This window comes from Arthrobacter sp. 05L421, assembly GCF_056397785.1.
In genome coordinates this window covers 1-56630 of the sequence record NZ_JBFTOC010000001.1, presented here as the reverse complement: position 1 = coordinate 56630, position 56630 = coordinate 1, and the positions used below count along the sequence as shown (strand labels likewise).

Sequence of the window (56630 nt, the reverse complement as noted above, 5' to 3'; positions counted from 1 at the left end):
CCGCCACCGTCTACGGCGCCTCGGATGAAGTCCCTCTCATCGAGAAGGCCCCGCTGGATGCCACCAACCCCTACGGCCGCACCAAGGAACAGATCGAGGACATCCTCTCGGACCTGGCGGCCGCCGATCCCCGCTGGAGCATCGCACTGCTGCGTTACTTCAACCCGGTGGGCGCCCACGAGTCCGGCCTGATCGGCGAGGACCCCACCGGCATCCCCAACAATCTGCTCCCGTTTGTGGCACAGGTGGCCGTGGGACGCCGCGAAAAAGTGATGGTGTTCGGCAACGACTACCCGACGCCGGATGGCACCGGAGTGCGGGACTACATCCACGTGATGGACCTTGCGGCCGGCCACCTGGCCGCCTTGGGCTACCTCAGCAACAAAGCAGGGGTGTTCCGCTGGAACCTTGGCACCGGCCGGGGTTCGTCCGTGCTCGAGGTCATCGAGGCGTTCGGCACGGCGGCCGGGCACTCGGTGCCTTACGAATTCGCGCCCCGCCGCCCCGGCGACGCCGCCGTCAGCTACGCCGACCCTTCGGCTGCCTTGGCGGATCTGGGCTGGTCCGCGCACCGCAGCCTGGCACAAATGTGCGAGGACCACTGGCGCTGGCAAAGCAGGAACCCCCAGGGCTACGCCGCGGTTGCCGAGACCGCCGGAGTCAAGGGCGACTAGCTCCCTCCAACTTGGTCAGAGGCGTTAGCCTCCCGCCGACCTGGTCAGACGCGGTAGCTGGCTGTCAGCCGCGCCTCGACGCCGCGCCGGTCGCTCTCGCCAAGGCGGCCGGCCGCCTGCATCATGCAACGGACGAATTCGGCAATGTCGGGGTCCTCCGGGTACGGCTTTCCCGCCGCCGGCCGGTTGTACAGGACGGTGGCGGCCGATCCCTGGAACCCGAGCCGGTCCGCGGCCAGCTTGCTGAACGATTCGGCGAGGATCTTGTCGCCGTTCTCGTCGGACCAGGCCCGGGTCTGGCTCAGCTGGGTCTGGTGACGGCGGTAGGCAATGGTTGGCAGCCTCGGGATGCGCCGCATGCGCAGCCCCGCCGTCGCGGCACGAAGCCACAGGTCGTAGTCCTCGGCCGGGGTCGCCTGGTACCCGCCGAGCGATTCCAGGGCGGCCCGGGAGGCGTACATTGTCGGGTTCATCAGCACGTTCGTCAACAGCAGATGCAGCGGCATGGCCTCAGCGGAGATGCCCGGCTCGAAGCGAGGCCTGAACGGAACATTCTTGGCGTTAATCATGAGAGCCTGCGAGAAGACCATGTCCACGCCGTCGAGGGCACGGCGCTGGACGGCGAACCTCCATGGCAGGCAGATATCGTCACCGTCGATGCGGGCGACGTGTTCGCCACTTGCGTGCGAAAGCAGAGCGGTCGAAGCAGCAGCCACACCGGCTGACTGCGCATTTCGGAAGACCTTGAGCCGCTTGTCACTCAAGCTGGCGAGGAAGGCCTCGGTGCCGTCGGTGCTGCCGTCGTCCAGAATAAGCAGTTCGGAGTCCCGCGGCATCGCGCGCAGAGTGCTGGCAACGGTTGACTTCAGGTAGGGCATCCCGTCCTTGACGGGGATCAGCACGCTCAGCTGTGGCACTTGCGACCTTTCTGTTAGCTAATGTTCGAGTCTAGTCGAGCGGGCTGAGGCGGGTTATGCGGGCCCGCTGCCGCGAACTTATCCACAAGCGGCATTGGACGCCCTTGTCGGAACGGCCCGGCTCCTCTAGCTTTAACCCCAGTTGCACTGCCCCAGGGGGAGGGGTAGCGGTCATGTGGGGGCACCGTGGAAGCTGTGCGCATCGTCGAGGACGAAGTCCGTGAGTTGATCCGTCGCCGCGGCCTGGATCCGCTGCGGCAGAGCGGCGAAGTCCGCCGCCTCGTGGAGGAGGCGATCAGCGACTACGACGAGCGGGCACTGCTCGGACCGCTTCCGCCCATCGGCCCCCTGGAGCAGGCCCGGAGATTCGTCTTCGACGCTGTGGCGGGGTTTGGCGCACTCCAGCCGCTTCTGGACGATCCTGGCATCGAGGAAATCTGGCTCAACGCGCCGAATGAGATCTACGTAGCGCGCAATGGTGAATCGGAACTGACGTCGGTGTCGCTGACGGATCGGCAGGTCCGTGACCTCGTGGAGCGGATGCTCAAGAGCTCCGGCAGGCGGCTGGACATGTCCTCCCCGTTCGTGGACGCGGCGCTCCCGGACGGCTCCCGCCTCCATGTGGTGATCCCGGATGTCACCCGTCGTCACTGGGCCATCAATATCCGCAAGTTCGTGGTGAAGGCCAGCCGGTTGGAACACCTGGTGGAGCTGGGAACGCTGACTCCCCAGGCGGCCCGGTTCCTCGGTGCGGCCGTAGCGAGCGGGCTCAACATCCTGGTCTCTGGTGCCACGCAGGCTGGCAAAACCACCATGCTCAACTGCCTCGCCGCGAGCATCGGCACCCGGGAGCGGGTCATCACTGTGGAGGAAATCTTCGAGCTGCAGTTGCCGCTCCGCGACGTCGTCGGTCTACAGTGCCGGCAGCCGAACCTGGAGGGGCAGGGGCAGATTCCGCTGCGCCGGCTGGTCAAAGAGGCCTTGCGGATGCGCCCGGACCGGCTGGTGGTCGGGGAGGTTCGGGAGGCCGAGAGCCTGGACATGCTCATCGCATTGAACTCCGGCCTTCCCGGTATTCGTCAAAACGCAATGCAAAGTAAACTGTACGGATGTCACCACAACGAGCAGCTATCTATGCCCGAATTTCAGAAGACAAGACGGGCGCCGGCCTCGGCGTGCAACGCCAGACCGAGGATTGCCAAGCCCTCGCAGCCGCTCAAGGCTGGGACGTGGTGGAGGTCTTCACGGACAACGACATCAGCGCCTACTCGGGAAAGGCGCGCCCGGGCTACCAGAAGATGCTGGCGGCAATGACCGCTGGCCGCCTTGACGTCGTGCTTGCTTGGCACACTGACCGGCTGCACCGCAGCCCCCTTGAGCTGGAGGAATATATCAGCCTCTCGGAGAGTCGTAGCGTTACCACTCGCACGGTCCAATCTGGCGAGCTTGACTTGTCTACGTCTTCCGGTCGCATGACGGCGCGTATCCACGGCGCCGTCAGTAGGCAGGAGTCCGAGCATAAGGCCGAGCGCATTCGGCGCAAGGTGGAGGAGCTTGCGCTCGCCGGTAAGTGGACTGGCGGCAGCCGCCCCTTTGGCTGGCAGATCGTGGGCCGCGTGCCAGTTATTGACGAGGCAGAGGCCGCGATCATCCGGGAGGCACACTCCCACGTGCTGGCTGGCTACTCGCTCGGGTCATTCATCCAAAGCCTGACGAAGCGCGGTATCAAGACCGCGCGCGACGGTGCCTGGTCCTACGCAACGCTGCGCCAAATGCTGATGCGCCCGCGCAATGCTGGCCTAGCCGAGTGGAAGGGTGAAGTGGTGGGGGAGTCAGAGTTCCCGGCGATCGTGGAACGTCACATCTGGGAGGCTACCTGCTCGGTACTGCAAGACCCCGCACGGAGGCGCTCGCGGACAAACAAGGTAAAGCATCTGTTGGCAGGCATCGCCCTCTGTGAATGCCTGCGGCCGGTGAAGTCTGGACAGATCACAGACCGCAAGGGCGTGAAGCACATGATCTACCGCTGTTCCGAGAGTGGACCGGGCCACGTCAACAAGCGCATGTCCCACGTGGACGAGCACGTTGGACGGCAGATATTTTTCTTTCTCACCCGCGCGGCCCACATGGCCGCTTCCGCTCCCGTGGCACCGGAAGTGCTTGAGTCCTTGCGTACCGAAGAACAGGCACACCGCGAGCGCCTTAATCAGGCGGCGCGCCTGTTTGCTGCGGGGGACATCGACGGGGAACAGGTGGCTGAAATGTCGAAGGGGATTAGGGTCAAGCTGGCAGCCGTGCAGTCGAAGTTGGCGGCATTAGACGAAGCTGCCGCCCGACACGAACAAGTAGATGTGTCTCGGATCGACTGGACCGACACGTCGGCAGTTGAGTTTTGGGACGGCCTGCACGTGGAGCGAAAGCGTGAGTGGATCCGGAGCACGATGGATGTTGTTCTTCATCGTCACTCCAGGGGAAGCGCACGAGTCTTCGATTCGGGCACGGTCCAAGTGATCGTCAAGTCATCCGAGGGTGTTGGCGCGACAGCGGCCAACGTCGCCCAATGGAAAGTGGAGCACCCAGCCGGGCAGAAACCCATGGCCTACGAAATGATGTTCCAACCCGGACTCGGCCCCGGCCTTCCCTACACACAGATGCCCTAGTTAACCCCTGTGGGCGCCGTGAGGCGCCTTGAAACGATGCGGTCCGCTACGGCGCCGCATGGCCGCTGATAGGCCCCTGAGCGGGCCCTGACGACACCAGTAGTGTCCTGGTTGACGACGTCATTGACAACAACGCTGGTTACTTCACTTCGCAAGTGCGTCCATACGGCGGTACAGCGTTGCCCTAGACATGCCCAGATCACGCGCCACCTGCGCCGCTGGTTCGCCTGACGCAATCAGGCGAGCCGCATTCCTAACCTGGCTGTCGGTGAATTGGACCTTCCGCCCGCCCAAATCCTTACCGGCTGCCCGTCGCTTGCTCACACTGTCGTTGACACGCTCACGCTTGATCTCCAGCTCCATCTGCCCCAGCGCGGCCATCACGGTGAACACCATTGCACCCATAGGCGTGCTGGTGTCCACGTCACCGCCACCTAGATTGAGCACCCGGAGACCTGAACCCTTTTCCTTGATCTGTTCTGCGAGCTTGAGCATGTTCACGGTGGAGCGTCCGAGGCGGTCAAGCGTCGTCACAACCAGAGTGTCGCCATCGTGCAAGGCGTCCAACGCCTTGTCCAGCGCCAGTCGCGATGCCTTGGCACCGCTCACCCCATGATCTACATACAGATCATCCCGCCGCACACCAGCGGCCAGCAGGTCCTTCTGCTGTCGGTCCGTCTCCTGCGCCTTCGTCGAAACTCTCGCGTAGCCGATCAGCTTTCCCATGTCCTGCGCTCCCTCGATCTGTCTTGCAACCCGGTTTGATTACCCAGAACCTAACAAGTACTTACGAGACATGCAAGCGAGACACAATTAGCACCTTCAATGCTAGGCAATGTGTCTCTCAACCCAGGTGTCTTAAATCTCTTGGGTTGCGAGGCACGGGGGTTAGTGGGATCTACCAGGTCAGAGGGGAGGGCTGACGGCATATTGCATTACGATCTGATCGTCATACGGATTCGGATCATAGTTGAAGCTGTAGCGATGGTATTCGCTGGAATTTCGGATTCTGATGGTCAGCTTCAAATACTCTTCAACGTGGTTTTTCCGAAGAGGCAAACGGAGTCTTACTACGCCTCCTTTGGCGAAGTCGTGGTACGGGAACTCGTAACCTGACCCGATTTGGATAGACCACGTGAGGGTTCGGTTCCGAGGATCGTTGGCCCGGCACTCCAAGGACAGGACTTCCCCCACGTTCATTCGCGCAAGAGTTGGAGGATTGTAAAGCTCCTCAGACACCCTATTTCCGAAGTGATCGGTTACCGATTCAATGACCGGATAGAAGGCGGAGGAGTCCTGTCTCTGCGTGCGGTAGAGAGCGATTTGATTGCGAATGAGACCAGATGCACCCTCCAGCAGGCTACGTTCTGCGGGGACGAGCGAACGACCGTGCGCCAACGTGTTCCGCGAGCGCCGAATTATGTCCAGGTAGAACGCGGTGTTGTCATCGAAGACTTCCTTGAACTGCTCCTCCGCTCCTTCGATGATCTCTTTTAGGTCCTCGAAGTTTGAGTAGTCGAGCAGGTCCACGCCGGGAACTGCACCAGGGTGGTTTATCCGTTCACGGTCCTGGGTCTTCTGAGCCTTGTTCTGGTTGGTGGGTGAGAGATGCTCTTTCCAACTCGCGCCAAGAACCAAGCGAACGAGGTCGCGTAGTGCGGCCTCGGTGGAAAGCACCGCATCCATAGTCAGATCCATGCCCTCATGCTACCCATGGGGGGTACCCCCTTTCGCAGCATTCGCCGTCTCCGGTAGTGGTTAGCAGTTTTCGTCGCGCACGGGTTTGAAACTTTTTCCTGCTGAGCCGACGGGCTTCAGCTGCTTGCGCCGCTCATTGGCCGACGGCCGCCTCGAAACGGCCTGCTTGCTGCTGGACCCTTTGGGTCCTGGAGGAACTCGGTCACCGGGACATCCAGAACGGCAGCGATGTCCCATAGTCGCTCGTAGGCGACGCTCTTGCGGCCCCACTCAATCCCGATGATCATGTTTCGGCTGAGTCCAGATTCCAGTGCCAATGCTTCTTGCGATAAGTCCTGGGCTAGACGGATTTCCCTAATCCGAGCGCCCACGCTTTCCCGGCGAGCAGCCCAGCGGAGCGTCTGCTCTTCGGAGGACTGGTCGGGGCGAGTGGGCATGGTTCAATGCCAACCAATAATGTCTTACTTGTCTGCTCTACTAGTGATACATGCAGGACCCCAAGTGAGTTGGAGAGTACGAATGATGGGCAAGCAAGCCTCAGCTGCCAGGGCGGTGAACGTGACCGAGGTGGTGGATTCGTGGGATCTTCCCTCCTACGGGTTATCCACAATCTTCGCGGACGACACCGATCCTCCGGGGAGATTCGGTGGCGTTGGCCCCGTTCGGAGCAGCAGCCCGTCCACCGGAAACTCCGCCGAGATCAGGCACTCTGAGCCCCGGGTATCTCGTCGCGTACAAAGGATGTGCGGGGTGCCCGGTTGCGGCGACGCAAAGCGCCTCTTTGATGGGATGTGCCGCAAGCACCGCGGGTGGATGAATGACTACGGAACCGTTGAACCTCCGATCTGCAGCTTCGAGGACTGCGACGTCACCTACGATGATGATCCCTCGGGCCAGTTCCGGGCCGGCATGTGCAACAAGCACTATCTCGGCAACCTCCGCGCCGACAAGCGCGCCAAGTCCACAGGTCCCCGCTACTGCCGACTTGAGGGCTGCGGGATTGACATATCCCGAGGCCGGGGCAATCAAAAGGCCTGCACACCCGAGCACCAGGTAAAGGCCTGGATGATTGATCTGCAGATGTCTGAGCCCGTGCGTGCCAAGATCGACAAGAGCAAACGCGAAGGGGACCGCCGGGCAAGGAAGTTCAATAACCCCGGCTACGAACAATTTACCGCCGCAGAGTGGTTCGCCGTGCTCGTCGAGGGAGACTTTCACTGCACATATTGCCCAACTCGGACCTATGACATGCAGATGGATCATGTCATTCCGCTCTCGAAGGGCGGTCCCCATTGCCTAAGCAACGTGACCCCGGCCTGCGGCCCGTGCAACGGGTCGAAACATGATAGTACGGTCGAAGAATGGCGCGCCCGCGAGGCGCGAAAGGACGTTAAACCACGCAGGAGCTACATTCTTGCGGCGTGAAAGTCAGCCCCTCCCGACGACTGTTAACGTTGAACTCCTCCTGGCCGAGAGGAGCCCATCAGGACCGCGGCGTTAGTCCGGTGGTAGTCAGGACTATGGGTCACAACGGCCAAGGAGCAGCTACGTTAGCCCCGGAACAGGGCTTTCACGGGCGGATACGCTTCCGGGCCGGAGTCGTACTCGAATGGCTCGCCGTCCATGCCGAAACCAAATGAGCCTTCGCCGGGCTGTGCCCGCCCGACGGGGAGTTGATTTGCGAGCGCCCACTCGACTGCGCTCAAGGGCATCTGTGGGATGGTGAGGAGGTCTCTGACAACCAGATCCCATTCCCGGTTCTTTCGATGGTGTTCCAGCTCGCTGTTGCGCCGCTGCGTCAGGGGCATTAGGTGGTCAGGGCGGACGCACAGCGTGACCCCGCAAACGTGGTCTAGGGTCAGTTTGGGAGCGTGCCCGCCGATGAAGAAACCGAAGGAAAATCTGTGAGCCAGCCAGTCATGGTTGCCGACGCTGATAAGCCCATATCCATGGTCCACCGACGGAGCAGTCGGAGACTTGGTCGACCTTCCTGCCCAGAGCCAGCAACCCCAGTCGGGATGCCCATTAGCATCTGACGCGAACTTCATCAATGTTCGTTCCACTGCCTCCGTAGACCTCAGGGGTACTTTCAGCAGAAGGTGATCATGCCGTCGGCAGTAGCCCTGGCGGGACTGGCCTCGGTCGAGGCGGGTGCTGCACCCGTCGGCCTTGCACTGTGGCTTCTGGCGAAGCTGTTGCCGATAATGCTTCTCGCAGAGCCCGTTGGCATAATGTGCCGGGGGAGCGATGTGCCGGGGAAGCGTGCTGACGCAGGTTGTGCAACGGCGCTGGTACTGCGCTTTGGGCCTTGCCAATGCGTGCTCCCACTCTGTCCTATATAACTCCGACGGACGATCATACCGTCCTGTGGGGAGCCCGAGGAAATCGGGGATCTGCCAGTCCGTAGGCCCATCTACAGCAATCAGGGGTTAGGGCATGGAAGGTCCTTGGCGGTTGCTGGGTGCTGTAGCCGCGTAGCCCCAGCGGAGCGGCCCTTACGGTTGCCGCTGGGCCCGCGAATGCGTGACCCACTACGTCGCCTAGTACTTCAACCAGTACATCAACCAACAGATCCTGCACGCCGGCTCCTTGGAAAGCCCCCGCAAGCGAGGAGCCTTAGGGACCGCTGGCGTGGCTGTCGCCCGGATCGTAAGAGCACAGCGATAGCTGCCGGTCCGACGTGAGTCGGACACGGCGGACCGGCAGTAGCGGATCGACCGACTGATGTGACAGGTCTGGTGATTGAATAGCGTTGGCACAATCGCGCATCGAACAGGGGAAACACCAATGGCTCATCTCTTCAGCAAACTACGGGTGCTTCAGGAGGCGAAGAAGCTTTCGTTTCCTACACTTGCTGCAGACATAGCCATTCTCGAATCTTGGCGCCAAGACCACATGACCGGAAGCCTCAAGAAGGACAAGGAAGAGTCGCGCGAGCAGGCCTTCAACTCTCAGATTTTTGGGAAGATCCTGGGCTATACAGAAAAGCCGGCCAGCATCTACACCTTCGAGGCCAAGCCCAAGACCATTGTGGCTGGCGGTGAAACGCCAGATGGCGTGTTGTGCTACCGCGACACGGCCATCGGCATGAGCAACACCTTCGCCGTTATTGAACTGAAGGGTGGATCGGCAGACCTCGACAAGCCACAGAAGGGCTATAAGGGGCAGATGAGCCCTGTGCAGCAGGCATTTAAGTACAAGCCGCAGTTTGACCGATGCCCCTTCGTGATTGTGTCCAACTTCTGGGAGATGCGTCTCTACAACGACAATCAACTCGACTATGAAGTTTGGACCCTGAACGATCTTGTTGATCCCAAGGACGACTACGCGAACTTCAAGGTCTGGTACACGCTGCTCTGCGCGGAGAACATGACTGCAGCCACGATTCGGGCCAACACTGAAGAGCTTTTGAAGGCCGTTCGCATAGATCAGGAGAGGATCGGTAACGAGTTCTACGAAGTGTACCGGTTGGCTCGACTGGAACTTCTTCGCGACCTGTACCGTCGTAACCCCATCGTGCGAGCTGACATCAATGTGGGGATAAGCAAGGCGCAGAAGCTCGTAGACCGTGTTATTTTTTCGTGTTTCGCAGAAGACTGCGGACTCCTGCCCGAGGATACTCTTAGGGACCGCGTAAAAGCAGTCAGCGAAGTCGGGCTGATGTCGCTATGGGATGCCATGAAACTGTTCTTTAAGGCAGTTGACCAGGGCAATCCTAAGCTCAATATTCCTGTTGGCTACAACGGTGGACTCTTCCACGAAGACGAAATTCTTGACAATTTCGACATCGATGACGCAGTACTCGCGACTCTTCTGAACTTTGATCGGTACAACTTTCAAGAGGACCTGGGTGTCACCATCTTGGGACACTTGTTCGAGCAATCAATTACCGATCTCGAAGACATACGAGAATCCGTTGAGGCGGCCCAAGGCATCGAGGGCCTGGCCGTGTCCCGCCGGAAGCGGGACGGTATCTTCTACACGCCCGATTACATCGTTCGGTACATCATCGACCAGACGGTAGGGGAACAAGTCCGTCAGCTGGAAGCGGACTGTCGTGAGCGCGCTAACCTTCACGACGATCTGAATCAGTCCAACTATGCAAAGCGAGAACGCGAGGCCTACCTTAATTACCAAACCGCACTGGGAGGCATTCGTGTTGTCGACCCTGCGTGCGGCTCCGGCGCGTTCCTCGTGCACGTCTTCGACTTCTTGATGTCGGAGTACAAGCGTATTGGGAAGATTACGGGTGACCTGTTCAGCACGGAGGCATACGTTAAGCAGATCCTCCGTAACAATATTTACGGCGTTGATCTGAATGAAGAGTCGGTCGAGATCACAAAGCTCAGCCTGTGGCTGAAGTCGGCTACAAAAAATGAAAAGCTTACGTCGTTGGACGACAATATCCTGTGCGGTAATAGCCTCATCTCGGATCCTGCCATAGCCGGAGATAAGGCCTTCGTTTGGGAGACGTCGTTTTCGCGCATTCTCGAAGCAGGTGGCTTCGACGTAGTGGTTGGCAACCCGCCCTACGTGCAGTCGCATGTCATGGTTGTCGCCAACCCAGAAGAGCGTGCCCATATTTCAGCTACATTTGAAACGGCAAAAGGTAACTGGGATCTCTTCGTTCCCTTTATTGAAAGAGGGCTGAAACTCCTCAAGCTCGGAGGGAGTTTTGGATACATCGTTCCCAACAAGGTGTTGGGTCAAGATTACGCCAAGCCCCTGCGGCACTTTATTGACAAGAACTACGCCCTCCGAGGAATCGTTGACGTATCGCAAGACGGCGTTTTTGAAAAGGTGGCGGTATATCCGATCATTCTCTTAGTCGATTCTGCGTCCGCGCCTGCAACAATTGCCATTACAAAGAGTCTGGATCCACTCGTCACCGCCGAGGTGCCGTATTCCTCCGTGTCCGCCGACAACTGGACTCCGCTCATATCAACGGAGAGCATCATGCTCTCCCAGGCGTCCAAGTTCGGTACCATAGCGGACCACGTCAATGTCTACAATTCGGCAGCTGTCGATGAGGCATATAAGATGAAGCCGCACCTATCCGAGAACCCTTCGCCAAGTGAGGATGAGTTCAAGATTCTAACTACCGGCAGCATAGATCCTTACGTCGAAATGTGGGGACAAAATAAGACGAAGTATCTAAAGGGCGATTATGACTACCCGGTAATTCGCCGTGATGCGGTCAATCAGAAGGCTTGGACCCATCTTCCCCGCATTGTTGTTGGGGGCATGGGAGTCCGCTTTGAGGTTTTTGCCGACCTGCTAGTCGAGTTTCTACCGACAATTCCGAGTGTAGTAATTAGCACTAAATCATTGACTGAATTGCTGTATCTAACCGCAATTCTGAACAGCACAGTGATGTCTGACCTCTACACGCAGTTGCACGCGAGCAACGCGATGGCCGGAGGTTACCTTACGTTCACGGCCGACCGCGTGGGATCACTTCCCTATGTTCCATACGACCCCGAAAACAAGACTATGTCCGCGATCGCGGAGCACGCAGTGCAGCTAGTAGCACTTCTGCCTCGTGAAATAAAGCTCAACAGGGATCTCTTGCGGTTCCTGGTCGAGTCTTACGGGTTGAAGCCATCGCGAGACATGTCCCGCCAAATCTTGGCCGTCGATTTTGATCTGGTCAAGGGTCGGCTTCCTCGCAGTCTGACCGTGAAGACCGTCAAGGAGATCAGTGACATGTTCCAAGAACACCGGCTGCAATTCGAAGCCCTTCGCGTAAAAACGCAGAAGGCCCGGCTCGCAATCGAAGAACTTGTGACAAAGGTCTACACCCTGCCGTAGAAACACCGCGCCGTCTCGGCTCTGACCCTTACTTGCGCCCGAGGCGTGGAGCCGAGCGACCGAGAGCTTCGGAGAGTGCACGGGGCTAGGCCGCATGCGCTGCGTCTGAACGATTTCCGGGCTTCCCGGAATGTGCACTGTGCATGCCAACTCCGCACACGATGCAGTGACAAAGATCTGCACGCTGCCATTGCTCGCCGGCGACAACATCTCCAGTGCGTTCGTCGTTCCCACCGTCGCCTCCTGCATCGATCTGGTGGTCCATTGCAGCAGGCACGCTAACGGGCGCCGGCAGGTCACCGAGATCCTGTCACTGGGCCGCCGGGTGGAAAACGGGATCATCGAATCCTCCATGGTGTTCACGATGTCGGACGGGCAGCTTCTGCCCAAGGCCAACTCCATGCCCGCCGCGGAAAAGTTTGCCCGCTCCGGGTATGACGTCGCGGCGCTGCTGGAGCAGCGCTGATGGCGCCGCTCCTGGGGATGCTGGGTGGAGTCGGCCTCCTGCTGATCTGGTGGTCCGCGTGGGAGAAGCCACCGGGCGTGCGGCGCAAGTCCCGGACCAGTCGGCTTGAGGATCTCCTGCGGTCGGCGGGCATCGAAAAGGTCAGCGCAGCGGGGCTGCTGGCCTCGTGCCTCGGAGTCGGGACATTCACAACCCTGGCATTCTTCGCAGTGACCGGCTCGTGGCCGATCGTGGGATGTTTTGGCCTGTTTGGCGGCTGGCTGCCGATGGCGATGGTCCGGTGGCGTGCCAGAAAGCGCACGGCCGTCCTCCGCCAGCTCTGGCCCGACGTCGTTGATCATCTGCGCTCAGCCATCAGGGCCGGCCTGTCACTGCCGGAGGCTCTCATCCAGCTTGGCGACAAGGGCCCGGTGGAGCTTCGCCACGTTTTTGTGGACTTCGGCTCTGACTATCGGTCGGGAGGCCAATTCGATCCCTCGCTCACCCGGCTCAAAGACCGGTTGGCGGATCCCGTAGCGGATCGGATTGTCGAGGCCCTCCGGCTCACCCGCGAGGTGGGCGGCTCGGACCTCGGGCGGCTGTTGGGCACCCTCGCGGAGTTCCTGCGGGAGAGTGCCCGGACCCGGAGCGAACTGGAGGCCAGGCAATCCTGGACCGTCAACGCCGCCCGCTTGGCCGTCGCTGCGCCCTGGATTGTCCTGGTGTTGCTGGCCAGCCGTCCTGAGGCTGTGATGGCGTACAACACCCCGGTTGGCGCCGCGGTTCTCCTGGGCGGCCTCGCCATCTCCCTGGTGTCCTACGCCGTCATGCTGCGAATCGGTGCTCTGCCGGAAGAGCAGCGGGTCCTCCGATGACAGGGCTGATGGCGGGCGCCACGCTGTGCGGGGCCGTGCTCGGGGCGGGTCTCTGGCTGTTCCTCGTCCGGCTTCCCTTCATGCGCCCGACGACGTTCGTCGAGCGTATCGGCCCGCAGCTGAGGACACACAACCTGGAATCCCGGCTCCTGCGCGCGGCCCCGAGGAATCTCACGCCGTTTGGGCCGCTGGAACGAATCCTCCGCCCCGCGATCCAGGACGGTGTCAGGTCCCTGGGCCGGATCAACCTGGGCACCACGGCGTTGAATCGCAGGCTGGCGCGTGCCGGCAGCGCCAAGACAGCGGTGGACTTCCGGGCTGAGCAGCTCCTCTGGGCGGCCGGCGGCTTCGTCCTCGCCGTGGGCGTTGTGGCGCTCGCCGGCTCGATCGGCCGCCTCAACCCGTTCGTCGCAGTCGTGGCCGTCGTGGGAAGCGCCGTCGGCGGTTTCTTGCTCCGGGACTACCTGTTGGGCGTGCACATCAAGAAACGGGAGGTGCGGATGATGGCAGAGTTTCCCAGCATCGCCGAACTCATGGCCCTGGCGGTCAGCGCCGGAGAGAGCGCCACCGGTGCCCTGGACAGGGTCTGCCGCAGCGCCCAGGGTGAGCTGTCACAGGAATTTGCCCGTGTTCTCGCCGAGACCAGGTCCGGCAAACCCCTCGTGGAAGCCCTCCACGAGTTCTCGGCGAGGACCGATCAGGGGCCGCTGGTCCGTTTCGTTGACGGAATGATCGTGGCTGTCGAGCGCGGAACGCCGCTTGCCGACGTCCTCCGGGCGCAGGCTCAGGATGTGAGGGACACGGCCAAGAGGGAGCTCATGGAGTCCGCGGGCAAGAAGGAAATCGGCATGATGGTGCCGCTCGTCTTCGGGGTCCTCCCGCTTACGGTCATCTTCGCGGTCTTCCCCGGCCTGGCAGCAATCAGTCTCGGGCTCTAAGAACCGCCAGTGCAGCGTTGCGAACTATCAGAGCCGAACAATCCGGACCCGGAAACAGAAACCATGAACCAAAAAACCAGGAAAATCAGGAAAGAGGACACGTGAAGAACTTCGGAACTCGGGTGGCGTTGGTGGCCTGCGCGCTCAGCATGTTGACTTGGGGGTCTGCTGCGCCGTGGTCTGCTGCGCCGCGACCGCGGTTGGGGGACCACCCTGAAGTGGGAGCCCACCATCCCCAGCGAGGGGACGTCCCCGGCTGGGTGATGATCACCCTCATGTCGGCAGTTCTCGTGGCCGCCCTGCTGGCCATCGCCGGGCCTGCACTTGAGGGACTCTTCAACCAGGCCATGGATAAGGTCGGACAGTAGCCGGTGGCAGCCCAGGGCGAGGGAAACGGGCGCAACGGCAAGAACCCGCAGGACGGCCACGTCGCGGAGCGCGGCGCCGCCGTCGTGGACTTCGTGTTGATCGGCGCGTTGCTCACCTTGCTCTTCCTCGCGATCGTCCAGCTCACCCTGGTCCTTCACATCCGGAACACCCTGATCGACGCCGCTGCCTCGGGCGCCCGATACGGCACGTTGGCCGACCGCAACGGCGGGGATGCCAGGGCCCGGACGGTCCAGCTGATCACGGCGGCGCTTAACTCCGAGTTCGCGCGGGACGTGGCCACCAGTGAATCGACGTACCAGGGCATCCGCACGCTGGAGGTGACAGTCCGGGCACCCTTGCCGGTCATCGGCTTCATCGGTCCCCGGGCGCTCTTGGAAGTCAAGGGCCATGCTGCCATCCAGCGCTGAACGGTCACGGTCAGGGGCACGCTTCGGGCCCGACCCTGCTCTCGCCGTTGCCGACGGCGCCGGAAGTTCGCCGGAACAGGGGAGTGCCGTGGTCGAGTTCGTCTTCCTGTCCGCGCTGCTGATGGTGCCGCTGGTCTATTTCATCATCACCGTGGGCCAGATCCAGGGCGGCTCGTTCGCGGTGGTCGGCGCCGCTGACCAGGCCGCCAAGGTCTACGTAGCCCAACCGGACGCGGCAAGCGGCCGGGCCGCGGCTGAGCAAGCGGTATTGCTGGCGCTCGCCGACTACGGCCAGCCGGCGGAAAACGCCAGTTTCGACACCCGCTGCGAGCCGGCGGACTGCCTGGCTCCCGGCTCCGCGGTGACGGTCACCGTCCACCTCACCGTGCCCTTGCCGTTTGTGCCCTTCAGCGATGCGCTTCATCTGAACGCGAGCCAGCTCAGCGCGTCGGCAACCCAGCTGGTGGGCAGGTTCCGGTGACAATCCTTGCCGGCGCATCCAGCCACCCAGGACCCCGGCGCCCAAGCACCCGCCACCCGAAGCCCGCGCCCCGACACCAGCCCCGAGACCGCCGGCAAGAGGGCCAAGTGCTGGTGCTGAGCATCGGCTTCATTCTGATTGCCCTGCTGGTCGCGACCGTCGTGATGGCCGCCTCCAGCGTCTACCTCGAGCACAAGAAACTGCTCTCGCTCGCGGACGGCGCCTCCGTGGCCGCCGCGGACAGCTTCACCCTCGGCCAGCTTGGCAACGCCGGCGGCACACCGACGGCCGTCCTCAGCGGGGCACGGGTGCGCAGCGCCGCCGTCGACTATCTGGGCCGCAACGGCGGGTTCGCCCGCTTCAGCGGCCTGGCCGTGGCGCCGTCCACGGGCAGCCCGGACGGTGCCACCGCCGTCGTGGTCCTGAGCGCCGCCGTCCACCCGCCATTGGTGAACTTCCTGGTCCCGGACGGCATCCGGATCGAGGCGACGTCGACGGCGCGGTCCCGGCTCAGCCGCTGAACTGCCCGTCCGCCCCTGCGGGGCAAGCGGGCGGGTCAGGGGGCTAGGACACATAGCGTAGGCTTAAAAAACCATGGCAAACATTGATTTTCCCGCTGAAATCCGCGCACTGCGGGCCACCTATGCGTCCATCGAGAACGTCTCGAACGTCGAGGCGCTCAAGGAAGACATCGCCGAGCTCAGCGAGCGGGCCGGTGAACCCAATCTGTGGGACGACCCCGCCGCGGCACAGATCATCACCTCGAAGCTCTCGCACAAGCAGACCGAGCTCGAGCGCCTCAACAAGCTGGCGTCCCGGATCGACGACCTCGAGGTCCTCGTCGAACTCGGCCAGGACGAGGACGACGCCGATTCCATGGGCGAGGCAGCCGCGGAACTCGAATCGGTCCGCAAGTCACTGTCCGAGCTCGAGGTGGTCACCCTGCTCTCCGGCGAATTCGACGAGCGCGAAGCCGTGGTGACCATCCGCGCCGGCGCGGGCGGGGTGGACGCGGCGGACTTCGCCGAAATGCTGCTGCGGATGTACCTGCGCTGGGCCGAGCGCCACGGCTACCCGACCACCATCATGGATACCTCCTACGCCGAGGAAGCCGGGCTGAAGTCCGCAACCTTCGAGGTCAAGGCGCCGTACGCCTTCGGCACGCTCAGCGTCGAGGCCGGCACCCACCGCCTGGTCCGGATCAGCCCGTTCGACAACCAGGGCCGGCGCCAGACCTCCTTCGCCGCCGTGGAAGTGATCCCGTTGATCGAGCAGACGGACTCCATCGACATCCCGGACAACGAGATCCGCGTTGACGTCTTCCGCTCCTCCGGCCCCGGCGGCCAGTCCGTCAACACCACGGACTCCGCGGTGCGCCTGACCCACATTCCCACCGGCACCGTGGTGTCCATGCAGAACGAGAAATCGCAGCTGCAGAACCGCGCCGCCGCCCTGCGCGTGCTGCAGTCCCGCCTCCTGCTGCTGAAGAAAGAGCAGGAGAACGCAGAGAAAAAGGCGTTCGCCGGCGACGTCAAGGCCTCGTGGGGAGACCAGATGCGCTCCTACGTCCTGAACCCGTACCAGATGGTCAAGGACCTCCGCACCGAGTACGAGGTCGGCAACACCTCGGCCGTGTTCGACGGCGAAATCGACGATTTCATCGACGCCGGCATCCGCTGGCGGACGGACAACCGGAACGCCGAGAAGTAGGCGCCGAACTGCCACTGGCCACCCGGCCGGGAGGTCCCTGACAATCGCGCGACACGCCCCGCCGTTCCGGCGGTTCCGCCGTTACCCGTGCGTATAGTCGAGGGGCCGGAGCTCTACTTCCCCCAAACGAAAGCCCTTGCCCCGGCGGCAGAACCGGGCCCTCGCGGCCCACCCTGCAGGGTACTTAGGGCCATGATCCGTTTCGAAAATGTCACCAAGGTCTATGACCAGAAGGCGCGGCCGGCGCTGGATTCGATCAACCTTGAGATCGACCGTGGTGAATTCGCCTTCCTCGTCGGTGCCTCCGGCTCGGGAAAATCCACGTTCCTGCGCCTGGTCCTCAAAGAGGACCGCGCCTCTTCCGGCGCCGTCTACGTCGCCGGCCAGAACGTCGCCAACATCTCCAGCTGGCGCGTGCCGCGGCTGCGCCGCGGAATCGGCGTCGTCTTCCAGGACTTCCGCCTGCTGCCGCAGAAAACCGTCTTCGCCAACGTCGCCTTCGCCATGCAGGTCATCGGCAAGAGCCGCAGCGTCATCCGCGACACCGTCCCCGAGGTCCTGAAAACCGTGGGCCTTGAAGGCAAGGAAAACCGCCTCCCGCACGAGCTCTCCGGCGGCGAGCAGCAGCGCGTGGCGATCGCCCGCGCCGTCGTGAACCGCCCCGGCATCCTGCTGGCCGATGAGCCCACCGGAAACCTGGACCCCACCACCTCCATGGGCATCATGGGCGTGCTGGACAAGATCAACCAGAACGGCACCACCGTGGTGATGGCCACGCACGACGACGACATCGTCAACGAGATGCGCAAACGGGTGGTGGAACTCAAGAACGGCGTCGTGATCCGCGACGAGGCCAAGGCTCTCTACACCTCCATGATTCCCATCGTGGGCCAGTCGCGCCGCCTGCGCGACGCCAGCGGCCGCGACGAACCGCAAATCATCCCGCCCCGGCCCGGGTCACGCGCCGAAGCCCGCGCAGAGATCCGCACCGCAGGGGAGGCCCAGGCGTGAGGCTTGCATTTGTCCTGAGCGAGATCGGCAGCGGCCTGCGCCGCAACCTGTCCATGGTGATCTCCGTGATCCTGGTGACCTTCGTGTCGCTGACCTTCGTCGGTGCCGCCGGCATGCTGCAGCTGCAGATCAACCAGATGAAGGGCTACTGGTACGACAAAGTCCAAGTGGCCATCTTCCTCTGCAGTGACGGTTCGACGGCGCCCGGCTGCGCCACCGGCCCGGCGACGCCGGAGCAGGAGGCCAACCTGCGCAAGCTGCTGCAGTCGCCCGCGGTGGCCCAGTACGTCAACGACTTCCAGTACGAGTCCAAAGACGACGCGTACAAGCACTTCAAAGAACAGTTCTCCAATTCCCCGATCGTTGACTCTGTGACCCCGGACCAGCTTCCGGCCTCCTTCCGGATCAACATGAAGGACCCGGAGAAGTACGAGATCATCAGCGAGACCTTCTCCTCCCAGGCCGGCGTGGAGACCGTGATCGACCAGCGGCAGCTGCTGGAGCGGCTGTTCTCGGCGATGAACGCGGCGTCCCTGGTGGCCGTGAGCGTCGCCGGCGTCATGATCGTTTGCGCCATCCTGCTGATCGCAACCACCATCCGGCTGTCCGCGTTCAGCCGCCGCCGGGAAACAGGGATCATGCGCCTGGTGGGCGCGTCCAAGATGGTCATCCAACTGCCGTTCATCCTCGAAGGCGTCATCGCCGCGGTGATCGGCGCCGCCTTGGCCTCCGTCACCCTGTGGGCCGTGGCCCACTTCTTCCTCGGTGAGGTCCTGTCCAAGCAGTATCCGGACACCGCGTTCATTTCCCCGGGGCAGACCTTGATCCTGGCTCCTGCCCTGATTGGCCTGGGCGTCGTCCTGGCCGGGACTTCCTCCCTGCTGACCCTCCGCCGGTACTTGCGGGTCTAGCTTTGCGCATCGAAAAGGGAATGCTTATGACAACGTTGGCCCGCCGCCCCCTCCCGCAATCGCTCCGGCAATCCCTCCGGCATCGGCTGGTGGGACGCCGCAGCCGGATGATCAGCGCCACCCTGGCGCTGGTCCTGGCGGGGAGCATGGGAGCCTCGGGTCCGATGGCAGTCGCCGACAGCCTTGAAGACCAGCAGGCCGCGCTCCGCGACGAGGCGGCCCGGGTCCAGGACTCCCTCGAGTTCGTTGACGCCAAGATCTCCCAGGCCGCGGCGGACCTGGTGCTGTACCAGGGGCAACTCCCGGGCGCCCAGCAGGCCCTTCTGGATGCCCAGGGCCGGGTGGCCGGCGCGGTCCAGGAAGTCGAGGCCCTGGCGGCCCGCGTGGACCTGGCCCAGCAGAACAAGGCAAAAATCACGCAGCAACTCGAATCAGACAAGCAGAAGATTGCAGGCACCCGGAAGCTGATCGGGCAGATCGCCACGCAGGCTTACATGTCCGGCGGCGTCCCGTCCAACTTGTCGTTGTTCTTCGGCTCGAACCAGGGCAGCAGCCTGACGGACACCATCGACCTCGCGGACCAGGCCCTTCGGAGCCAGAACTCCGCGATGGACAAGCTCACTCAGCAAAGCGCAACCAATACCAACGCGCAGGCCCGGCTGGCCGCCGTCGAGACTGAAATCACGGATCTCAAGGCCAAGGCCGACGCCGCACTGGCACGGGAAAAGGCAGCCCGGGACGAGGCCGAGGCCAAGAAGGCCGCGGTGGACAAGCTCATCGCGGACACCACCAGGCTCGACGCGCAGCTCCAGGCCGCCAAGCCCGGCATCCAGAACAAGATCGCCCAGGTCAAGGCCCAGCAGGACGCCGTCGCCGCCGAAATCGCCGAACGAGACCGGAAGCTGCGTGAGGCGTGGCTCGCCGAGCAGCGGCGCATCGCCGAGGCCGCGGCTGCGGCTGCCCGTGCCCAAGGACAGGCCGTCCAGCCGTACGTGCCGCCCGCCCAGGGCTCACCGTCGGCCTTCGGCCTCCGACACCCGTTCAACGCCAACATCCCCATCACTTCCGGATTCGGCTGGCGGGCGACGCCGCCCGGCACCATCGACTTCTACGGCACGGGCGGCTACATGCACACGGGCATCGACTTCGGCGCCACGTGTGGCACACCTGTGTATGCCGCAGCGGCTGGCACCGTCTTCTCAGCGGGCTGGGGGAACGACGGCGGCGGTAACCGGGTGAAGATTTCCCACGGCGTGGTGCAGGGCAACTCGCTGACCACGATCTACTATCACAACACGTCCGTGACGGTCTCGGTCGGCCAGCACGTTGAACAGGGACAGCTGATCGCCTACTCCGGGACCACAGGAAACTCCACCGGCTGCCACGCGCACTTCGAGACCTGGCTCAATGGCCGGGCCGTGGACCCGATGAACCTGCTGTAGCCCCGCCCGGGCCATCCGCTGCGGCAGCCGCCCTGCCGTAAACTGGAAAGACTCCGCACCACCTGGCCGGAGTGAACACCAATAAAACCTAGGAGTCCTACCGTGCCCAAAGAAAGTGGCCGTAAGGTAGTGGCCACCAACCGCAAGGCCCGGCACGACTACCTCATCCTTGACACCTACGAGGCCGGCATTGCGCTGATGGGCACGGAAGTTAAGTCGCTGCGCGAGGGCCATGCCTCGATGGTTGACGGCTTCTGCACGTTCTACAACGATGAGCTGTGGATGGAGGGCATCCACATCCCCGAGTACCACCAGGGGAGCTGGACCAACCACGCCGCACGCCGCCGCCGCAAGCTGCTGCTGCACCGCGAGGAGCTCACGAAGATCTCGCATAAGATCCGCGAATCAGGGTTCACGATCGTGCCCCTGCAGCTGTACTTCGTCGACGGACGCGCGAAAGTTGAAATCGGCGTCGCCCGCGGCAAGAAGGAATACGACAAGCGCCACACGCTGCGCGAACAGCAGGACAAGCGCGAGGCGCTGCGGGTCATGCGCGAACGCAACCGCCGCTAACGCAGCAGGCCCCCGGGGAATGTTTCCCGGAGGTGGTGCGTTATGATGGGTAGTCCGGGAAGGATACGAAAGTATCCAGCCCGGGTTTGATAAAAAAATACGGGGATGATCGGTTTCGACGATGTTAGTCGCGACAGGTGAAGCGGGCCGAGGATGCAGAATTATCTCGTAAACGCTGTCTGCAAACCAATAAGTGCCGAATCAAAACGCACTGACTTCGCTCTCGCTGCCTAAGCAGTAAGACAGTCCGTCAGCCCGAGGTTGCTATTGCCCCGGATCCTGGCGTCATTTAGATAGCCACTGCTGTTTACCTCCGTCATCGGGGTAAACGGGACTCTTAGATGACTGGGCCCGGATCAGCCAGCTGTTTGTAGCATGGCTGGGGCCGAGAAAATCCAACGCAAACTGCGCCCGGAGAAGCCCTGACAACACGACATCGGACGGGGGTTCAATTCCCCCCATCTCCACATAGGGGCCCCGGCAACGGTGCTCCACCCCCGTATTGGGTACACAGAACTCCCCGCTGACTTCGGTTGGCGGGGAGTTTTGTGCGTTAAGGGCGGCTCCTGAAGCGGGCGGTGCACCCTCAGCGCGGCCAGCACGCCGCGGAAGGCCGGAAGAACCCGAAAGCCCTTCCGCCTCGCGGAGGAATTCACCATACTTGGCAATCATGCCGATGGATCCAATTAACCCGAATCAATATCACCCGTCACCGCGCGACTGGTCAGACCAGGTCATCTACTTCCTGCTGATAGACCGTTTCTCCAACGAATTGGAGGACGGCTACAAGGACGCCGCAGGGCAGATCGTGCAGGGCAGCACGCCGCTGTTTTCGCCTGGGGACACGAACAATGCCGTACAGGCCGCCACCGATATGCAGAACTGGGAGAATGCGGGAACCCAGTGGCTCGGCGGGACCTTGAAGGGGATACAGTCCAAACTCGGCTACCTGACAAGGCTCGGAGTCACCGCGCTCTGGATCAGCCCCATACTGCGGCAACGGCCCGGCGCGGATGATTACCACGGCTATGGCACACAGAACTTCCTCGAAGTTGACCCGCACTTCGGCACAGCCCAGGACTTCAAAGAGCTGGTGACCGCTGCCCACGACGCCGGGCTTTACGTCATCCTCGACGTCATCCTCAACCATTCCGCGGACGTGTTCCAGTACGCCACTGTCGATGCCACCACCGGGCAGCCCTATGTTCCCGTGTGGACCGGGGCCACCTATCCTGTGGCCGGTTGGCGGGATCCTGGCGGCGCTCCCAGCCTGCCGTTCCCCGCGCCGGTTAATCCGCCGGATACGGACAGCGCGGTCTGGCCGGGTGAACTCCAGTCCGACGTCGCTTTTACCCGCAAGGGCCAGATCGTCCACTGGGACGATCCCCAGGAGACAACCGAGGGGGACTTCTTTGGGCTGAAGGACATCCATCAGGGGGCCGGGCCGGTGGACGAATATCAGCCCTCGGCCGCCTTCCAAACCCTCGTCGAGGCGTATAAGTACTGGATCGCGGATGCAGACATCGATGGCTTCCGCGTGGACACGGTCAAGCACATGGACCCGGGTGCCACGCGGTACTTCGCCTCCACCATTCATGAGTTCGCCCAGACCCTCGGCAAGGATTCATTTTTCCTCGTCGGAGAAATCACCGGGAGCCGCGAAGAGGCCATCAGGCTCCGGGACCAGACCGGGCTCGATGCTGCGCTGGGCTTGGCGGACGTGCAAGGACGGATGGTCGATGCCGTCAAGGGCTGGGGCGACCCCGCCGGCTACTTCGATCTCTTCCGCAACTCGATCCAGGTCGATAAAGCGACCCACACCTGGTTCCGAAACCACGTCGTCACAACCTTTGACGACCACGACCTGGTCCGCCAAGGGAAAAGCTACAAGGCACGGTTCGCCGCCGACCAGGACGGCCGGGCCCTGGAGCTCGCCATCCTTGCCCTGAACGCCACCACGCTCGGCATCCCGTGCATCTACTACGGCAGCGAGCAGCGATTCGACGGGAAATTTCCGCCGCAGGTCAATCCGGCGCCCACCGATGACTTCAAGGCAGACCGGTACATCCGGGAAGCGATGTTCGGCGGCCCGTTCGGATCGTTCCGCAGCCGCGACAGGCACTTCTTCGATGAGTCAAGGGACAGCTATCAGGAACTTGGAAAAATCCTGGCCGTTCGGAAGACGGAACTAGCGCTGCGGCGCGGCCGGCAGTACCTGCGCCCCATCTCCGAGGACGGCGACACCTTCTGGTACCCGGAACGCATCGGCGCCGGACGGATGACCTCAATCGTGGCCTGGAGCCGGATCGTGTCGAACAGAGAGGTTATCTGCGCCATCAACACTGATTGGGCCGCCCAGAGAACAGCATGGGTAACCATTGATGCCGGCCTGCACTCGGCCGGGGACAAGTTCGAATGCCTCTATTCAACGGACCAGACCAAGGTGGGCTCCCTGGCAGCCGCTGAGCCACGGAACGGCTTGGCGATCAGGATCGATGTCCCCCCGGCGGGTTTCGTCATCATGGCACCCTAAATCCCAGCGCCCTAGAATCCCAGCGCCCTAAGTCCCAGCACCGTGGAATCGCAGCGCGAGCAGACCAGCGCCCTAAATCGCCCGTGACACAGGGAAGGGAAGTGTCGTCAGACACCTCCCTTCCTGACCCGATCCCCGAACGTCACGTGCCGAGGATCTTCGCCTTCTGGGCCACGAACTCCTCTTCGGTGAGAATTCCCTGCTCCTTCAGCGCTCCGAGCTCCTTGAGCTGCTGGATGGCGTCGTCGCTGATGCCACCGCCGCCGGCGGGCGGGGGAGGGGGCGGCGGCTGCTGGTAGACAGGTTGCTGGTATGCCTGTGGTGGCGGTTGCTGCTGCGCCATCTGCGCATCGTAGGCCTCCTGCTGCTTGGCCGCGGTCGCTGCGTCCTTCTCGGCGAACTTTGAAGCCTGCCGGCGCTGGACGCGGCCGTTCACCGCCGACGCCGTTCCCGCCACTACCGCCGTCCGGGCCATACCCCTAAGAAGTCCCATAATTCTTTTCCTCTCACGTCTCTTCTTCTGCGTCGGATTATGCGTCGGCTACCGGCGGTGCGGACTCGGCGGCCTCGAGGGCGTCGAGCGCTTCCATCACGTCCGGCGCAGGGATCCGCGTGCTTGCGATGAGCTCGCCCCCGCTTTCGCGGACGGCCGATACGAACGGTGCTGCCCATGTGTTCTCGTAGACAATCAGCGCGGCGACCGTACCTGGCAGGACGGCGGCCGTTGCCTCGGCAATATCGTCATCGCCGAGAAGCCCTGTCCGTGCGCCTTCGAAGTAGGCGAAGCTAGCCGCTGGGCCACCTGGGTCGGTGAGTTCGAGCACCTCCACCGTGCCGTCCTCGTTCTTCATGATGACGAGGAGATCGAAGAGGCGGATCACGCCCTGCTCGACGAGTTTGACGAGTTCTTCACTGGCCCGTCCCGTCAGTCCCGCCAGGGGGAACTCGAGGAGTACGAAGTCGACCGGCCCGTGGGCCTCGGTCTCCGGTGTGGTAGTCACTGGCATTCCTCCGGTCTGTTTCGGGCGCACCGTCCAGCGCGCTGTCCTTAGTGTGGACGTCCCCTCCCGGGGACGTCACCACCCGCGCCGAATGATTCTGTTGCCGAACCCCCGGCTAGGCCGTCGGGGCCGAGCCGTGGGTCAGGACACTGGCTCTCCCGACGAGGGATCTCAAGAACACTAAAGCGCCTACGGAAGTCCCCCCGCATCATCCGTTTCGGGTGAGTCCGAGGGGGCACATCATAGGGCCGGAAGCAACGGCTTCCGGCCCTATGAGTATTCAGCGCTTCTTGATGTGTGCCACAGGATCGGTGTGGGCATCAACGACGTGCTTCGCCTTTTTCTCGGCCCGTTTTTCCTTGATGGTCTTGACCGACTTTTTCGAAACGCTCTGGTGCGGCGTCTTGTCAGGCATGGTGCTCTCCCTCACGGCTGGGGCCCGGGGTGGCCCCGTCTTTTAAGCTACGCCTCGGGAACCGCGGCGTCCACGATGCCTGCGAAGCGGCTGCCGACGCCGTCATACACACTGCGCACGAGCCCGGGTCCGAGGACGGGGATGTCGCGGGCCTCGTGGTGCGCGCAGCAGACATAGGTGAAGTCCGGCCACCATTTCTTGGGCCGTGCGGCTTCGGAGAATCCACAGACGGCGCAGGTCAGCTGGACCCAGACGGGCCGCTTGCCTGTCCGGTTTGCCCTGGACTGGACCAGCCAGGCCGGGGGGTTGTCCAGCAGTTCGCCGAGCTCGGCCTCGGACAGCCGTGCGGGGATGCCGTGACGGTGCGCCATTTCCAGGGGGATGTCGAGGACCTGGGCTGCTTCACGTCGCGTAATCATCCTTCAACGATACGGGAACGACGGCACCCTAAAGGCCCTCAGCCGGCGAGATAGAGCCCGCAGGCCGCGGCCGCGAGCCCCGCGAGCAGATTCGAGGCTACGTTGAGCGCCGCCGCCCGGTAACGCGTTTCGCTGACCAGGCGGACCGTTGCGGTGGTCCATGAGCTGAAGGTGGTCAGGCCGCCGGCCAGTCCGGTGGCGATGGCCGCGTGCCAGTCGGCTCCCAACTCCATGTGGCCGGTCAGGCCCACGGCTAAACCGATGATGAACGATCCGGTGACGTTGACAGCAAACGTTGCCCACGGCCAGTGCGGCCGGGAGCCTTGGTGGTGCGCAAACCAGGAGTCGACGGCGAACCGCAGCAGTGCTCCCGCCACGCCGCATGCCCCGACCACGAGCGCGGTGATCATTGGGCACCTCCGCCGAGGTCGGCGATCGCTTTGCCGGTTTTCCAGCCGGCGGCGGCGGCCCCGAGGCCCAGGACGAGCGAGAGCCCGAGGTAGGCCAGCCAGGTGGCGTGATAGCCGCCGCGGAACTGCTGGTCAATGACTATGACCAGCGCTGAAAAAGTGGTGAAGGACCCCAGAAGGCCGGGGCCGATGCCGGCGCGCAGCCAGAACGCCGTCTGTGGCCGCGCGATCCAGATGGTGGTCAACGTGGCCAGGATGAAGCTCCCGGCCACGTTGATCGCCAGCGTGGTCCACGGCACCTCACCGGCGTTGTCGGGGAACATCAGGCCGGCGCCGAACCGCAGCTCAGTTCCGATCAACCCGCCGACGGCGACGGCGGACCAGGCCTTCCAGCCCGGTACGCCGGGGCGCGGCACGGTCCGGCGATCGTCCAGCGCGCTTTTCACTCAGCTCACGTTTCAATCATGGGCGGGGGCGCTGCAGCCTGCGTGCGCGGCATCGCTGTGGACCCAGAGGGCCGAGGCGACTTCTTCGGCAAAGTCGAATTCCCGCGGTGCCGCGGCGGCACCGATCCGCACCACGATCGGACCGCCGAACGGCCTCCGGCCCACCACCTCCACCTCGGCGTCGAGGTCGATGTCCTGGGCGGCGAGGTAGCGCAGCAGCTCCGGGTTCTCGTCGCTGATCCGGGTGATCCGGCCGGTATGGCCGTCGTCGAGTTCGCTCAGGCGGTGGGCGGCGGGCACCAGCACGGAGCCGTCCGCGGCCGGGATGGGATCGCCGTGCGGGTCCCGGGCGGGGTTTCCGAGCTTGGCCGCCATCCGCTCAATGAAGGTGTCGGAGACGGCGTGCTCAAGGAGCTCTGCTTCGTCGTGGACCTCGTCCCAGCGGTAGCCGAGCTCCCGGACGAGGAAAGTCTCGAGCAACCGGTGCCGCCGGACCATGGACAGGGCGAGCCGGACGCCGTCGCTGGTGAGAGTGACGGCACTATAGGGCTTGTGGTCTACGAGGCCTTGGTCCTTGAGCTTGCGGACCATTTCCGAAACCGAGGAGTTGGCGACGCCCAGGCGCTGCGCCAGCTGCGTGGAGGTGATGGGTTTCGGCTGCCATTCGGTGAACGAATAGATGACCTTGACGTAGTCCTCGATCGAGGAGGAGGGCGCACTGGTCTTCACAGACCTAAGCCTACCGTCAGCTTCCTCGGGAGAAAGTGAGCCACAGCAGCACCAAATTAAGTGCCACGACGAGCACCACGCTGATGATGGCTGCGATGCGGAGGGCCAGGCCGTCGGCAAACCGGCCCATCAGGGCCTTGCTGCTGGTCAGTACCACCAGCGGGACGAGGACAAAGGGAATCCCGAAGCTGAGGACCACCTGGCTCAAGACGAGCGCCCAGGTGGGGTCGAAGCCGACCGCCAGCAGCACAACGGCCGGAATCAGGGTCACCACGCGCCGGGCCATGACAGGAATCTTGATCTTGAGCAGGCCCTGCATGATGGTTCCGCCTGCATAGCAGCCCACCGAGGTCGAGGCCAGGCCGGACGCGAGCAGCCCGACTGCGAAGATCACACCGATGATGGGGCCGAGATTGGCGGTGATGGCGGCGTGCGCGCCCTCGATCGTCTCCGTGCCCTCTTCCCCGCCAAGGGTGGAAGCGGCAAGGAGCAGCATGCCGATGTTGACCAGCCCGGCGATCGCCAGCGCGGCCACGACGTCGAACCGGGTAGCCCTGACCAGGCGCGCGACGGCCGCCGGTGGAACATGCAGGTGTTCGTCTGGGCGGTGCCGGTCCCGGGACAGGGCCGAATGGACGTAGATGGCGTGCGGCATGACGGTAGCGCCGAGCATGCTGGCGGCCAGCAGCACAGTCTCCGGACCCTGGAAGCCGGGCACCAGCCCGGCCAGGGCGGCGCGCGGATCCGGCGGGCTGATGAACAGCCCGGCCAGGAAACCGATGGTGATGATGCCGAGCAGGAACATGATGATGAATTCGAAGGGCCGCTGTTTCTGTCGGGCCTGCACCGCGAGCAGGAGCATCGACACCGCACCGACAATCACGGCGCCAAGGGGGAGGGGGAGTCCGAAAAGCAGGTACAGGGCGATTGCCCCGCCCACCACCTCGGCGAGGTCGGTAGCGGCGGCCACGACTTCGGCCTGCAGCCAGAAGGCGCGGCGCCAGAACGGTTTGAGCCGCTCGCCGAGGATCTCCGGGAGGCTCTTTCCCGTGACGATTCCGAGCTTGGCGGACTGGTACTGGACTAGGACTGCCATGATGTTGGCGGCCACGAGTACCCACACCAGCAGGTAGCCGTACTGTGCGCCTGCGGTCAGGTTGGCGGCCACGTTTCCGGGGTCCACGTAGGCGATCGATGCCACGAACGCCGGCCCCAGCAGGCCGATCAGGGCCTTGCGGGCACCCGGATGTTTATAGGTGCGCGCGTCCTGCGGCGACTGTTCGTGGCCCCTTACATCCAGCACTGCCAGCTCCCGTGAATGGCGCGTCTGCGTTGACGCGATGATCGGTACCGGCCCGAAAAGCGCCCGGTTCAAAGTTTCGCATGCCTACAAGCGATTATTAGGCATACCGAAACAATATGCCCCGGCCGGGGCCTTACGCAATCCGGAAGGCCCGCCACGTCTGGGTCAGGTAGGGCAGCCGGAGCACTGCGCCTGGGGCATGGCCCAGATGCTCGTGCAGGTACCAGTCGAGGTTGGACATTACTTTGGCCCGGGTGGAATCCGATGCCGCGAGGTAGTAGCTGCGGGACTTGGTCAGCTCCTGGATGTCCGCCGTGGTGACCGAATCCTCCCACCGGGTCAGGTGGCTCTCCAGCCCGGTGAACTCGGAACCCACGGGCGGGCGGAAGTGCGGTTTGTGGACGTCCCCGGCGTGCATGATGCGCGAGAGCCGGTGCACCCAGGGCACAGCGGTGTCCAGTTGGTTCCAGATCAGGCCCAGCACGCCGTGCGGCCGCAGGATCCGGGCAATCTCGGTGCTCGCCAGGCGGGGATCGCACCAGTGCCATGCCTGGGCGACCGTGACGAGATCGAACGTCTCCGGCGGCAGGCCCGTGTCCTCGGCGCTGCCCTCGATGGCGGTGACCTCCGGCAGGGTGCGGCGCAACTGCTCCAGCATGTCGGCCGAGGGATCAACGGCCACCGTATGCAGGCCGCGGGCCGCCAGAAGCGCAGTGAACTTGCCGGTGCCGGCGCCGATGTCCGCGGCATCCTTGGCCCCCGCCGGGATCAGCCAGTCGGCCGACTCCTGCGGATACCCCGGGCGGACGCGTTCGTAGTGCTCGCCGCCGTCCTGGAAACTTTGGCCGAGTTCCTGGCGCCGCTCACTGTGGAGCTTGGGCCCGCCGCTTGCCACGTGCGCTCTCCTTCGGGAAGGTACTGCTGGTTTCAGATACCTTTCGAATTTACCGCACGGGCGCCGTGCCTAGTCCTCCGTGCAGGGCGCGGCACCGGCGGTGCCCGGGGTGTTCGGGGCCCAGTGGGGGTAGCTGCGGGTATCGTTGGCCGGCACCCAGCGGCCGGCGTCCACCACGTAGTCCCAGCCGAGTCCGTTCTGCCGCAACTGCTGCAGGCCGGCGAGCAGGCGCTCGGCATCCTCCAGCCGTGAGCCGAGGCCGAAGCTGGCCCGCAAGGAGCCGGCGGGCAGGCCGAGCCGCTTGAGCAGCGGGTGGGCGCAGAAGCGCCCGTCGCGCAGGCCAATGCCGTGTTCGGCCGACAGGTAGGCGGCCACCAGCCCGGCGTCGTAGCCTTCCACGGAAAAGTTCACGACGCCGATGGTGCCGGTGCCCGGCAAGTCGCCTCCGGGGGAAGAAGCGGTGGACGAATCGGCAAAAATCCGGTGCACGGTCACGCCGTCGATGCCCTGCAGGCCCTCGACGAGGAAGGACCGGATGGCGTCCTCGTGGGCCTGCCACTGTTCCGGGTCCAGGGCTGCGATCACCTGGGTGGCGCGGGCCAGCGCGGCCGCACCGAGGACGTTCGGCGAGCCGCCCTCGTGCCGGGCGGGTCCGGTGGTCCAGCTGACGGAGTCGAGCCGGGCGTCGCGGACTGCGCCGCCGCCGGCCAGGTGCGGGGTGCCGGCGTCGAGCCAGTCCGTCCGGCCCACCAGCACGCCGGTGCCGAACGGGGCGTACAGCTTGTGCCCCGAGAAGGCGAGGTAGTCGACGTCGTCCGCGGTGATGTCGATCCGCCGGTGCGGGGCCAGCTGTGCGGCGTCGACAACGATCCTGGCGCCGTACTCGTGCGCCAGGGCGGCGAGGGTCCGGATCGGCAGGATTTCCCCCGTGACATTGGAAGCGCCGGTGACGGCAAGCAGGCTGACGCCGCCGCGCGCGAGCTCGTCCCGCAGGCGGTCCACGGTGGCCGCGAGGGTGGGGGCAGCGACGACGCTGCGGTGCGGGACACTCTGCCAGGGCAGGAGGTTGGCGTGGTGCTCGATGTCGAGATACAGGACCTCGCCCGTGGGCCGGCCGTCACGGAGCGGCAGGCAGCCGGCCAGCAGGTTCAGGGAATCGGTGGTGTTGCGGGTGAAGATCACGGAATCGTCCGCCCGGCCGCCCACGAAGTCCCGCACGATGTCCCGGGCATTCTCGTAGACGGACGTGCTGATCTGCGATGCGTAGCCGGCGCCGCGGTGCACGCTCGCGTAGTAAGGCAGGATTTCGTTCAAGTAGGCCGAGACCACGGACAGGGCCGGGGCGGAGGCGCCGTAGTCGAGGTTGGCGTAGCGGGCATGGCCGCCTGTGATCAGCGGGGCCTGGATTTCGGCCCCGGTGACGGCCGCCAGCGGGCGGCCCGCGAGGGCGTGAAATTCGGGGGCAGCGGGAAAAATGGCAGTTGTCATGGGACCTCACTCGACCAGGACCCCCACATCGTGGGAATCCGCGCTTGCCGGGTCCGTTCCGGACCGGCCAGGTCGTCACCCGGGGCACCCCACCGCGTCTGGAGGGTTGCCGGCCAGCAAACCGGGGTTTAGCGCTGGCACTCGTGACCTGCATCGAGCGTAGGACATACGCGCAGCCGGGGAAAAGGCGGTCACCGATTGTGAAGCGGATTGTTACGGACCAGGGCTACGGAGCCGCCGTGACACCATCCAAGGACGGCACTGTGACGCGGCGCGCCGGGCAGGCTCCCGGGCATCCGCCGCGCGGATCGGCCCCGCCGCACGCTCTCATCCCAGACTCCGCCTCCCTCAATTCCCAAGTCGGCCGCCTCAAGCCGACCACAGTGGCGGTCCCGGGGCTCCGGCCGCCAGCGGGCTGGACGCTGAGGCCGAACAGGGCTTCCAGCGCAGCCGCGTAGTCGTGCTGGCGGCCGTCCGTGGCCAGTTCCCTGGCGCGGACCGTGGGGAGGTGAAGCAGCCGGCGGACCAGCCGGCGCATCGCGAGGTTCACATCCTCTGCCTGGGCGCCGCGCCCATGTTGCTTCATGGTGCGCTCCACTTCGGCCTCGAGGACCTGCTGGACGTGCCGGCGCAGGGCCACGATGGCGGCGTCGACTGCGCGCAGTTCCTCTCGATCTTCGAAACGGTGCGCCGCCTGCCGGACCATTGTGCGGGCGAGGCGGAGCGCCTCGGAGTCCGCAGGGGGAGCCGCGGATCGCACTGAATCCAGGGTGATCAGTTCAATGCCCGGCAGATCCGCCACGTGGGGGTCGAAGTCATGGCTCAGAGCGAGATCGACGACGGTGAGGGCACGGCCACTGCCACCTCTCCACTGCGCCAGTTGGCCGGCAGCGATGCGCGTCTCCGTGCCGCTGCAGCCAATCAGTATGTCTGCCCGGGCAACAGCGGCGGGCAGCACCTGTGCCGTCAGCGCCGTGCCACCCCTGCTTGCCACAAAGGCCTCCGCGCGGCCGGATTGGGAGAAGACGGAAATGGTGGGGCATCGTTTGCTCCTGAGGATCTCCGCGACGCACGCGGCGTAGGAACCGGTGCCGAAGAGGACTACGGAAGCATCAGTCAGGGACGGGTACGCGACTCCGGCAGTGGCCAGTTCAAGGGCCACCGATGCTATGGACCTGCTGGCGCTGCTGAGCGTGGTCCGCGCCCCCACGTCCCTGCCCGTGCGGGAGGCCTCCTGAAACAGCCGGACCAAAAGCCCGCTCGCAGTACCTGCGGCTTGTGCTTCAGCGAGGGCGCGGCGGACCTGGCCGGCGACTTGACGCTCACCCACCACAACGGAGTTTAGGCCGGCTGCAACGGCGAAGAGATGCTCCGCCGCGGACGCGCCAGACGAGTGTTCGAACAGGGACGCAAGCCGGACGGCGGGCAGGCCCGTGCAGAGGCGGACCGTACCCAGGGCAACGGTGCAGGCGGCATCTACATGGTCCCTGGACGCCACCTCGCAGTAGATCTCGAAGCGGCTGCAGGTGGACACGACCACGGCTCCGGACACGGCGGAACTGCTGGCGAGCAGATGTTGGCCCAGCTCCGAGGAGACGGCCTGGAGCCGGGCGGCGGACTCAATGTCCAGGTCCCGGTACTTCGCAACCAGGACCAGTAGAACCGGACCGACGCCGACGTCGGGGGTTTCGGGATCCTTGGGGTGAACCGATCCAGACATGGCTGCCCTCCTGCCACTCGATGCCCGCTCCACGCCTTGACGGCAGCGAAGCTGGGGACAGCGTCGTACAGCGGCCCTTGGGAATCCTTGAGGGGGGCCTAGAGGAGGTCGTCGAGGTCGGGGTTGAGCCGCTTGAGGACTTCTGAGTGGAGGATGGAGTTGGTGGCGAGGGCGTTGCCGCCGAAGGGGCCGTCCTCGCCCTCGAGCGAGGTGAAGCGGCCGCCGGCCTCGGTAACGATCGGCACCAGGGCCGCCATGTCGTAGAGGTTCAGCTCAGGCTCGCAGGCGATATCCACGGCACCCTCGGCCACGAGGCAGTAGGACCAGAAGTCGCCGTAGGCACGGGTGCGCCAGACTTCCTCGGTGAGGCCCAGGAACTCGTCCAGGTTCCCGCGCTGCTTCCAGCCGCCCAGGCTGGAGTAGGACAGCGAGGCGTCCTCGAGGTTGGAGACGTTGGAGACCTTCAGCCGTGTGGCGGCGGCGAGCGAGCGGCCTGTGTAGGCGCCCGCACCCTTGGCGGCCCACCAGCGTTTGCCCAGCGCCGGCGCGCTGACGACGCCGACCACCGGCTCGCCCTCATCGACGAGGGCGATCAGGGTGGCCCAGACCGGGACGCCGCGGACAAAGTTCTTGGTGCCATCGATCGGGTCAATGATCCAGCGGCGGGAGCCATGGCCAGAACTGCCGAATTCTTCGCCCAGGACCGCGTCGCGCGGCCGGGACCGGGAGAGCTGGCCACGGATGGCCTCCTCGGCGGACTTGTCGGCATCGGTGACGGGCGTCAGGTCCGGCTTCGTCTCGATCCGAAGGTCGAGCGCCTTGAAGCGGCTCATGGTCTGGGAGTCGACCGAATCTGCCAGGACATGGGCAAGGCGCAGGTCATCGTTGTAGCTTGAAGCGGGTTGGCTCATGGTTCCAAACTACCGGCAAACCGGGCTGCCGGGCGGGAGGCCGCGGCCCGGCGCCGAAGGTCCTACTGCGGGGCCGGCTAGGAGACGGTGCCCAGTTCCTTGGTTTCCTGCGCTTCCATCCGCGGGTCTGTGCCCAGCAGCCGGCGCAGGGACGCGAGCCTGGCGGGTCCGGAGGGCCCGGCATGCCCGGCGGCAACCCACTTGTCGACGCCGCAGTTGACGGCGGTGGCGTCGTGCTTGCAGCCGCGTTCGCAGTCGTCGGTGCCCGGTTCCAGGTCCGGGAAGGAGCGGAGGATCCGGTCCGGGTCCACATGGGCCAGCCCGAAGGACCGGATGCCGGGGGTGTCGATGATCCAGCTGCCGGCCGGGGCATCGTTGACTTTGAGCGCCAGCGCGGAGGACGACGTGTGCCGGCCGCGGCCCGTGACCGCGTTGACGCCTCCCGTGGCCCGCTCGGCCCCGGTCAGGGCGTTGACCATGGTGGACTTGCCGACGCCGGAATGGCCCAGCATCACGGTGACCTTGCCGTCGAGGTAGTTGCGCAGCTGGGACACCGCGTCCTTGTCGAGCCGTGCGGAGAGCCCGTCGTCGGAGCGGGCGTCGATGCCGGAAGCGGCGGAGTCTGCGGTCTTGGAGATGATGACGGGGAAATCGAGATGCTGGTAATTGGACAACAGCTCGGCGGGATCCTTGACGTCGGCTTTGGTGACGAGCAGCAGCGGCTCAATGCCGGCGTCGTAGGCCGCTACCAGCGCGCGGTCGATGAAGCCGGTCCGCGGCTCGGGGTTGGCGGCGGCAACCACCACAACCAACTGGTCGGCGTTGGCCACCACGGCGCGTTCGATCGGGTCCGTGTCGTCGGCGCTGCGGCGCAGCAGCGTCTTGCGGTCCTGGATCTTGACCAGCCGCGCCAGGGTGTCGGGCTCGCCGCTGACGTCCCCCACCAGGGAGACGAAGTCGCCGGCAACCACGGGATTGCGGCGCAGCTCCCGGGCCCGGGCCGCAATGATCTTGCGTTCGTCGGCGGTCCCTTCGGCGACGACGGCGGTGTAGCGGCCGCGGTCCACGGTGATGATGCGTCCGGTGACGGCGTCGTCGTAACTGGGCCGGTCCTTGGTGCGGGGGCGGGTGCCCTTCTTGTTAGGACGGATCCGGACGTCGGACTCGTCCCAGGAATCAGTGCTGCGTGCCACCGGCGGTGTCCTCATCTGCGGCGGGTCCCTGTGCCAGCATTGCTTCCCAGAGTTGCGGGAAATCGGGCATCGTCTTGGCCGTGGTCGCGATGTCCTCGACCTCCACGTCGGGCACGGCCAGGCCGAGAATGGCGCCGGCAGTGGCCATGCGGTGGTCCGCGTAGCTGTGCACCACACCGCCGTGCAGCGTGGCCGGTCGGATGATGAGTCCGTCGGCGGTCTCTTCGGCGTCGCCGCCGAGGCCGTTGATTTCGGTGACGAGGGCCGCGAGCCGGTCCGTTTCGTGGCCCCGGAGGTGGGCGATGCCGGTCAGCCGCGAGGGGCCGGTGGCGAGGGCGCAGAGCGCGGCCACAGTGGGGGCGAGCTCGCTGGTCTCGTCGAAGTCGCCGCCCTTGATCTCCGGGCCGCCGCTGACGGTCAGGGTGCCGGCATCCATTGTCACGGTCGCGCCCATGGCGGTCAGGATGCCGCGCCAGAGGTCACCGACCTGGGTGGTCGCCGCGGGCCAGTCCGGGATCCGCACGGTTCCGCGGGTGGCCAGGGCCGCCGCGAGGAAGGGCCCGGCGTTGGAGAGGTCCTGCTCGATCCGCTGGTCGAAGGAGCGGATCGGCCCGGGGGAGACAATCCAGTGGTTCGGCACTGAGTCATCGACCGCTACGCCCACGCCGCGCAGCACGGCCACGGTCATGTTGATGTGGTCCAGGCTCGGTACGGGCTTGCCGACGTGTTCCAGATGGAGCCCTTCGGTGAAGCGGGCGCCGGCCAGCAGCAGGGCGGAGACGAACTGGGACGACGCGCTGGCGTCGATGATGAGGTGGCCGCCGCGTACTTCGCCCGTGCCGTGGACGGTGAAGGGCAACGACGACGCCGGACCGCCGTCGGGCGCGTTCACTGCCACACCCAGCCCGGCCAGTGCCTCGATGATGGTGCCCATCGGGCGTTTGCGGGCGTGCGGGTCGCCGTCGAAGCGGGACTCGCCGCGGCGCAGCGCCGCCACCGGAGGCACAAAGCGCATGACCGTGCCGGCCAGGCCGCAGTCGATCGCGGTGTCCGCCGCAGCGGCGTCCAAGCTGATCGGGCTGATTTCCAGGTCCGGGCCGAAGGCGCCGTCCCCGGGAACCTCCGTGACGGTGGCCCCCAACTGGCGCAGGGCCTCAATCATCAGTGCGGAGTCCCGGGAGTGAAGGGGGGCCCGCAGCCGGGACGGGCCGTCAGCGAGGGCGGCCAGCACGAGGTAGCGGTTGGTCAGGGACTTGGACCCCGGAACGGTGACAGTGGCATCAACCGGCCGCTCGGCCAGGGGTGCGGGCCAGTGCGGAACGACGCCGGCAGTATGGAGGCCGGCAGAGTGGGAAGGGGCAGCTGCTGAGGGGGTGGTCCCAGTCATTACCGTCTTAGGCTCCGGCTGTGTGGTCTACGGCCTTGCGGACAACTTTGTCGGCCTTTTTCAGCTGCTTGTTGGTGGTCTTCCGGGCATCGGCGGCGAGGTGGCTGGCGCTCTTCTTGGCATCCGCGGCCAGGTGGCCCGCGCGCCAAGCCAGGCTGGGCTTGCCGGCGGTATCGACAGCGGCCAGGAGAACGCCGCCGGTGAGGGTGACGTTTTTCAGAAGCTGCTTGCGGCGGGCGTCGCGGGCTTCCTTCGAGGAGATGTCCGCGCTGCGCCATTCCACGTAACCGTTCAGGACCGAAATGACGGCGAGCAAGGTGGCGGCCAGCCGTGCGGACTTGCCCAGGGCGAAGCAAACGCCGGCGCCGATCTGGGTGCCGCCGATCACGCGTGCCACGACTTTTTCGTTGGGCTGGAAGGGCAGTGCGTCGGCCGTGCGGCGCAGCAAGGGGGACAGCTGTGCCGCAGTGTCATCCGCGTTCTTGAGCTTGTCCATGCCGGCGAGGACGAAACTGGAGGCGAGCATGGGCCGGGCGAGAAAGCGGACAAACGACATGAATTTCCTCCTGGATGGACAAACCGCGGCTTCACTGCGGGAGAACCGGTTCTAGTCTTGCACTTTTGCGGAATATTTGCCCGCAGGACGTGGTTGTGAAAGACAGATCCCAACGGTTTCCCAGCCGTGTCACAGTGCCGGCGTGCCTGAACCGTTCTCCTTGTTGGAGCGCCGGTGCAGCGGGGTGGGGTAGGTACGGCCAGACAGACACGGCTGGATAAACAGAGCTGGATAAACGCAGGCGAACGGACGCAGCTTAGGAAGGCGGAGATTTGACGAGGGTGTTGGACAGGGCGGAACCGGAAGCCGGTAAATCATGGACCCTCGAGCTTCCGGCAGTTCCGGGTGCCCGGCGGAAGGTGACAGTAGACTTGAACGCAATGAGCACCATGGACCCGGCCGTAGCGGCCATGCACGAGGTTGCCGGAAACGACGCCACGCCCACCAAGACACCTGATTCCGGCACGTCCGGCACACCAGAACGGCCCGCTGTGCAGAATTCGCCTGTGCAGAATTCGGCAGATGGTCGTGCTGTGCAGGCGCCCGCTGATGGACCCGCCGCCCTGGAAACCGAGGTCGACGGAAAGCCCCTGGACGTTGCCACGGAGTCCGCGGACGAACGCCGGGTGCGCTTTGAACGCGACGCCATGCAGTACGTGGACCAGCTGTATTCGGCGGCCATGAGGATGGCCCGGAATCCCTCCGACGCCGAGGACCTGGTCCAAGAGGCGTACACGAAGGCGTTTTCCGCGTTCCACCAGTACAAGCCGGGAACCAATCTGAAGGCCTGGCTGTACCGCATCCTCACCAACACGTACATCAACTTGTACCGGAAGCGTCAGCGCGAGCCGCTGCAGTCGAACTCGGACACCATCGAGGACTGGCAACTCGCCCGCGCCGAGTCGCATACGTCCTCGGGGCTGCGTTCGGCGGAGGCCGAGGCCCTCGACCATCTGCCCGACTCCGATGTGAAGCGCGCACTCCAATCGATTCCGGAGGAGTTCCGGCTGGCCGTGTACTTCGCCGACGTCGAGGGCTTCGCGTACAAGGAAATTTCAGACATCATGAACACCCCCATCGGGACCGTCATGTCCCGGCTGCACCGCGGCCGGAAGATGCTGCGGGACATGCTTGCGGACTATGCCGCCGAACGGGGATTCAAGGGCGCAAGCGAGTCAAGCGCCGCGGCCGACAGCAACAAACAGGAGAATAGGAAATGAGCGACTGCCAGGGACTGGGCGATTGCGACGACGCCCGGATGCAACGTATCTATGAATATCTGGATGGTGCGCTCACGCGTGAGGACATCACAGAGATCAAGGACCACCTGGACAGCTGCCCGGAGTGCCTGGAGCAGTACGACCTCGAATGTGTCATCCGCGTGATGGTCAAGCGTTCGTGCACCGAAGCAGCTCCGGATAACCTCAAGAACGCCATCCTGGACCGGATTCACTCGATCCGGACTGTGGAAGCCTGAGCCCGGCTTTCTACCCAGATAAACGAATGACCCCGGAAGCCGTAAGGATTCCGGGGTCATTCGTCTAAAGCTGTCATTCCAAGCTTTGCTTAGGCGTTGGGGCGCTTACCGTGGTTCGCGCCGCCACGCTTACGGTCACGACGTTTACGTGCACGTTTGCTCATAGCTGGCCTCCTTAATCTTGGTACTCAAAAGAGCTGCCCTCAAGTCTCCCACATCGAGGCACCCGCCGCGAACCGGGGACGTGCCGCTACGGGGCCGTGACCACTTGCGAGTGGGGTGGTCAGCTTTCCAGCGAATTGCGGATTGAGATCCGGGCCTGGTCCAGCACGGTCTTGACCGTTTCGAGCGTGACGGCGGTGACGGGATGGCTGCCGGCGTGCCGCCGCAGTTCCACCCGCATGTCGTCGCGGAAGGCCTGCACCAGCATTTCCGCTTCCTTCAGGCGCCGCTCGCCCTCAGGGGAGAACCGCGGGCTCCCCGCGCCGCCGGCAGAACCCGCTGCGCGCGCGGAGGTCCGTGCCGCCTCCGCCGTTGCCGCGAGATCGGCCCGTAGGCCGCGCATGTTGACGCGGATGTCCTGGCGCAGGTTGTCGGCCAGCCGGCGGACCGAGGCCGAAATGTCGTTCTCGACGCCGGCGAGTTCGTCCCGCCGGCTGTTGAGCTCCGTGAGTCCCGCCGGGGTGATGCTGTAGTTGGTGCGGCGGCCCTCCGTGTGGGTGGCAACGAGCCCTTCTTCTTCGAGCTTGCCCAGGCGCGGGTAGATGGTTCCGGCGCTGGGGGAGTAGGTGCCGCCGAAACGCTCGCTGAGCGCCTTGATGAGTTCGTAGCCGTGCTTTGGACCTGATTCGAGCAGGGCGAGCAGGTACAGCCGCAGCGCGCCATGGGCGAAGACGGGAGGCATCAGAGGGCCGTTTCGGTGTCCGCGGTGGGCTGGCTGTGGAAGACCGACGTTTTTCCCGAAACCGAGTTGGTCCGGACCAGCATCAGCTTGGCGTCCGGTCCCGCGATGGTCTGCACCGTGCCGCTGGGCTGGGCGTACGTCTTGTCATCGATGACCACCGCCCCGCTGGCGGATTTGGCGACAATGTCGACGCCGATGTCGTGCGGAACCCGGATGGTGACGTCGCCCGAGACTGAATTGGCGCCAAAATCTTGGGTGAAGCCGTGCAGATCGAAGTTCAGGTCGCCGCTGACGGTGTTCGCGCGGATGTGGCTGAATTCCCCCGAGGCCGTCACTTCGCCGGAGACGCTTTTGGCGGTCAGGACGCCGCGGTGGTTGCGGGCAATGACTTCGCCGCTGACCGTGTTGACGGAGAGTTCACCGGAGGTGCCGTCCGCCAGCACGGAGCCCGAGACGGTGTTGAGCCGGGCGTGGCCGCTGATCCCGGAGACCATGCCGTCGCCGCTCACCGTCCCGGCTTCGACCTCGACGCCGGCGGGCAGGGCGATGCTGATGACCACGGAGTTGCTGCTGCCGTTGTTGACGGTGCTCATCAGGTTCTTGAACCAGCCCTGCGGACCGTGCAGCTGGTGGCGGACTTCCAGACGGCCGTTGACGACGGAAACCGACAACGGATCGCCGTCGATTTCGGAGACCTCGATCCTGGCGACGTCCTCGTCATGGGTGACGATGTCGAAGCGGCCGCGGACAATGCCGAGTTTGAGGGAGCGGACGCCGTCGACGTCGATGGTCTGCGGACCGGTCACGGTCCACGTGTTCTCTGACATGGTTCCTCCGGAAAGGCGAAAGGTGCTGGGCAACTAAAGATATATCGCGACTATGAAGTCACGATATATCGCGCCCGCTGCCAGGTCAAGATATATCGCGAAAATCCGCAGGAGTGCGGTCCGGTGCGGCCGGTTGCGGGGTGGCCGGCCTATTCCGGCGCGTCCAGGCCGAGCCACTGGAACCAGCCGCGGTGCAGCACGAGCCACGCCATGAGGCCATACCCGGCTTGGCCGGGCGTGCCGCCGTTGGCCGCGAGGTCCTGGCGCCATTGCTCGTGGTTCAGCAGCGGCGAGAAGGTGTCGACGTAGAGGTGTTTCCGGCGCGTCGTGACGTCGGCGAAGGCGGTGTTGAGTTCGCCGAGCCTGCGGTTCTGGATGGGGTCGAGCGTGGGCGGGGGGCCCACGACAAAGACCTCGATCTTGTTCTGCGAGGCGGAGTCCAGGATGTTGGCGAGGTTCAGGCGGCTGCGGGCCGTGGACAGGCCGAACTCAATGTCGCGGCCGGACAAGCCGATCACCAGGCGGTTGTCGTGATGGTTGCCGAAGCGGCGGCCTGCCTCCTCGAGCCAGCGCGCGGCGATACCCTCCGTGCCTTCTTCCGGGCATGGCAGGGAGTAGCACTCCAGTGCGACGCTGTCCTGCGGCGTGCGGGCCAGGACCCGCCCCCACCAGCCCAAGGCACGCGGATCACCGAGCCCGGCCAACAGCTCGTCCCCAACGGCTGCAATCCGCAGCTTCCGATCTTCCACGACTACCTCTTCACTTCAACGCTGTCCATCAAGCTGACCACTAACAGTCCATTAAACAGAACTGCCCGGCCGGAGTGTTGTCTTTCTTTCTCCGGCCGGGCAGCAATGACGCTACTTACGGGCAAATGCCTGCTTGAGCAAGCTGTCCTGTTCTGCCGAGTGGCGCTTCATCGACCCTGCCGCGGTGGAGGCCGAGGCGGGGCGGGAGATGAGGCGGACCTGGCGGTCCAGGGCATCGGGCAGGTTCAGGCCGATGAACGGCCACGGGCCCTGGTTGGCCGGTTCGTCCTGCGCCCAGACCACTTCGGCATTCGGGTACTTGGCCAGTTCCGCAGCGATTTCGGCGGCCGGCAGCGGGTAGAGCTGCTCGACGCGAACGATCGCCGTGGTCTGGTTCTCGGTCTTCTGCCGGGTGGACAGTAGATCGTAGTACAGGCGTCCGGAGACCAGCAGCACGCGTTCGACGGCGTCGGCCTGCAGCGGGGCGTGCTCGGGAATGACCGGGCGGAACGAGCCGGTGGTGAAGTCCTCCACGGAGGACGCCGCGGCCTTCAGGCGGAGCAGCTGCTTCGGCGTGAAGATGATGAGCGGCTTGCGCGGCCTGCTGTAGGCCTGGCGGCGCAGCAGGTGGAAGTGCGAGGCCGACGTCGTGGGGTTGGCCACGATCATGTTCTCCTCAGCGCACATCAGCAGGAAGCGCTCGATGCGGGCTGACGAGTGGTCCGGCCCCTGGCCCTCGTAGCCGTGCGGCAGCATGAGAACGAGCGAGGACCGCTGGCCCCATTTCTGCTCGGCGGAGGAGATGAACTCATCGATGATGGTCTGCGCGCCGTTGACGAAGTCACCGAACTGCGCCTCCCAGAGCACCAGGGCATCCGGGCGCTCCACGGAGTACCCATACTCGAAGCCCATGGCAGCGTATTCGGAGAGCAGGGAGTCGTAGATCCACAGCTTCGCCTGGTTGTCCGACAGGTGGGCCAGCGGCAGCCACTCGTCGCCGTTGGCTCGGTCGTGGAAGACGGCGTGCCGCTGCACGAACGTGCCGCGGCGCGAGTCCTGGCCGGCGAGCCGGACAGGGACGCCTTCCATGATGAGCGAGCCGAACGCCGCAAGTTCACCGAAGCCCCAGTCGATGCCGCCTTCACGGGACATCGCTTCACGCTTCTCGAGCAGCTGCTTGAGCTTGGCGTGGACGGTGAAGCCCTCCGGGATATCGGTGTGGGCCTTCCCGATCCGGGCCAGGGTCTCCGCAGAGATCGCGGTGGAGACTGGGGCGCTGACACCGGAATCGGACTGCTGGGCCATGGGGCGTTCGAGATCGGAGACCGCAGCGGAATCAGCCGTGATGATCGGGATCGGGGACGTCTGGGCCGCGTGGGTTTCGGCGAAGACGCGTTCGAGGCGTTCCTGGTAGTCGCGCAGCAGCTGCTCGGCTTCTTCCTCGGTGATGTCACCGCGACCGATCAGGGATTCGGTGTACAGCTTGCGGACCGAGCGCTTGGCTTCGATCAGGTTGTACATCAGCGGCTGGGTCATCGAGGGGTCGTCGCCCTCATTGTGGCCGCGGCGGCGGTAGCACACCATGTCGATGACAACGTCCTTGTGGAAACGCTGACGGAATTCGTAGGCAAGCTGCCCGATCCGGACCACGGCCTCCGGATCGTCGCCGTTCACGTGGAACACCGGCGCCTGGATCATCTTGGCGACGTCCGTGGAGTAGGTGGAGGAACGCGAGGACGACGGGGCGGTGGTGAAGCCGACCTGGTTGTTGACAACGATGTGGATGGTGCCGCCGGTGCGGTAGCCGCGCAGCTGGGAGAGGTTGAGCGTTTCCGCGACAACACCCTGGCCTGCGAAAGCGGCGTCGCCGTGCACCATGATCGGCAGCACGGGGAACGCCTCGCCCTGGTCCAGGCGGTCCTGCTTGGCGCGGACGATGCCCTCGAGGACAGGGTCCACGGCCTCAAGGTGGGACGGGTTCGCGGCGAGGTAGACCTTGGTCTCCTTGCCGTTGTCCGAGGTGAAGGTGCCCTCGGTGCCGAGGTGGTACTTGACGTCGCCGGAGCCCTGCACGGAGCGCGGGTCCTGGGTGCCTTCGAATTCGCGGAAGACCTGTGCGTAGGTCTTGCCCGCGATGTTGGTCAGCACGTTGAGGCGGCCGCGGTGGGCCATGCCGATCGCGACTTCGTCGAGTTCGTCGTCGGCGGCGTCGGAGATGATCGCGTCAAGCAGCGGAATCAGGGACTCGCCGCCTTCGAGCGAGAAGCGCTTCTGGCCGACGAACTTGGTCTGCAGGAACGTCTCAAAGGCCTCGGCGGCGTTGAGCTTGGAGACGATGCGCAGCTGCTCGTCGCGGCTCGGCTTCGAATAGGCGTGCTCCAGCTGGTCCTGGAACCACTTGCGCTCGGCGGGGTCCTGGATGTGCATGTATTCGATGCCGGCGGTGCGGCAGTAGGCGTCGCGGAGGACGCCGAGGATGTCGCGGAACTTGAGCATCGGCTTGCCGCCGAAGCCGCCCGTGGGCCACTCGCGGTCCAGGTCCCACAGGGTCAGGCCGTAGGTCAGGACGTCGAGGTCCGGGTGCTTGCGCTGGACGTACTCGAGCGGATCGGTGTCCGCCATCAGGTGTCCGCGCACGCGGTAGGCGTGGATCAGCTGCTGGATCCGGGCGACCTTGTTGATCTCGTCGGCCGGGTCCACCTGCAGGTCCGGGCTCCAACGCACGGGCTCGTAGGGGATGCGCAGGGACTCGAAGATCTCGTCGTAGAAGTTCTGCGCACCGAGCAGGAGCTGGTGTACGAGCTTGAGGAACTCGCCGCTGCCGGCACCCTGGATGACGCGGTGGTCATAGGTGGAGGTCAGCGTGAGGACCTTGCTGATCGCGTTCTGGGCGATGATCTTCTCGCTGGCACCCTGGAACTCGGCCGGGTAGTCCAGGGCGCCGACGCCGATGATGGCGGCCTGGCCCTTGGACAGGCGGGGCACCGAGTGGACGGTGCCGATGCCGCCGGGGTTGGTCAGGGACACGGTGGTGCCGGAGTGGTCGTCCGCGGTCAGCTTGCCGGCGCGGGCCCGCTTGATCAGGTCTTCGTAGGTGTGCCAGAACTCGGAGAAGTTGAGGGTCTCCGCCTTCTTGATGTTCGGGACCATGAGCAGGCGGGTGCCGTCAGGCTTGGGCATGTCGATCGCGATGCCGAAGTTCACGTGCGCCGGCTGGACAGCCACCGGCTTGCCGTCGATCTCGTCGTAGTAGACGTTCATCGAGGGGAACTGGGACAGGGCGCGGATGACGGCGTAGCCGATCAGGTGCGTGAAGGAGACCTTGCCGCCGCGGGCGCGGGCCAGGTTGGAGTTGATGACCACGCGGTTGTCGATCAGCAGCTTCGCCGGGATGGCGCGGACGCTCGTGGCGGTCGGCACTTCCAGGCTGGTGACCATGTTCGACGCGATGGCCTTGGCCGGTCCGCGCAGGACCGAGACGACGTCCTCTTCGGGCGCCGTCGGAGCCTTGAGGTTCTTGGGCAGCTGCGCCGGGATCGGCGCGGTTCCGGGGGCGTCTGTGGTCTTGGAGCCATCCCGGGCGACGGTGGCCGGGGTCCTCTTGGCTGCAGGTGCCGGCGCGGGCGTGGCGGCGGGAGTTGCGGGCGCGGCCGGCGCGGGTGCTGCCTGCGAAGCGGCAGGCGCTACGACGGGAAGTTCACGGGTGGCAGGATGCACAGCTGTCGCGGTGCCGGACGTTCCGTTGACGGAAGAGGCGTCACTAGCTGCAAAAGATTCGAACAGCGGCCACCACTTGGCGTCGACCGTGTTCTTGTCCTGCTGGTAACGCTCGTACAGTTCGTCAACGAGCCACTCGTTTCCGCCAAATTCCTCTGGTAGACGGTGGCTAGGCTGCTCTGGCACTTGAAATACGCCTCTTCCATGAGTTTGATTCCCTCTGGCTTCCACGGTGCCTCGGCACAACGATTGAGCCAGTCTCTGCGTCCAGTGAACCCAGACCTCTGCCAGTCTAGTGAGGATTCTTGCCAAACCGCCAATAAGCGTGACCCAAATCATGATCCACCCCCGAAGCCACCGAATTACAGAGAAGAAGTGCTGCATAATCGGCCCGGAATCGGCCCGGAGGCGGTGCCTCACGCGGTGCTTCACGCGGTGACTTACCAAGGGGCCGGACGCGGTGCCGGCCCCGCCGGGAACCGCCATAGAATCGAAGAAGAACCCGTTTGGCGCCGAGCGCCAGTTGCGGGCGCCAGCAAAGGAGCAGCCGTGCGTTTCCTGAATGAGCCCACCACCGATCTGACTTACTCCGACCTCTTCCTGGTGCCGTCGCGGTCCGATGTCATCTCGCGCCTGGACGTCGATCTGGCGGCCGATGACGGGACCGGCTCGGCGATTCCGCTGGTGGCGGCGAACATGACGGCGGTGACGGGGAAGCGGATGGCCGAGACCATGGCCCGCCGCGGCGGCCTTGGAGTTCTGCCGCAGGACGTCCCGCTCGACGTCATCCGGGACGTCACGGCCTGGATCAAGGGCCGCCACCCGGTCCTCGAGACGCCCGTCACGCTCGCGCCAACGGACACCGTGATCGATGCCCTCCACCTGATGGGCAAGCGGCCGCACGGCGCCGTTGTGGTGGTGGATGAGGCCGGCGCCGTCGCCGGTGTTGTCCGGGCCGCGGACTGCGAGGGCCAGGACCGTTTCGCGTCGCTGGCCTCCGTCCTCCGCCACCAGCCGCTGGTGCTGGATGCCGGACTGTTGGACGGCGGGCTGGCGGGGGACCCTGCGGGTGCCGCGACGGCCCTTCGCCGCGCCTTTGAGGCGATGGACGCTGCCGGAACTGACTACGCACCGGTGCAGCAGGACGGCGTCCTGGCCGGGGTGCTGACCCGCAAGGGCGCCCTGCGCTCCACGCTCTACCGCCCGTCCCTGGACGACGACGGCAAGCTCAAGGTGGCTGCCGCCGTCGGAATCAACGGTGACGTGGCCGGGCGGGCCGCCGAGTTGCTGGCTGCCGGCGTGAATGTGCTGGTCCTCGACACCGCGCATGGGCACCAGCAGAAAATGTTCGACGCGCTGGCAGCCGTGAAGGGACTCAACCCCGGCGTACCGGTGGTCGCCGGCAACGTCGTCACCGGCGAGGCAACGCGGGAGCTTATCGAGGCCGGGGCGGACATCGTCAAGGTCGGCGTGGGTCCGGGCGCCATGTGCACCACGCGCATGATGACGGCCGTGGGCCGCCCGCAGTTCAGCGCCGTCCTGGAATGTTCCGCCGCGGCGCGGGAAGCCGGCGGCCGGGTGTGGGCCGACGGCGGGGTCCGCTACCCGCGCGACGTCGCCCTGGCCCTGGCCGCCGGTGCCAGCCAGGTCATGATCGGCTCCTGGTTTGCCGGCACGCACGAAAGCCCCGGGGATCTGCTGCTCGACTCTGCGGGACGGCAGTACAAGGAGAGCTTCGGCATGGCGTCCGCCCGCGCGGTGCAAAACCGCACCCAGCGCGAGGGCGCGTTTGAAAAGGACCGCAAGGCCCTGTTCGAGGAAGGCATCTCCACGTCCCGCATGTACGTGGACGCGGCGCGGCCCGGCGTCGAGGACCTGCTGGACATGATCACCGCCGGCCTGCGCAGTTCCATGAGCTACGCCGGCGCTTCCGATCTCGCCGCTTTCCGCGAACGTGCCGTGGCCGGCATCCAGTCCGCGGCCGGGTACGAGGAAGGCCGGCCCGTCCCGCAGAGCTGGTGAGTTTCGGCGCGGCCGGTGAAGCGGGCGGCCGGGGCTGGCGGCGGCCGCTCCTGTAGACTGAAATTCTTATGGACAGTAAATCTAGGTGCCGGCCTGGGGGCTGTCAGCGGAGAACGGAATCCGTTCCCGCACAGTCCACCCGAAGAGCCGGCAAACCCCGTTCACGCGCCCATCATTCTCCGGCCACGCGCCACACCGGAGCTTTCCAGGAAACAGGGTCGGCCGCCGCCGACCATCCTCCGCCGGGCAGACCCTTCCAGCATCTACGGTCCCAGCAGCGGCCGTTTTTTTGCGCCTCTGGCGCTGCCGCTGCCGCGGAAGCAGGCCGCTGAGATGGAATGGCTACTCCTCGCAGCAGGCCTGCTGCTCATCCTCGGCACCGGGTTCTTTGTCGCCGTGGAATTTTCCCTGGTGGCCTTGGACCAATCCACGGTGCAGCGCGCCGTTGACGCCGGCGACACCGCCGCCGAGCCCCTGCTCAAATGTCTCAAGTCGCTCTCCACCCAGCTCTCGAGCTGCCAGCTCGGCATCACCATGACCACGCTGCTGACCGGTTACGTCATGGAACCGTCCGTCGGCAAGCTGCTCGAGGGTCCCCTTACCGCGCTGGGAGTCGCGCCCGCGGCGGCTGCCTCGCTGTCCCTGGTCCTCGCGATGGCGGTGGCCACCCTGCTCTCCATGCTGATCGGTGAGCTGGTGCCCAAGAACATGGCCATCGCGCTGTCCTTCCCGATCGGCAAAGCCGTCGCTCGGCCCCAGCTGGTGTTCACCGCCATCTTCAAGCCCGCAATCGTGGTGCTCAATGGCTTCTCCAACAAGGTCCTCAACGTCTTCGGACTGGAGGCCAAGGAGGAAATCTCCGGCGCCCGCACTCCGGCCGAACTGGCCTCGCTCGTGCGCCGCTCCGCGGCCATGGGCACCCTGGACGCCGGGACGGCCAACTTCATCGCCCGGACGCTTAAGTTCTCCGGGCGGACCGCCGCTGACGTCATGACCCCCCGCATCCGCGTGGAGACCATCGACGCCGACCAGCCGGTCTCGGACATCGTCGAGGCCGCCAAGCGGACCGGATACTCCCGTTTCCCTGTGATAGGCGAGTCCTCCGATGACATCCGTGGCGTAGTCCATATCAAGAAGGCCATCGCCGTGCCCTCGAACCGCCGCGCCAGGCTGCAGGCCGGAGCCATCATGACCGATGTGCTCCAGGTCCCCGAAACCATCCACCTGGACGCCCTCCTCGCCGAACTGCGCGAGGGCAACCTGCAACTGGCCGTCGTCCTGGACGAGTACGGCGGAACGGCCGGCATCACCACCCTGGAAGACCTCGTGGAGGAAATCGTCGGGGAAGTAGCCGATGAACACGACAAGGTCCGTCCCGGCTTGCTCCAGAGCGCCTCGGGGGACTGGTACTTCCCCGGCCTGCTCCGGCCCGATGAACTTTCCGAACAGATCCCGGGCCTGACCGTGCCCGACGAAGCTGCCTACGAAACGGTGGGAGGCTACGTCATGAGCCAGCTCGGCCGGATCGCGGCAGTCGGCGACACTGTCGACGTCGTCGGCGGGACACTGAGCGTGACCCGCATGGACGGCCGCCGGATCGACAGGATCTGTTTCCGGCCCACCCGGGTACCCGGCGACGGCCAGCCCGCCAGCCAGGCAGGTGCCGCATGAGCGACTGGGCAGGAATCCTGTGGCTTGCCTTCCTCCTTGTGGGCAACGCCTTCTTCGTGGCAGCGGAATTCGCCATCATGTCCGCCCGCCGGAGCCAGATCGAGCCGCTGGCCGACGCCGGCTCCAAGCGCGCACAGACAACGCTGCGGGCCATGGAAAACGTGTCCCTCATGCTTGCGTGCGCCCAGCTCGGCATCACCGTCTGCTCGCTGCTGATCCTGCAGGTGGCTGAGCCCGCGATCCACCACCTCCTGGCCGTGCCGCTGGAAGCGGCAGGCATCCCGGTGGGGGCCGCGGATATTGTGGCCTTCGCCGTCGCACTGCTGGTGGTCACGTTCCTGCACGTCACCTTCGGCGAAATGGTGCCCAAGAACATTTCCGTGTCGGTCGCGGACAAGGCGGCGCTGCTGCTGGCGCCGCCGCTGATGTTCATCGCGCGGCTGGTCAAGCCCGTCATTACGGCGCTTAACTGGTCCGCGAACCACATCCTTAAGCTGATGCGGATTGAGCCACAGAATGAGGTCACGTCCTCCTTCACCCTCGAAGAAGTGCAGTCGATCGTGCAGGAATCCACCCGCCACGGACTCGTGGACGACGACGCCGGACTCATCACCGGAGCGCTGGAGTTCTCCGAACACACGGCCTCCCACGTGATGGTTCCGTTGGGAAAGCTCGTCATGCTCAAGGCGGCCACCACGCCGGCGGAATTCGAAAAGGCGGTGAGCCGGACCGGCTTCTCGCGGTTCCCGATGCTCGATGACGACGGCATGCTGTCCGGCTATCTGCACATCAAGGACGTACTGTCCATCCCGGACGCCGGGTACCACCAGCCGATCGCGGAAAGCCGCATCCGGTCGCTGGCGAACCTGGCCATGGACGACGAAATCGAGAAGGCCATGTCCGTCATGCAGCGCACAGGCTCGCACCTGGCCCGCGTGATCGGCCCCGACGGGCTGACCCAGGGGGTGCTGTTCCTGGAGGACGTGATCGAGCAGCTCGTCGGCGAAATCCGGGACGCGACGCAGGCCACCGGCTACCGCAGGCTGGGCCAAGACCAGTAAGGCGCAGCCCAGTGGGGACCAGCCAGTAGCGGACGGACCGCAGCGCGGCATGCCTGGAATCCCTAAATAGGAATGATTCCTATTTAGGGATACACTCGGGCTGTTGCTATTGCTCCTGATTCTCAATAACAGATCCGAGGTTTCCCGTGCGCTGTCCCGCTGCCCGAGCCATGCTGGCTGGTCTCGCCGGCTTAGGCCTCCTGCTCACCGCGTGCAGTCCGACGCCGGGCAGCTCGCGGGGGACCGCCGGTGACGGCGTGATCGACGTCGTCGCCTCCACCAGCGTCTACGGCGACATCGTCTCCAGCATCGGCGGCGACAAGGTTCGGGTCAGCTCGATCATCAACCGCACCAGCCAGGACCCGCACTCCTACGAGGCCACCACGCAGGACAAGCTGGCCGTCTCCAAGGCCGAGTTTGTGGTGGAGAACGGCGGGGGATACGACGCCTTCATCGACACGCTGGCAACCGACACCGGGCTGGAGAGCGGCAACATCATCAACGCCGTGGACGTATCCGGCCTGGCCACCGAAAGCCCCGCAGCGGCGAGCCCGGACTCTGCCGGCCACACCCACGAGCACACCGGGCTGAACGAACACGTCTGGTACAGCATGGCGGCCATGTCCCGCCTCGCGGACGCCGTCGCCGACAAGCTGGGCACTCTGGAGCCGGGCTCGGCGCAGACGTTCCGGACCAACGCTGCGGCCTTTAAGGCATCGCTCGGCGGCCTGGAAACCAAGCTCGCCGCCATCAAGTCCTCGGCAGGCCATGCGCCCGTGGCCGTCACCGAGCCGGTACCGCTGTACCTGCTTGAGGCCGCCGGCCTGGAGAACGAAACCCCGGCGGCATACACGGCCGCGATCGAGGAAGACGCCGACGTCCCGCCCGCAGTGCTCAAGGCCGCCGTCGATCTCGTGGCCTCCCGGGGCGTCAAGCTGCTGGCCTACAATACCCAGACCGAGGGACCGCAAACGGTGGCGCTGAAAAAGGCCGCCGAGACCGCCGGCGTCCCGGTAGTGAACTTCAGTGAAACCCTCCCGGACGGCCAGTCCTACCTGCAGTGGATGACCGCTAACGTGGAGAGCATCCGCAAGGCCCTAGGATGATCGCAACAGCCGGAGCAGCAGTCTCCGCGGAAAATCGAGGAATCCCCTTTTGACACCGGTAGTGAGCCTCCGCGGCGCCTCCCTGGCCTTCGGCCAACGGACTCTGTGGGAAGGCCTGGACCTGGACATCAACCCAGGTGAATTCTTTGCCGTGCTCGGTCCCAACGGCAGCGGCAAGACCACCTTCCTGAAGGTCCTGCTCGGCCTGCAGGAACTGAGCACGGGCACCGCCGTGCTCGACGGCCACCCCGTAGAGCGCGGCAGCCGCCGGATCGGCTACGTGCCCCAGCAGAAATCATTCGACCCGGATACGCCCTTGCGCGCCCGCGACCTCGTGGCCCTCGGCGTCGACGGCCACCGCTGGGGCATCCGCCTGGGCAACGCAAAAGTGAACCGCAAGGTCGATGAGCTCCTGGACCTCGTGGGCGCCACCGACTACGCCAAGGTGCCGGTGGGGCGGCTCTCCGGCGGTGAGCAGCAGCGCCTGCGCGTGGCCCAGGCCCTGGCCACGGATCCCAAAGTGCTGCTGTGCGACGAGCCGCTGCTCTCCCTCGACCTTCAGCACCAGCAGGGCGTCAGCGCCCTGATCAACAAGCAATGCCGCGAGGCGGACAGCGCCGTGGTGTTCGTCACCCACGAGATCAACCCGATCATGGACTACGTGGACCGGGTCCTGTACCTGGCCGGAGGCCGGTTCCGGGTGGGCACACCCGCCGAGGTCATGACCACCGAGGTGCTCTCCGATTTGTACGACAGCCGTGTTGAAGTCATCCAGGCCAACGGCCGTCTGATCGTGGTGGGACTGCCGGATGCCGCGACGCACCATCACGAGGACGCGCACTCTGTCGTGGGGGAGGTGGGCTGAGTGGACCTGGGTAACCTGCTGCATTCAATCTTCAATTTCGAAAACTATGGCGAGCTGCTGGTCCTGGTGCAGAACTCCATCTGGGCCGGCGCGGTCCTGGGCCTGCTGGGCGGACTTATGGGCACCTTCGTGATGAAACGCGACCTGGCGTTCGCGGTCCACGGGATCTCGGAGCTCTCCTTTGCCGGAGCGGCCCTCGCGCTGCTGATCGGCGCGAACATCATCCTCGGCTCGCTGGCGGGATCGGTCCTGGCGGCCGTGGTGCTCGGCGTGATGGGTGTCCGCGCCCGGGACAAGAACTCGATCATCGGCGTCATCATGCCCTTCGGGCTGGGCCTGGGCATCCTCTTCCTGTCCCTATACGAGGGCCGGGCGGCCAACAAGTTCGGCCTGCTCACCGGGCAGATCGTGTCGGTGGGAACGGTCCAGCTGCAGGTCCTGGCGTTCGCCGCCGTCGTGGTGATGCTGGCGCTGGTCGCCATCTGGCGGCCGCTGACCTTCGCCAGTGTTGACCCCGACGTCGCCATCGCCCGCGGCGTACCGGTGCGGGCCCTGGCCCTTGGTTTCATGGTGCTGCTGGGAATCAGCGTGGCGCTGTCCATCCAGATTGTGGGCGCCCTGCTGGTGCTGGCCCTGCTGATCACGCCGGCGGCGGCCGCCATGCGCGTCACGTCCTCACCCCGGCTGGTGGTCATGCTGAGCATCGTCTTCGCGATGACGGCGACAATCGGCGGCATCCTGCTGGCTCTCGGCGGCCGGCTGCCGATCAGCCCCTATGTGACCACGCTGTCCTTCCTGATCTACGTTGCCTGCCGGATGATCGGCAATGCCAAGGCCAAGCGGGGGCTCAACGGGCGGATCGTGCCGAACGCGGCCGCGGCGGCCTGAGCCAGCTACTGGCCGGCCTGACTGGCTGTGCATTCGGGGCACAGGCCGAAGATTTCCACCGTGTGCTCCACCGCGGTGAAGCCGTGCTCTTGCGCGATCCGCGCAGCCCAGGCCTCTACTGCCGGGGCTTCCACTTCCACGGCCTTGCCGCAGTTGCGGCACAGCAGGTGATGGTGGTGGCCGGTGACGGCGCAGCGCCGGTAGACCGCTTCGCCGTCGGCGTTGCGCAGGACATCCACCAGCCCGTCGTCGGCGAGGGACTGCAAGATTCGGTAGGACGTGCCGAGGGACACCGCGGTGCCGCGCTCCTGGAGGATGCGGTGCAGTTCCTGGGTGCTGACGAAGTCCGCCAGGTCGTCCAGGGCGGCGCTGACGGCGAGGCGCTGCTTGGTAACTCGCTGTTCCTTACCTTGCACGGGTGCCGAGGCCGGAGTCCGGCTGCTGCCGGCGGTGGTGCCTTGGGACATCGTGGAACTCGCTTCGTCAAGGATTCGCGGGTGGGACGCGCTGCGGTGTGGTGGCAATGTCCAAGATTACCAGCGTGCAGGATCGCCAGCAGGGCTCCGTGGACACTGTGGCCGCTGGTGCCTAGGCTGGCCGGATGAAACTCACCAAATTCACGCACGCCTGTGTCCGCCTCGAGCAGGACGGCCGGGTGCTGGTGTTTGACCCGGGCACTTTTTCGGAGACGGATGAGGCCCTGGCCGGAGCACATGCCGTGCTCATCACCCACGAGCATGCGGACCATGTGGACGTCGACGCCGTCGCCGCGGCGTTGCAGTCGAACACTGCCCTTGAGCTTTACGCCCCGGAAGCGGTGGCCGCGACGCTTCGCGGCAAGGCGCCCGAGGCCGGGAGCCGCATCCATGCCGCCGCCGCGGGCCAGGAATTTGAAACCGCAGGCTTCGCGGTCAGGACATATGGCGGCCAGCACGCCCTCATCCACCCGCAGATCCCGGTCGTTGCCAACGTCGGCTACCTCGTGGATGGCAACGTCTACCACCCGGGGGACTCCTTCGCGATCCCCGACGGGGTCGACGTCAAGACGCTGCTGGTACCCGTCCACGCCCCGTGGAACAAGGTGGGTGAAGTGGTGGACTTTGTGATCGGCGTCCGCGCCCCGCAGGCCTTCCCGATCCACGACGCGCTCCTGAACGAGCTGGGCCGCGGCCTGGTGGAGGGGCATGTGACCCGGATCGGCGCCAAGTACGGCACCGAGTACCGGCACCTCTCCAGCGGCGATTCCGTGGAGGTTTAGCCTAAGCGGGCGCACCGGCTGCCGCCGGTCGGCTGACCAGGCCGGTCAGGCCGGCCAGACGCCGGTCTGGAAGAACTCGCGCAGCACGGCCTCGTGGGGCTCGGGATCCAGGCCCAGGGCGTCCAGCCACTCCGGGTTGTAGTAATTCCCGGCGTAGCGGTCCCCGGCGTCGCACATGAGGGTCACCACGCTGCCCTTGCGGTCTTCCTCGATCATCTCGGCTATGAGCTGCCACACGCCCCAGAGGTTGGTCCCGGTGGACGGGCCCGCGTGCAGTCCGGCATGCTCCCTGAGATGCCGCATGGCCGCCACCGACGCGGCGTCGGGAACCTGGATCATGTGGTCGATCACGGCAGGTACAAAACTCGGCTCCATCCGCGGCCGGCCGATGCCCTCGATGCGTGACGGCGACGCCGCTGCCGCTTCGACGGCGGGCATCCCGCCGTCGGGCCGGCTGTCCCGCCAGCCCGGATAGAACGCGGAATTTTCCGGGTCGACGACGGCGAGCCTGGTCTCGTAGCGGTGGTACCGCAGGTACCGGCCGATTGTGGCGCTGGTCCCGCCGGTGCCGGCCCCGACCACGACCCAGCGGGGGACCGGGTGCTCCTCCATCGCCAGCTGGCCGAAGATCGACTCGGCGATGTTGTTGTTTCCGCGCCAGTCCGTGGCCCGTTCGGCGTACGTGAACTGGTCCATGTAGTGCCCGCCGGTGCTGGTGGCGAGATCTGCGGCGGCCTGGTAGACCTCGGAGGCGTGGTCCACCAGGTGGCACGAGCCGCCGAACTGTTCTATCAGGGCGATCTTCTCGCGGCTGGTGGTCCGGGTCATCACGGCGATGAAAGGCAGGCCGAGCAACTGCGCAAAGTAGGCCTCGGAGACGGCGGTGCTGCCGCTGGAAGCCTCAACGATCGTGGTTCCTTCCCGGATCCAGCCGTTGACGAGGCCAAAAAGGAACAGCGAACGCGCCAGCCGGTGCTTGAGGCTGCCCGTGCGGTGGGTGGATTCGTCCTTCAGGTACAGCTGCACGCCCCAGTGGTCGGGCAGCGGCACCGAATACAGGTGGGTGTCGGCGGAGCGGTTGTTTTCGGCACTGATCCGGCGGACGGCGTCGTCGGCCCAGGCCCGGTGCTGCTGGTGCGCGGTATTCACCGCTACAGCCTACCGGGGCGGCGGGACGCCGAAGATAGAGTGGGGAAATGGACACCCTTCTCAATGCTGCTGCCCTCAAGGACCGGCTGGACGGCGCCGTCGGCACCGGCCAGCGCACAGTGCTCCTCGACGTTCGCTGGGCGCTCGGGGACCCTCACGGTCACGACCACTTCCTGAGCGAACACATCCCTGGAGCGATTTTCGTGGATCTCGCAACCGAACTCGCCGGACCCGCGGAACCGCGACGCGGAAGGCATCCGCTGCCGCCGCTGGAGCAGTTCCAGGAATCGGCGCGCCGCTGGGGCGTCAACGACGGCGACGCCGTTGTAGCGTACGACGACAGCGGCAACATGGCCGCCGCCCGGCTGTGGTGGATGCTGCGCAACGCCGGCTTCAGCCAGGTTCACTTGCTCGACGGCGGCCTGGCCGCCTGGCGTGCCGCAGGGTTCGAAGTGGCGGCGGGGCCCGAACAGCCCGCGCCCGGAAACGTCACCCTGTCCGAGGGCCGCATGCCCGCGATCGACGCCGGACAAGCAGCCACCTGGGGCCGGCAGGGTCTGCTGCTGGATGCCCGGGCGGCCGAACGGTACCGCGGGGAAATCGAGCCCGTGGATCCCCGCGCGGGCCATATTCCGGGCGCCGTGAGTGCCCCCACCACCGGGAACCTGGAGACCGACGGACGCTTCCTTGGTCCGGCGGAGCTGCGGGCGCGCTTCGAGCGGCTCGGCTGCAGGGCCTACGTCCCCACCGCCGTGTATTGCGGTTCCGGCGTCACAGCGGCCCACGAGATCGCCGCCCTCGAAATCGCCGGCTTTTCCGCTGCCCTGTACCCGGGATCGTTTTCGGAGTGGTGCCACAGTGCCTCCAACGATGTTGTCACCGGGCCTGAGCCCTACGGCGAGGTCGAGGCTTCAAACTAGCGTCCAAACCCAGCTCACGTTCGTAACCTTGGCCCCGCCCCGACAGAATCTGGATGCGTGGCCCCTAGGCTGCGGCCGTCTCCTTGACCTTGCTGCGTTTGAGTGACTTGGCGTGGCGCAGAAGCCGGCGGCGGTGGCGGGATACCGGCTGGTCTATGGCTGTTGAGCCGAGCGGTGTCCCCGGGAGGGGTGGTGCGGTGGAGTGGTAGGTGTGGCCGGTGGGGGTGGTGAGTTCGATGGTGTGCCTCGCGCCGCCTGAGCCGGGTCCGGGGCGCGCCCGCCAGCCGGGGGTTTCTTTGGTGTGGTTGCAGGCTTCGCAGAGGCCGGCGCCGTTGGTCTGGGTGGTGGGTCCGCCTTTGTGCCAGGGGATGATGTGGTCCAGGTGCCGGATCGGGGCGTCGCAGTAGGGGGTGCGGCAGGTGTCGTCCCTGGTCTGGATGAAGTGGCGGAGCCGGTGCGGGAAGATCCGGGCGCGGGAGTCCATGGCGACGAGCTCGCCGGTGCGCGGGTGGGTGTAGAGCCGTCGAAGCCAGACGGTGAAAGCGTTCGCATCGGCATCGGCATCGGCATCGGCATCGGGTCTGATGGGGCTGGCTGGTCCCGGGGGACCGGTGCCGTCCTTAGCTTTGGTGGCGTTGATGAGGGCGCGGGCCCAGCCGGCGGGGACGGTGCCGTAGCCGGGGACCCGGGCCGGTTCACTGTCGGCCTGGAAGAGGGTGCGGTCGGTCATGACGACCTGGATCTCGACCCCGGTGATCCCGCCCGGGGTGCCGGTGCTGCGCTGGACCAGGGTGTCGGCCATGGCCTGGCCGCGGCCCCTCGGGTCCCCGGCGGCCCGGAGGGTGTCGGCGTGCCGGGCCAGGGCGGTGTAGAGGCCGACGCCGGCGGTGACCGGGAGCAGGGCGGTGAGGTAGCACATGGTGTCCGGGGCTGGGCGGAGGCTGACATGCCGCTCGGACATGGCGTGTGCGGCGCGGTCGGTGACGGTGCGCGGGTCCAGCCGGTACGCGGCGGCCCGGGCGGTGGCGACCAGCCGCCGGTCCCCGGCCCCGGCGAGGGTCCCGGTGTCGGGTGCGAGGTGTTCGTCGACGGCGGCCCGGTCCGCGGCGGTCAGGCACGCGGTTTCGCGCACGAGCAAGGTGGCGCGCCATTCGTTCAGCTGCCCGGATTCGAGCGCGGCGAGGGTGTGCGGCATCTCGGTGACGAGGGCTTTGGCGAGGCCCAGGAGCCGGCCGCCCTTGGCGGGGGGTTCGTGCCGGGCCAGGGCGATCTGCGCGCCGATCCCGGCCCCGAGCTGCTCGGCGGGGATCCCGGCGGCGGCCTGGGCGCGGCGCTGGGACAGATCCAGTGCCACGGCGTGCCGTGCCTGCCGGGCTGCCATGGCGGATTTCAGGTCTTCGAGTTCCCGGATCTCATCGATCAGGGCAGCGGCGCTGTCAGGGGCCGGGAGGCCGGTCAGGAGCGTGGCCAAGTCCGCGACCGTCCCAGTCGTTGCCGGTGCCGTGTCTGCCGGAACCGCATCGGGCCCCTGAGTGCCTTCCATGAATCAAGTGTCCCTGCGGGCTATGACATTTATGGCCGTCCGCAGCCGCTCGACCGCTTCGGAGACCAGCGGGGAAATTCCGGGTTCGGCCGTAACTCCCGGAACGCTGCCCAAGATAACGTCG

Annotated in this window: 54 protein-coding genes, 1 other RNA gene, 2 pseudogenes and 1 riboswitch (1 of these 58 running past the window's edge); of the genes and pseudogenes, 29 read left to right on the top strand and 28 right to left on the bottom strand. The window is 65.4% G+C overall.

What is annotated here, in order from left to right; translation table 11 throughout:
- On the top strand, positions 1-674 hold the 3' portion of the coding sequence (galE, locus tag AC1DKQ_RS00285) for a UDP-glucose 4-epimerase GalE (protein WP_476917905.1). Its footprint begins 370 nt before the window's first position; 674 of the gene's 1044 nt are visible here — the last part of the coding sequence; its start codon lies off the left edge, out of view; the stop codon is at positions 672-674.
- 44 nt (positions 675-718) lie between these two features.
- Here the strand turns inward: galE and AC1DKQ_RS00280 are convergent, their stop codons facing one another.
- The gene (locus AC1DKQ_RS00280; protein WP_476917904.1) at positions 719-1591 is read right to left on the bottom strand and encodes a glycosyltransferase family 2 protein; all 873 of its coding nucleotides are present in this window, start codon (positions 1589-1591) and stop codon (positions 719-721) included.
- A 186-nt stretch (positions 1592-1777) separates the two neighbouring features.
- Between AC1DKQ_RS00280 and AC1DKQ_RS00275 the strand changes: the two are divergent.
- Both AC1DKQ_RS00275 and AC1DKQ_RS00270 read left to right on the top strand, forming a co-directional pair.
- A pseudogene (locus AC1DKQ_RS00275) lies at positions 1778-2668 on the top strand (CpaF family protein); the annotation flags it as partial.
- Positions 2669-2700: 32 nt separating this feature from the next.
- Positions 2701-4251, top strand: a complete 1551-nt coding sequence (locus tag AC1DKQ_RS00270) for a recombinase family protein (protein ID WP_476917903.1) — start codon at positions 2701-2703, stop codon at positions 4249-4251.
- 144 nt (positions 4252-4395) lie between these two features.
- Here the strand turns inward: AC1DKQ_RS00270 and AC1DKQ_RS00265 are convergent, their stop codons facing one another.
- The 3 genes from AC1DKQ_RS00265 to AC1DKQ_RS00255 form a co-directional block, all read right to left on the bottom strand.
- The gene (locus AC1DKQ_RS00265) at positions 4396-4977 is read right to left on the bottom strand and encodes a recombinase family protein (RefSeq protein ID WP_476917902.1); all 582 of its coding nucleotides are present in this window, start codon (positions 4975-4977) and stop codon (positions 4396-4398) included.
- A 180-nt stretch (positions 4978-5157) separates the two neighbouring features.
- Positions 5158-5949: a hypothetical protein gene (locus AC1DKQ_RS00260; protein WP_476917901.1), complete on the bottom strand. Its 792-nt coding sequence runs from the start codon at positions 5947-5949 to the stop codon at positions 5158-5160.
- 116 nt (positions 5950-6065) lie between these two features.
- Entirely contained in the window at positions 6066-6386 is a 321-nt protein-coding gene (locus tag AC1DKQ_RS00255; RefSeq protein WP_476917900.1) for a helix-turn-helix domain-containing protein, read from the bottom strand.
- A gap of 376 nt (positions 6387-6762) precedes the next feature.
- Here AC1DKQ_RS00255 and AC1DKQ_RS00250 point away from each other — a divergent pair, with 376 nt between their 5' ends.
- Complete coding sequence (locus tag AC1DKQ_RS00250; protein WP_476917899.1) at positions 6763-7374, top strand: HNH endonuclease; 612 nt, start codon at positions 6763-6765, stop codon at positions 7372-7374.
- Positions 7375-7499: 125 nt separating this feature from the next.
- Here AC1DKQ_RS00250 and AC1DKQ_RS00245 read toward each other — a convergent pair whose 3' ends face one another.
- Positions 7500-7997, bottom strand: a complete 498-nt coding sequence (locus AC1DKQ_RS00245; RefSeq protein WP_476917898.1) for an HNH endonuclease family protein — start codon at positions 7995-7997, stop codon at positions 7500-7502.
- A gap of 739 nt (positions 7998-8736) precedes the next feature.
- Between AC1DKQ_RS00245 and AC1DKQ_RS00240 the strand changes: the two genes are divergently transcribed.
- From AC1DKQ_RS00240 to AC1DKQ_RS00170, 15 genes and pseudogenes are all read left to right on the top strand, one after another.
- Positions 8737-11760: an Eco57I restriction-modification methylase domain-containing protein gene (locus AC1DKQ_RS00240; protein ID WP_476917897.1), complete on the top strand. Its 3024-nt coding sequence runs from the start codon at positions 8737-8739 to the stop codon at positions 11758-11760.
- Between the two features lie 115 nt (positions 11761-11875).
- Positions 11876-12226 (top strand): annotated as a pseudogene (locus AC1DKQ_RS00235) (CpaF family protein); the annotation flags it as partial.
- Positions 12226-13080: a type II secretion system F family protein gene (locus AC1DKQ_RS00230; RefSeq protein ID WP_476917896.1), complete on the top strand. Its 855-nt coding sequence runs from the start codon at positions 12226-12228 to the stop codon at positions 13078-13080. The pseudogene AC1DKQ_RS00235 and the gene AC1DKQ_RS00230, both read left to right, overlap by 1 nt.
- On the top strand, positions 13077-14018 hold the full coding sequence (locus AC1DKQ_RS00225; RefSeq protein WP_476917895.1) for a type II secretion system F family protein: 942 nt from the start codon (positions 13077-13079) through the stop codon (positions 14016-14018). The genes AC1DKQ_RS00230 and AC1DKQ_RS00225 overlap by 4 nt, the downstream gene beginning before the upstream one ends.
- Positions 14019-14119: 101 nt before the next feature.
- Positions 14120-14386 carry a hypothetical protein gene (locus AC1DKQ_RS00220; protein ID WP_476917894.1) on the top strand — a complete coding sequence of 89 codons (267 nt, stop codon included), beginning with the start codon at positions 14120-14122 and terminating at the stop codon, positions 14384-14386.
- Between the two features lie 84 nt (positions 14387-14470).
- Entirely contained in the window at positions 14471-14815 is a 345-nt protein-coding gene (locus AC1DKQ_RS00215; RefSeq protein WP_476882921.1) for a TadE family protein, read from the top strand.
- Positions 14796-15296: a hypothetical protein gene (locus tag AC1DKQ_RS00210; RefSeq protein ID WP_476917893.1), complete on the top strand. Its 501-nt coding sequence runs from the start codon at positions 14796-14798 to the stop codon at positions 15294-15296. Before AC1DKQ_RS00215 ends, AC1DKQ_RS00210 begins: the two co-directional genes overlap by 20 nt.
- Before the next feature lie 107 nt (positions 15297-15403).
- Complete coding sequence (locus AC1DKQ_RS00205) at positions 15404-15817, top strand: pilus assembly protein TadG-related protein (RefSeq protein WP_476917892.1); 414 nt, start codon at positions 15404-15406, stop codon at positions 15815-15817.
- A gap of 73 nt (positions 15818-15890) precedes the next feature.
- Entirely contained in the window at positions 15891-17006 is a 1116-nt protein-coding gene (gene prfB, locus AC1DKQ_RS00200; RefSeq protein WP_476917891.1) for a peptide chain release factor 2, read from the top strand.
- 192 nt (positions 17007-17198) lie between these two features.
- Positions 17199-18017: a cell division ATP-binding protein FtsE gene (gene ftsE, locus AC1DKQ_RS00195; RefSeq protein ID WP_476882867.1), complete on the top strand. Its 819-nt coding sequence runs from the start codon at positions 17199-17201 to the stop codon at positions 18015-18017.
- Entirely contained in the window at positions 18014-18928 is a 915-nt protein-coding gene (ftsX, locus tag AC1DKQ_RS00190; protein WP_476917890.1) for a permease-like cell division protein FtsX, read from the top strand. The genes ftsE and ftsX overlap by 4 nt, the downstream gene beginning before the upstream one ends.
- Positions 18929-18954: 26 nt before the next feature.
- Entirely contained in the window at positions 18955-20370 is a 1416-nt protein-coding gene (locus AC1DKQ_RS00185) for a peptidoglycan DD-metalloendopeptidase family protein (RefSeq protein ID WP_476917889.1), read from the top strand.
- A 102-nt stretch (positions 20371-20472) separates the two neighbouring features.
- Positions 20473-20943, top strand: a complete 471-nt coding sequence (gene smpB / locus AC1DKQ_RS00180) for an SsrA-binding protein SmpB (RefSeq protein ID WP_476882870.1) — start codon at positions 20473-20475, stop codon at positions 20941-20943.
- A gap of 101 nt (positions 20944-21044) precedes the next feature.
- Positions 21045-21413: a transfer-messenger RNA gene (ssrA, locus tag AC1DKQ_RS00175) on the top strand.
- Positions 21414-21613: 200 nt separating this feature from the next.
- A complete protein-coding gene (locus AC1DKQ_RS00170) occupies positions 21614-23476 on the top strand; it encodes an alpha-amylase family glycosyl hydrolase (RefSeq protein WP_476882871.1) in 1863 nt (620 codons plus the stop codon).
- A gap of 142 nt (positions 23477-23618) precedes the next feature.
- Here the strand turns inward: AC1DKQ_RS00170 and AC1DKQ_RS00165 are convergent, their stop codons facing one another.
- The 15 genes from AC1DKQ_RS00165 to AC1DKQ_RS00095 form a co-directional block, all read right to left on the bottom strand.
- Positions 23619-23969, bottom strand: coding sequence for an SHOCT domain-containing protein (locus AC1DKQ_RS00165; RefSeq protein WP_476882872.1), 351 nt, complete (start codon positions 23967-23969; stop codon positions 23619-23621).
- Positions 23970-24006: 37 nt separating this feature from the next.
- Positions 24007-24483 (bottom strand): DUF6325 family protein, encoded by a 477-nt coding sequence (locus AC1DKQ_RS00160; RefSeq protein WP_476917888.1) that lies wholly within the window; start codon positions 24481-24483, stop codon positions 24007-24009.
- Between the two features lie 274 nt (positions 24484-24757).
- Positions 24758-24892 carry a hypothetical protein gene (locus tag AC1DKQ_RS00155; RefSeq protein WP_256336428.1) on the bottom strand — a complete coding sequence of 45 codons (135 nt, stop codon included), beginning with the start codon at positions 24890-24892 and terminating at the stop codon, positions 24758-24760.
- A 47-nt stretch (positions 24893-24939) separates the two neighbouring features.
- A complete protein-coding gene (locus tag AC1DKQ_RS00150; RefSeq protein ID WP_476882874.1) occupies positions 24940-25311 on the bottom strand; it encodes a hypothetical protein in 372 nt (123 codons plus the stop codon).
- A 38-nt stretch (positions 25312-25349) separates the two neighbouring features.
- A complete protein-coding gene (gene crcB, locus AC1DKQ_RS00145; RefSeq protein WP_476917887.1) occupies positions 25350-25721 on the bottom strand; it encodes a fluoride efflux transporter CrcB in 372 nt (123 codons plus the stop codon).
- Positions 25718-26167: a fluoride efflux transporter FluC gene (locus AC1DKQ_RS00140; protein ID WP_476882876.1), complete on the bottom strand. Its 450-nt coding sequence runs from the start codon at positions 26165-26167 to the stop codon at positions 25718-25720. Before AC1DKQ_RS00140 ends, crcB begins: the two co-directional genes overlap by 4 nt.
- 12 nt (positions 26168-26179) lie before the next feature.
- Positions 26180-26896 (bottom strand): metal-dependent transcriptional regulator, encoded by a 717-nt coding sequence (locus AC1DKQ_RS00135; protein ID WP_476882877.1) that lies wholly within the window; start codon positions 26894-26896, stop codon positions 26180-26182.
- A gap of 16 nt (positions 26897-26912) precedes the next feature.
- Entirely contained in the window at positions 26913-28199 is a 1287-nt protein-coding gene (locus AC1DKQ_RS00130) for an Nramp family divalent metal transporter (RefSeq protein ID WP_476917886.1), read from the bottom strand.
- 133 nt (positions 28200-28332) lie between these two features.
- Positions 28333-29094 (bottom strand): class I SAM-dependent methyltransferase, encoded by a 762-nt coding sequence (locus AC1DKQ_RS00125; RefSeq protein ID WP_476917885.1) that lies wholly within the window; start codon positions 29092-29094, stop codon positions 28333-28335.
- 69 nt (positions 29095-29163) lie between these two features.
- Entirely contained in the window at positions 29164-30582 is a 1419-nt protein-coding gene (locus tag AC1DKQ_RS00120; RefSeq protein WP_476917884.1) for an aminotransferase class V-fold PLP-dependent enzyme, read from the bottom strand.
- A gap of 35 nt (positions 30583-30617) precedes the next feature.
- Positions 30618-30731, bottom strand: a riboswitch (SAM riboswitch).
- Positions 30732-30808: 77 nt separating this feature from the next.
- A complete protein-coding gene (locus tag AC1DKQ_RS00115; RefSeq protein WP_476917883.1) occupies positions 30809-32302 on the bottom strand; it encodes a glutamyl-tRNA reductase in 1494 nt (497 codons plus the stop codon).
- 98 nt (positions 32303-32400) lie between these two features.
- Positions 32401-33213, bottom strand: coding sequence for a histidinol-phosphatase (gene hisN / locus AC1DKQ_RS00110; protein WP_277522992.1), 813 nt, complete (start codon positions 33211-33213; stop codon positions 32401-32403).
- Positions 33214-33290: 77 nt separating this feature from the next.
- Positions 33291-34406 (bottom strand): ribosome small subunit-dependent GTPase A, encoded by a 1116-nt coding sequence (gene rsgA, locus AC1DKQ_RS00105; protein ID WP_476917882.1) that lies wholly within the window; start codon positions 34404-34406, stop codon positions 33291-33293.
- On the bottom strand, positions 34390-35793 hold the full coding sequence (gene aroA, locus AC1DKQ_RS00100; protein ID WP_476917881.1) for a 3-phosphoshikimate 1-carboxyvinyltransferase: 1404 nt from the start codon (positions 35791-35793) through the stop codon (positions 34390-34392). The genes rsgA and aroA overlap by 17 nt, the downstream gene beginning before the upstream one ends.
- Positions 35794-35800: 7 nt before the next feature.
- Entirely contained in the window at positions 35801-36349 is a 549-nt protein-coding gene (locus AC1DKQ_RS00095; protein ID WP_377985524.1) for a DoxX family protein, read from the bottom strand.
- A 380-nt stretch (positions 36350-36729) separates the two neighbouring features.
- Between AC1DKQ_RS00095 and AC1DKQ_RS00090 the strand changes: the two genes are divergently transcribed.
- Positions 36730-37569: a sigma-70 family RNA polymerase sigma factor gene (locus AC1DKQ_RS00090; protein ID WP_476917880.1), complete on the top strand. Its 840-nt coding sequence runs from the start codon at positions 36730-36732 to the stop codon at positions 37567-37569.
- Complete coding sequence (rsrA, locus tag AC1DKQ_RS00085) at positions 37566-37826, top strand: mycothiol system anti-sigma-R factor (RefSeq protein ID WP_476882886.1); 261 nt, start codon at positions 37566-37568, stop codon at positions 37824-37826. Before AC1DKQ_RS00090 ends, rsrA begins: the two co-directional genes overlap by 4 nt.
- Positions 37827-37915: 89 nt before the next feature.
- On the opposite strand, the gene AC1DKQ_RS00080 is transcribed toward rsrA, so the two are convergent.
- The 5 genes from AC1DKQ_RS00080 to AC1DKQ_RS00060 form a co-directional block, all read right to left on the bottom strand.
- Complete coding sequence (locus AC1DKQ_RS00080; RefSeq protein ID WP_104061284.1) at positions 37916-37990, bottom strand: 50S ribosomal protein bL37; 75 nt, start codon at positions 37988-37990, stop codon at positions 37916-37918.
- A 119-nt stretch (positions 37991-38109) separates the two neighbouring features.
- On the bottom strand, positions 38110-38730 hold the full coding sequence (locus AC1DKQ_RS00075) for a PadR family transcriptional regulator (RefSeq protein ID WP_476882887.1): 621 nt from the start codon (positions 38728-38730) through the stop codon (positions 38110-38112).
- On the bottom strand, positions 38730-39557 hold the full coding sequence (locus AC1DKQ_RS00070; protein WP_476917879.1) for a DUF4097 family beta strand repeat-containing protein: 828 nt from the start codon (positions 39555-39557) through the stop codon (positions 38730-38732). The genes AC1DKQ_RS00075 and AC1DKQ_RS00070 overlap by 1 nt, the downstream gene beginning before the upstream one ends.
- 149 nt (positions 39558-39706) lie before the next feature.
- Positions 39707-40306, bottom strand: a complete 600-nt coding sequence (locus AC1DKQ_RS00065; protein WP_476917878.1) for a GDSL-type esterase/lipase family protein — start codon at positions 40304-40306, stop codon at positions 39707-39709.
- Positions 40307-40417: 111 nt separating this feature from the next.
- Complete coding sequence (locus AC1DKQ_RS00060) at positions 40418-44209, bottom strand: multifunctional oxoglutarate decarboxylase/oxoglutarate dehydrogenase thiamine pyrophosphate-binding subunit/dihydrolipoyllysine-residue succinyltransferase subunit (RefSeq protein WP_476917877.1); 3792 nt, start codon at positions 44207-44209, stop codon at positions 40418-40420.
- A 363-nt stretch (positions 44210-44572) separates the two neighbouring features.
- Between AC1DKQ_RS00060 and AC1DKQ_RS00055 the strand changes: the two genes are divergently transcribed.
- From AC1DKQ_RS00055 to AC1DKQ_RS00030, 6 genes are all read left to right on the top strand, one after another.
- Positions 44573-46045 carry a GuaB1 family IMP dehydrogenase-related protein gene (locus AC1DKQ_RS00055; protein WP_476917876.1) on the top strand — a complete coding sequence of 491 codons (1473 nt, stop codon included), beginning with the start codon at positions 44573-44575 and terminating at the stop codon, positions 46043-46045.
- Between the two features lie 333 nt (positions 46046-46378).
- Positions 46379-47716: a hemolysin family protein gene (locus AC1DKQ_RS00050; protein ID WP_476882892.1), complete on the top strand. Its 1338-nt coding sequence runs from the start codon at positions 46379-46381 to the stop codon at positions 47714-47716.
- A complete protein-coding gene (locus AC1DKQ_RS00045) occupies positions 47713-48777 on the top strand; it encodes a hemolysin family protein (protein ID WP_476917875.1) in 1065 nt (354 codons plus the stop codon). Before AC1DKQ_RS00050 ends, AC1DKQ_RS00045 begins: the two co-directional genes overlap by 4 nt.
- Positions 48778-48923: 146 nt before the next feature.
- Positions 48924-49883 (top strand): metal ABC transporter solute-binding protein, Zn/Mn family, encoded by a 960-nt coding sequence (locus AC1DKQ_RS00040; protein ID WP_476917874.1) that lies wholly within the window; start codon positions 48924-48926, stop codon positions 49881-49883.
- Positions 49884-49932: 49 nt separating this feature from the next.
- Positions 49933-50748 (top strand): metal ABC transporter ATP-binding protein, encoded by an 816-nt coding sequence (locus tag AC1DKQ_RS00035; RefSeq protein ID WP_476917873.1) that lies wholly within the window; start codon positions 49933-49935, stop codon positions 50746-50748.
- Positions 50749-51636 (top strand): metal ABC transporter permease, encoded by an 888-nt coding sequence (locus AC1DKQ_RS00030; RefSeq protein WP_476917872.1) that lies wholly within the window; start codon positions 50749-50751, stop codon positions 51634-51636.
- Between the two features lie 5 nt (positions 51637-51641).
- On the opposite strand, the gene AC1DKQ_RS00025 is transcribed toward AC1DKQ_RS00030, so the two are convergent.
- Positions 51642-52103: a Fur family transcriptional regulator gene (locus AC1DKQ_RS00025; protein WP_476917871.1), complete on the bottom strand. Its 462-nt coding sequence runs from the start codon at positions 52101-52103 to the stop codon at positions 51642-51644.
- Between the two features lie 134 nt (positions 52104-52237).
- Here AC1DKQ_RS00025 and AC1DKQ_RS00020 point away from each other — a divergent pair, with 134 nt between their 5' ends.
- Complete coding sequence (locus AC1DKQ_RS00020; RefSeq protein ID WP_476882898.1) at positions 52238-52894, top strand: MBL fold metallo-hydrolase; 657 nt, start codon at positions 52238-52240, stop codon at positions 52892-52894.
- A gap of 45 nt (positions 52895-52939) precedes the next feature.
- Here the strand turns inward: AC1DKQ_RS00020 and AC1DKQ_RS00015 are convergent, their stop codons facing one another.
- Positions 52940-54043 (bottom strand): PLP-dependent cysteine synthase family protein, encoded by a 1104-nt coding sequence (locus AC1DKQ_RS00015; protein ID WP_476917870.1) that lies wholly within the window; start codon positions 54041-54043, stop codon positions 52940-52942.
- A 47-nt stretch (positions 54044-54090) separates the two neighbouring features.
- Here AC1DKQ_RS00015 and AC1DKQ_RS00010 point away from each other — a divergent pair, with 47 nt between their 5' ends.
- Positions 54091-54963 (top strand): sulfurtransferase, encoded by an 873-nt coding sequence (locus AC1DKQ_RS00010; protein ID WP_476917869.1) that lies wholly within the window; start codon positions 54091-54093, stop codon positions 54961-54963.
- A gap of 64 nt (positions 54964-55027) precedes the next feature.
- Here AC1DKQ_RS00010 and AC1DKQ_RS00005 read toward each other — a convergent pair whose 3' ends face one another.
- A complete protein-coding gene (locus AC1DKQ_RS00005; RefSeq protein WP_476917868.1) occupies positions 55028-56506 on the bottom strand; it encodes an HNH endonuclease in 1479 nt (492 codons plus the stop codon).
- Positions 56507-56630: the final 124 nt, after the last annotated feature.

Excerpts from the sequence above, each read along its gene's own strand:
- AC1DKQ_RS00270 (WP_476917903.1), top strand. The coding sequence starts at position 2,701 with ATGTCACCACAACGAGCAGCTATCTATGCCCGAATTTCAGAAGACAAG.
- AC1DKQ_RS00265 (WP_476917902.1), bottom strand. The coding sequence starts at position 4,977 with ATGGGAAAGCTGATCGGCTACGCGAGAGTTTCGACGAAGGCGCAGGAG.
- AC1DKQ_RS00260 (WP_476917901.1), bottom strand. The coding sequence starts at position 5,949 with ATGGATCTGACTATGGATGCGGTGCTTTCCACCGAGGCCGCACTACGC.
- AC1DKQ_RS00255 (WP_476917900.1), bottom strand. The coding sequence starts at position 6,386 with ATGCCCACTCGCCCCGACCAGTCCTCCGAAGAGCAGACGCTCCGCTGG.
- AC1DKQ_RS00250 (WP_476917899.1), top strand. The coding sequence starts at position 6,763 with ATGAATGACTACGGAACCGTTGAACCTCCGATCTGCAGCTTCGAGGAC.
- AC1DKQ_RS00245 (WP_476917898.1), bottom strand. The coding sequence starts at position 7,997 with ATGAAGTTCGCGTCAGATGCTAATGGGCATCCCGACTGGGGTTGCTGG.
- AC1DKQ_RS00240 (WP_476917897.1), top strand. The coding sequence starts at position 8,737 with ATGGCTCATCTCTTCAGCAAACTACGGGTGCTTCAGGAGGCGAAGAAG.
- AC1DKQ_RS00230 (WP_476917896.1), top strand. The coding sequence starts at position 12,226 with ATGGCGCCGCTCCTGGGGATGCTGGGTGGAGTCGGCCTCCTGCTGATC.
- AC1DKQ_RS00225 (WP_476917895.1), top strand. The coding sequence starts at position 13,077 with ATGACAGGGCTGATGGCGGGCGCCACGCTGTGCGGGGCCGTGCTCGGG.
- AC1DKQ_RS00210 (WP_476917893.1), top strand. The coding sequence starts at position 14,796 with ATGCTGCCATCCAGCGCTGAACGGTCACGGTCAGGGGCACGCTTCGGG.
- prfB (WP_476917891.1), top strand. The coding sequence starts at position 15,891 with ATGGCAAACATTGATTTTCCCGCTGAAATCCGCGCACTGCGGGCCACC.
- ftsE (WP_476882867.1), top strand. The coding sequence starts at position 17,199 with ATGATCCGTTTCGAAAATGTCACCAAGGTCTATGACCAGAAGGCGCGG.
- AC1DKQ_RS00185 (WP_476917889.1), top strand. The coding sequence starts at position 18,955 with ATGACAACGTTGGCCCGCCGCCCCCTCCCGCAATCGCTCCGGCAATCC.
- AC1DKQ_RS00170 (WP_476882871.1), top strand. The coding sequence starts at position 21,614 with ATGCCGATGGATCCAATTAACCCGAATCAATATCACCCGTCACCGCGC.
- AC1DKQ_RS00165 (WP_476882872.1), bottom strand. The coding sequence starts at position 23,969 with ATGGGACTTCTTAGGGGTATGGCCCGGACGGCGGTAGTGGCGGGAACG.
- AC1DKQ_RS00160 (WP_476917888.1), bottom strand. The coding sequence starts at position 24,483 with ATGCCAGTGACTACCACACCGGAGACCGAGGCCCACGGGCCGGTCGAC.
- AC1DKQ_RS00155 (WP_256336428.1), bottom strand. The coding sequence starts at position 24,892 with ATGCCTGACAAGACGCCGCACCAGAGCGTTTCGAAAAAGTCGGTCAAG.
- AC1DKQ_RS00150 (WP_476882874.1), bottom strand. The coding sequence starts at position 25,311 with ATGATTACGCGACGTGAAGCAGCCCAGGTCCTCGACATCCCCCTGGAA.
- crcB (WP_476917887.1), bottom strand. The coding sequence starts at position 25,721 with ATGATCACCGCGCTCGTGGTCGGGGCATGCGGCGTGGCGGGAGCACTG.
- AC1DKQ_RS00120 (WP_476917884.1), bottom strand. The coding sequence starts at position 30,582 with ATGACAACTGCCATTTTTCCCGCTGCCCCCGAATTTCACGCCCTCGCG.
- AC1DKQ_RS00115 (WP_476917883.1), bottom strand. The coding sequence starts at position 32,302 with ATGTCTGGATCGGTTCACCCCAAGGATCCCGAAACCCCCGACGTCGGC.
- hisN (WP_277522992.1), bottom strand. The coding sequence starts at position 33,213 with ATGAGCCAACCCGCTTCAAGCTACAACGATGACCTGCGCCTTGCCCAT.
- aroA (WP_476917881.1), bottom strand. The coding sequence starts at position 35,793 with ATGACTGGGACCACCCCCTCAGCAGCTGCCCCTTCCCACTCTGCCGGC.
- AC1DKQ_RS00095 (WP_377985524.1), bottom strand. The coding sequence starts at position 36,349 with ATGTCGTTTGTCCGCTTTCTCGCCCGGCCCATGCTCGCCTCCAGTTTC.
- AC1DKQ_RS00090 (WP_476917880.1), top strand. The coding sequence starts at position 36,730 with ATGAGCACCATGGACCCGGCCGTAGCGGCCATGCACGAGGTTGCCGGA.
- rsrA (WP_476882886.1), top strand. The coding sequence starts at position 37,566 with ATGAGCGACTGCCAGGGACTGGGCGATTGCGACGACGCCCGGATGCAA.
- AC1DKQ_RS00075 (WP_476882887.1), bottom strand. The coding sequence starts at position 38,730 with ATGCCTCCCGTCTTCGCCCATGGCGCGCTGCGGCTGTACCTGCTCGCC.
- AC1DKQ_RS00070 (WP_476917879.1), bottom strand. The coding sequence starts at position 39,557 with ATGTCAGAGAACACGTGGACCGTGACCGGTCCGCAGACCATCGACGTC.
- AC1DKQ_RS00050 (WP_476882892.1), top strand. The coding sequence starts at position 46,379 with ATGGAATGGCTACTCCTCGCAGCAGGCCTGCTGCTCATCCTCGGCACC.
- AC1DKQ_RS00045 (WP_476917875.1), top strand. The coding sequence starts at position 47,713 with ATGAGCGACTGGGCAGGAATCCTGTGGCTTGCCTTCCTCCTTGTGGGC.
- AC1DKQ_RS00025 (WP_476917871.1), bottom strand. The coding sequence starts at position 52,103 with ATGTCCCAAGGCACCACCGCCGGCAGCAGCCGGACTCCGGCCTCGGCA.
- AC1DKQ_RS00020 (WP_476882898.1), top strand. The coding sequence starts at position 52,238 with ATGAAACTCACCAAATTCACGCACGCCTGTGTCCGCCTCGAGCAGGAC.
- AC1DKQ_RS00010 (WP_476917869.1), top strand. The coding sequence starts at position 54,091 with ATGGACACCCTTCTCAATGCTGCTGCCCTCAAGGACCGGCTGGACGGC.
- AC1DKQ_RS00005 (WP_476917868.1), bottom strand. The coding sequence starts at position 56,506 with ATGGAAGGCACTCAGGGGCCCGATGCGGTTCCGGCAGACACGGCACCG.